55 protein-coding genes, 1 tRNA gene and 2 pseudogenes (2 of these 58 cut by a window edge) are annotated in these 57,671 nt (G+C 51.1%); 46 read left to right on the plus strand and 12 right to left on the minus strand.

Translation table 11 applies throughout. From position 1 onward, the window contains the following. The 7 genes from HOY33_RS03450 to fdhF all read left to right on the plus strand — a co-directional run. On the plus strand, positions 1-846 hold the end of the coding sequence (locus HOY33_RS03450) for an NADH-quinone oxidoreductase subunit C (protein ID WP_172288555.1). Its footprint begins 891 nt before the window's first position; 846 of the gene's 1,737 nt are visible here — the last part of the coding sequence; its start codon lies off the left edge, out of view; the stop codon is at positions 844-846. A gap of 10 nt (positions 847-856) precedes the next feature. After that, the gene (gene hyfH / locus HOY33_RS03455; protein ID WP_172288557.1) at positions 857-1,441 is read left to right on the plus strand and encodes a hydrogenase 4 subunit H; all 585 of its coding nucleotides are present in this window, start codon (positions 857-859) and stop codon (positions 1,439-1,441) included. Beyond that, a complete protein-coding gene (nuoB, locus tag HOY33_RS03460; protein ID WP_172288559.1) occupies positions 1,438-2,229 on the plus strand; it encodes an NADH-quinone oxidoreductase subunit B family protein in 792 nt (263 codons plus the stop codon). The genes hyfH and nuoB overlap by 4 nt, the downstream gene beginning before the upstream one ends. After that, on the plus strand, positions 2,226-2,630 hold the full coding sequence (locus HOY33_RS03465; protein ID WP_172288561.1) for a formate hydrogenlyase maturation HycH family protein: 405 nt from the start codon (positions 2,226-2,228) through the stop codon (positions 2,628-2,630). Before nuoB ends, HOY33_RS03465 begins: the two co-directional genes overlap by 4 nt. Next, complete coding sequence (gene hycI / locus HOY33_RS03470) at positions 2,623-3,117, plus strand: hydrogenase maturation peptidase HycI (RefSeq protein ID WP_172288563.1); 495 nt, start codon at positions 2,623-2,625, stop codon at positions 3,115-3,117. The genes HOY33_RS03465 and hycI overlap by 8 nt, the downstream gene beginning before the upstream one ends. Before the next feature lie 419 nt (positions 3,118-3,536). Beyond that, positions 3,537-4,079, plus strand: a complete 543-nt coding sequence (locus HOY33_RS03475; RefSeq protein WP_172288565.1) for a 4Fe-4S binding protein — start codon at positions 3,537-3,539, stop codon at positions 4,077-4,079. Positions 4,080-4,117: 38 nt separating this feature from the next. After that, positions 4,118-6,265 carry a formate dehydrogenase subunit alpha gene (gene fdhF, locus HOY33_RS03480; RefSeq protein WP_172288567.1) on the plus strand — a complete coding sequence of 716 codons (2,148 nt, stop codon included), beginning with the start codon at positions 4,118-4,120 and terminating at the stop codon, positions 6,263-6,265. Between the two features lie 10 nt (positions 6,266-6,275). On the opposite strand, the gene HOY33_RS03485 is transcribed toward fdhF, so the two are convergent. Further along, the gene (locus tag HOY33_RS03485; protein ID WP_172288569.1) at positions 6,276-6,596 is read right to left on the minus strand and encodes a hypothetical protein; all 321 of its coding nucleotides are present in this window, start codon (positions 6,594-6,596) and stop codon (positions 6,276-6,278) included. 112 nt (positions 6,597-6,708) lie between these two features. Next, a complete protein-coding gene (locus HOY33_RS03490) occupies positions 6,709-8,877 on the minus strand; it encodes a sigma 54-interacting transcriptional regulator (protein ID WP_172288571.1) in 2,169 nt (722 codons plus the stop codon). 846 nt (positions 8,878-9,723) lie between these two features. Between HOY33_RS03490 and HOY33_RS03495 the strand changes: the two genes are divergently transcribed. Beyond that, positions 9,724-11,028: a dicarboxylate/amino acid:cation symporter gene (locus tag HOY33_RS03495; RefSeq protein ID WP_172288573.1), complete on the plus strand. Its 1,305-nt coding sequence runs from the start codon at positions 9,724-9,726 to the stop codon at positions 11,026-11,028. A gap of 34 nt (positions 11,029-11,062) precedes the next feature. On the opposite strand, the gene hypT is transcribed toward HOY33_RS03495, so the two are convergent. Further along, complete coding sequence (gene hypT / locus HOY33_RS03500; RefSeq protein WP_172288575.1) at positions 11,063-11,965, minus strand: hypochlorite stress DNA-binding transcriptional regulator HypT; 903 nt, start codon at positions 11,963-11,965, stop codon at positions 11,063-11,065. Positions 11,966-12,142: 177 nt separating this feature from the next. Between hypT and HOY33_RS03505 the strand changes: the two genes are divergently transcribed. The 13 genes from HOY33_RS03505 to HOY33_RS03565 all read left to right on the plus strand — a co-directional run bounded on the left by HOY33_RS03505 (position 12,143) and on the right by HOY33_RS03565 (position 26,500). Then, positions 12,143-12,859, plus strand: a complete 717-nt coding sequence (locus HOY33_RS03505) for an aspartate/glutamate racemase family protein (RefSeq protein ID WP_172288577.1) — start codon at positions 12,143-12,145, stop codon at positions 12,857-12,859. Positions 12,860-12,960: 101 nt separating this feature from the next. Then, on the plus strand, positions 12,961-13,590 hold the full coding sequence (locus tag HOY33_RS03510) for a response regulator transcription factor (RefSeq protein ID WP_172288579.1): 630 nt from the start codon (positions 12,961-12,963) through the stop codon (positions 13,588-13,590). Positions 13,591-13,593: 3 nt separating this feature from the next. Continuing rightward, positions 13,594-15,168, plus strand: a complete 1,575-nt coding sequence (locus HOY33_RS03515; RefSeq protein ID WP_172288581.1) for an MASE1 domain-containing protein — start codon at positions 13,594-13,596, stop codon at positions 15,166-15,168. 89 nt (positions 15,169-15,257) lie between these two features. After that, the gene (uhpC, locus tag HOY33_RS03520; RefSeq protein WP_172288583.1) at positions 15,258-16,565 is read left to right on the plus strand and encodes an MFS transporter family glucose-6-phosphate receptor UhpC; all 1,308 of its coding nucleotides are present in this window, start codon (positions 15,258-15,260) and stop codon (positions 16,563-16,565) included. A gap of 35 nt (positions 16,566-16,600) precedes the next feature. Then, positions 16,601-17,632 carry an ABC transporter substrate-binding protein gene (locus tag HOY33_RS03525; RefSeq protein WP_172288585.1) on the plus strand — a complete coding sequence of 344 codons (1,032 nt, stop codon included), beginning with the start codon at positions 16,601-16,603 and terminating at the stop codon, positions 17,630-17,632. Between the two features lie 129 nt (positions 17,633-17,761). Beyond that, complete coding sequence (locus HOY33_RS03530) at positions 17,762-19,840, plus strand: iron ABC transporter permease (RefSeq protein ID WP_172288587.1); 2,079 nt, start codon at positions 17,762-17,764, stop codon at positions 19,838-19,840. Positions 19,841-19,854: 14 nt separating this feature from the next. Further along, complete coding sequence (gene fbpC, locus HOY33_RS03535; protein ID WP_172288589.1) at positions 19,855-20,967, plus strand: ferric ABC transporter ATP-binding protein; 1,113 nt, start codon at positions 19,855-19,857, stop codon at positions 20,965-20,967. A gap of 209 nt (positions 20,968-21,176) precedes the next feature. Then, a tRNA-Asn gene (locus HOY33_RS03540) sits at positions 21,177-21,252 on the plus strand. 162 nt (positions 21,253-21,414) lie between these two features. Beyond that, positions 21,415-22,698: an integrase arm-type DNA-binding domain-containing protein gene (locus HOY33_RS03545; protein WP_172288591.1), complete on the plus strand. Its 1,284-nt coding sequence runs from the start codon at positions 21,415-21,417 to the stop codon at positions 22,696-22,698. An 824-nt stretch (positions 22,699-23,522) separates the two neighbouring features. Beyond that, on the plus strand, positions 23,523-24,242 hold the full coding sequence (locus HOY33_RS03550; protein ID WP_172288593.1) for a cupin domain-containing protein: 720 nt from the start codon (positions 23,523-23,525) through the stop codon (positions 24,240-24,242). 22 nt (positions 24,243-24,264) lie between these two features. Beyond that, complete coding sequence (locus tag HOY33_RS03555; RefSeq protein ID WP_172288595.1) at positions 24,265-24,840, plus strand: DJ-1/PfpI family protein; 576 nt, start codon at positions 24,265-24,267, stop codon at positions 24,838-24,840. Further along, positions 24,809-25,576, plus strand: a complete 768-nt coding sequence (locus HOY33_RS03560) for a hypothetical protein (protein WP_330527220.1) — start codon at positions 24,809-24,811, stop codon at positions 25,574-25,576. The genes HOY33_RS03555 and HOY33_RS03560 overlap by 32 nt, the downstream gene beginning before the upstream one ends. 42 nt (positions 25,577-25,618) lie before the next feature. Then, the gene (locus HOY33_RS03565; RefSeq protein WP_136156981.1) at positions 25,619-26,500 is read left to right on the plus strand and encodes a polysaccharide deacetylase; all 882 of its coding nucleotides are present in this window, start codon (positions 25,619-25,621) and stop codon (positions 26,498-26,500) included. Positions 26,501-26,534: 34 nt separating this feature from the next. Here the strand turns inward: HOY33_RS03565 and HOY33_RS03570 are convergent, their stop codons facing one another. Both HOY33_RS03570 and HOY33_RS03575 read right to left on the minus strand, forming a co-directional pair. Then, complete coding sequence (locus tag HOY33_RS03570; RefSeq protein ID WP_172288597.1) at positions 26,535-27,446, minus strand: LysR family transcriptional regulator; 912 nt, start codon at positions 27,444-27,446, stop codon at positions 26,535-26,537. 389 nt (positions 27,447-27,835) lie between these two features. After that, positions 27,836-28,756: a LysR family transcriptional regulator gene (locus tag HOY33_RS03575; RefSeq protein WP_172288846.1), complete on the minus strand. Its 921-nt coding sequence runs from the start codon at positions 28,754-28,756 to the stop codon at positions 27,836-27,838. A gap of 142 nt (positions 28,757-28,898) precedes the next feature. Between HOY33_RS03575 and HOY33_RS03580 the strand changes: the two genes are divergently transcribed. The 11 genes from HOY33_RS03580 (at position 28,899) to HOY33_RS03630 (ending at position 38,243) form a co-directional block, all read left to right on the plus strand. Further along, positions 28,899-29,603: a type 1 glutamine amidotransferase domain-containing protein gene (locus HOY33_RS03580; protein ID WP_136156983.1), complete on the plus strand. Its 705-nt coding sequence runs from the start codon at positions 28,899-28,901 to the stop codon at positions 29,601-29,603. A gap of 3 nt (positions 29,604-29,606) precedes the next feature. Next, entirely contained in the window at positions 29,607-30,803 is a 1,197-nt protein-coding gene (locus tag HOY33_RS03585; protein WP_172288599.1) for an MFS transporter, read from the plus strand. Positions 30,804-31,022: 219 nt separating this feature from the next. Further along, positions 31,023-31,952, plus strand: coding sequence for a hypothetical protein (locus tag HOY33_RS03590; protein WP_172288601.1), 930 nt, complete (start codon positions 31,023-31,025; stop codon positions 31,950-31,952). Between the two features lie 134 nt (positions 31,953-32,086). Further along, complete coding sequence (locus tag HOY33_RS03595) at positions 32,087-32,281, plus strand: AlpA family transcriptional regulator (protein WP_009113423.1); 195 nt, start codon at positions 32,087-32,089, stop codon at positions 32,279-32,281. 16 nt (positions 32,282-32,297) lie between these two features. After that, positions 32,298-32,882, plus strand: a complete 585-nt coding sequence (locus HOY33_RS03600) for a DUF2857 domain-containing protein (protein WP_172288603.1) — start codon at positions 32,298-32,300, stop codon at positions 32,880-32,882. Beyond that, positions 32,872-33,081 (plus strand): TraR/DksA family transcriptional regulator, encoded by a 210-nt coding sequence (locus HOY33_RS03605; protein ID WP_121554687.1) that lies wholly within the window; start codon positions 32,872-32,874, stop codon positions 33,079-33,081. Before HOY33_RS03600 ends, HOY33_RS03605 begins: the two co-directional genes overlap by 11 nt. A gap of 440 nt (positions 33,082-33,521) precedes the next feature. Continuing rightward, positions 33,522-33,743: a hypothetical protein gene (locus HOY33_RS03610; protein WP_121554688.1), complete on the plus strand. Its 222-nt coding sequence runs from the start codon at positions 33,522-33,524 to the stop codon at positions 33,741-33,743. Positions 33,744-33,801: 58 nt separating this feature from the next. After that, the gene (locus HOY33_RS03615) at positions 33,802-34,467 is read left to right on the plus strand and encodes a lytic transglycosylase domain-containing protein (protein WP_172288605.1); all 666 of its coding nucleotides are present in this window, start codon (positions 33,802-33,804) and stop codon (positions 34,465-34,467) included. Between the two features lie 2 nt (positions 34,468-34,469). Then, entirely contained in the window at positions 34,470-34,745 is a 276-nt protein-coding gene (locus HOY33_RS03620) for a TrbC/VirB2 family protein (RefSeq protein ID WP_172288848.1), read from the plus strand. Between the two features lie 9 nt (positions 34,746-34,754). Further along, the gene (locus tag HOY33_RS03625; protein ID WP_172288607.1) at positions 34,755-37,502 is read left to right on the plus strand and encodes a VirB3 family type IV secretion system protein; all 2,748 of its coding nucleotides are present in this window, start codon (positions 34,755-34,757) and stop codon (positions 37,500-37,502) included. A gap of 12 nt (positions 37,503-37,514) precedes the next feature. Then, positions 37,515-38,243 (plus strand): type IV secretion system protein, encoded by a 729-nt coding sequence (locus tag HOY33_RS03630; protein WP_172288609.1) that lies wholly within the window; start codon positions 37,515-37,517, stop codon positions 38,241-38,243. A gap of 4 nt (positions 38,244-38,247) precedes the next feature. On the opposite strand, the gene HOY33_RS03635 is transcribed toward HOY33_RS03630, so the two are convergent. Continuing rightward, positions 38,248-39,294, minus strand: a complete 1,047-nt coding sequence (locus HOY33_RS03635) for a hypothetical protein (protein ID WP_172288611.1) — start codon at positions 39,292-39,294, stop codon at positions 38,248-38,250. A gap of 173 nt (positions 39,295-39,467) precedes the next feature. Here HOY33_RS03635 and HOY33_RS03640 point away from each other — a divergent pair, with 173 nt between their 5' ends. Beyond that, complete coding sequence (locus HOY33_RS03640) at positions 39,468-40,508, plus strand: type IV secretion system protein (RefSeq protein WP_172288613.1); 1,041 nt, start codon at positions 39,468-39,470, stop codon at positions 40,506-40,508. A gap of 426 nt (positions 40,509-40,934) precedes the next feature. After that, positions 40,935-41,063 (plus strand): hypothetical protein, encoded by a 129-nt coding sequence (locus tag HOY33_RS20730; protein ID WP_256380191.1) that lies wholly within the window; start codon positions 40,935-40,937, stop codon positions 41,061-41,063. A gap of 343 nt (positions 41,064-41,406) precedes the next feature. On the opposite strand, the gene HOY33_RS03645 is transcribed toward HOY33_RS20730, so the two are convergent. After that, entirely contained in the window at positions 41,407-42,192 is a 786-nt protein-coding gene (locus HOY33_RS03645; protein ID WP_172288615.1) for a nucleotidyltransferase domain-containing protein, read from the minus strand. Between the two features lie 547 nt (positions 42,193-42,739). Here HOY33_RS03645 and HOY33_RS03650 point away from each other — a divergent pair. The 10 genes and pseudogenes from HOY33_RS03650 (at position 42,740) to HOY33_RS03695 (ending at position 53,424) form a co-directional block, all read left to right on the plus strand. Beyond that, the gene (locus tag HOY33_RS03650; RefSeq protein ID WP_172288617.1) at positions 42,740-43,423 is read left to right on the plus strand and encodes a virB8 family protein; all 684 of its coding nucleotides are present in this window, start codon (positions 42,740-42,742) and stop codon (positions 43,421-43,423) included. Then, positions 43,420-44,313, plus strand: coding sequence for a P-type conjugative transfer protein VirB9 (virB9, locus tag HOY33_RS03655; protein WP_371734373.1), 894 nt, complete (start codon positions 43,420-43,422; stop codon positions 44,311-44,313). The genes HOY33_RS03650 and virB9 overlap by 4 nt, the downstream gene beginning before the upstream one ends. After that, positions 44,310-45,608 (plus strand): TrbI/VirB10 family protein, encoded by a 1,299-nt coding sequence (locus HOY33_RS03660; protein ID WP_172288621.1) that lies wholly within the window; start codon positions 44,310-44,312, stop codon positions 45,606-45,608. Before virB9 ends, HOY33_RS03660 begins: the two co-directional genes overlap by 4 nt. After that, entirely contained in the window at positions 45,598-46,626 is a 1,029-nt protein-coding gene (virB11, locus tag HOY33_RS03665) for a P-type DNA transfer ATPase VirB11 (protein ID WP_172288623.1), read from the plus strand. The genes HOY33_RS03660 and virB11 overlap by 11 nt, the downstream gene beginning before the upstream one ends. Continuing rightward, the gene (locus tag HOY33_RS03670; protein WP_172288625.1) at positions 46,610-47,014 is read left to right on the plus strand and encodes a cag pathogenicity island Cag12 family protein; all 405 of its coding nucleotides are present in this window, start codon (positions 46,610-46,612) and stop codon (positions 47,012-47,014) included. Before virB11 ends, HOY33_RS03670 begins: the two co-directional genes overlap by 17 nt. Before the next feature lie 65 nt (positions 47,015-47,079). Continuing rightward, positions 47,080-47,385 (plus strand): conjugal transfer protein, encoded by a 306-nt coding sequence (locus HOY33_RS03675; protein ID WP_172288627.1) that lies wholly within the window; start codon positions 47,080-47,082, stop codon positions 47,383-47,385. Positions 47,386-47,492: 107 nt separating this feature from the next. Continuing rightward, entirely contained in the window at positions 47,493-48,530 is a 1,038-nt protein-coding gene (locus tag HOY33_RS03680; protein WP_172288629.1) for a S66 peptidase family protein, read from the plus strand. Between the two features lie 788 nt (positions 48,531-49,318). Beyond that, positions 49,319-51,181, plus strand: coding sequence for a type IV secretory system conjugative DNA transfer family protein (locus HOY33_RS03685; RefSeq protein WP_172288631.1), 1,863 nt, complete (start codon positions 49,319-49,321; stop codon positions 51,179-51,181). A gap of 8 nt (positions 51,182-51,189) precedes the next feature. Then, positions 51,190-51,936, plus strand: a complete 747-nt coding sequence (gene mobC, locus HOY33_RS03690; RefSeq protein ID WP_172288633.1) for a MobC family replication-relaxation protein — start codon at positions 51,190-51,192, stop codon at positions 51,934-51,936. 271 nt (positions 51,937-52,207) lie between these two features. Continuing rightward, positions 52,208-53,424, plus strand: a pseudogene (locus HOY33_RS03695) (IS110 family transposase). A 140-nt stretch (positions 53,425-53,564) separates the two neighbouring features. Here HOY33_RS03695 and HOY33_RS03700 read toward each other — a convergent pair. Together HOY33_RS03700 and HOY33_RS03705 are read right to left on the minus strand one after the other, a co-directional pair. After that, positions 53,565-53,855 carry a hypothetical protein gene (locus HOY33_RS03700; RefSeq protein ID WP_172288635.1) on the minus strand — a complete coding sequence of 97 codons (291 nt, stop codon included), beginning with the start codon at positions 53,853-53,855 and terminating at the stop codon, positions 53,565-53,567. Positions 53,856-53,859: 4 nt separating this feature from the next. Continuing rightward, positions 53,860-54,450, minus strand: coding sequence for a hypothetical protein (locus HOY33_RS03705; RefSeq protein ID WP_172288637.1), 591 nt, complete (start codon positions 54,448-54,450; stop codon positions 53,860-53,862). A gap of 231 nt (positions 54,451-54,681) precedes the next feature. Between HOY33_RS03705 and HOY33_RS20590 the strand changes: the two are divergent. Further along, positions 54,682-54,759: pseudogene (locus HOY33_RS20590) on the plus strand (mobilization protein mobC); the annotation flags it as partial. Between the two features lie 112 nt (positions 54,760-54,871). Here the strand turns inward: HOY33_RS20590 and HOY33_RS03710 are convergent. From HOY33_RS03710 to HOY33_RS03720, 3 genes are all read right to left on the minus strand, one after another. Continuing rightward, complete coding sequence (locus tag HOY33_RS03710) at positions 54,872-55,186, minus strand: CcdB family protein (protein WP_172288639.1); 315 nt, start codon at positions 55,184-55,186, stop codon at positions 54,872-54,874. 2 nt (positions 55,187-55,188) lie between these two features. Continuing rightward, the gene (locus tag HOY33_RS03715; RefSeq protein WP_172288641.1) at positions 55,189-55,425 is read right to left on the minus strand and encodes a type II toxin-antitoxin system CcdA family antitoxin; all 237 of its coding nucleotides are present in this window, start codon (positions 55,423-55,425) and stop codon (positions 55,189-55,191) included. A 320-nt stretch (positions 55,426-55,745) separates the two neighbouring features. After that, positions 55,746-56,690 (minus strand): ArdC family protein, encoded by a 945-nt coding sequence (locus tag HOY33_RS03720; protein ID WP_172288643.1) that lies wholly within the window; start codon positions 56,688-56,690, stop codon positions 55,746-55,748. 483 nt (positions 56,691-57,173) lie between these two features. Between HOY33_RS03720 and HOY33_RS03725 the strand changes: the two genes are divergently transcribed. After that, positions 57,174-57,671, plus strand: partial view of a DUF2971 domain-containing protein gene (locus HOY33_RS03725; RefSeq protein WP_172288645.1) — the start only. It continues 618 nt past the right edge of the window; only the first 498 of its 1,116 coding nucleotides appear in the window; the start codon lies at positions 57,174-57,176; its stop codon lies off the right edge, out of view.

Genomic DNA, 57,671 nt, shown 5'->3' on the forward strand with positions numbered 1-57,671 from the left:
GGACTGGCCTGCCACTTCGTCGGCTTTGATACCGGGTTTATGCAGTTCTTCCGCATCCGTGAAAAGTCGATGACCATCGCGGAAATACTGACCGGCGCCCGTAAAACCTACGGGCTGAATCTGATTGGCGGCATCCGCCGCGATATTCTGAAAGACGATCGGTTAAAAACCATCAGGCTGATCCGGGAAATGCGCGCCGAAATCACCCAGCTTTGCGATATGTTGCTCAATACGCCCAACATGGCGCAGCGTACGCAGGGCGTGGGCATTCTGGATAAAAAGATCGCGCGCGATTACAGCCCGGTCGGCCCGATGATCCGCGCCAGCGGCTTCCAGCGGGATACGCGTACCGATCACCCGTTCGCCGGTTATCTCGACCTGCCGATGGAGTTGCAGCATCTGGACGCCGGCGATGTCCATTCGCGCGTGCTGGTCAGGATACGTGAAGTCTTCACCTCGTTGGCGATGATCGAATACGGGCTGGACAACCTGCCGCAAGGGCCGCTGCTCAATGAGCAGATCCCTTATCAGCCGGGCAAATTCGCGCTGGGCTTCGCCGAGGCGCCGCGCGGCGACGACATCCACTGGATCATGACCGGCGACAATCAGAAACTGTTCCGCTGGCGCTGTCGGGCCGCCACCTATGCCAACTGGCCGGTATTGCGCTACATGTTGCGCGGCAACACGGTTTCCGACGCGCCGCTGATTATCGGCAGCCTCGATCCCTGCTACTCCTGCACCGACCGGGTGACGCTGATTGACGTGCGTAAACAGAAAATCACCACCGTGCCTTATAAAGAAATGGAGCGTTATGGTCTGGAACGCACCCATTCGCCGCTCAAGTAGGGGATGAACCATGTTGAAACTGTTTAAAACCATCCTGCAAACCGGCAACAGTACGGTGAAATACCCGTTTAAACCGCTGGATTTGCCGGCGGGATTTCGCGGCAAACCCCAATACGACGCCGCGCAATGCATCGCCTGCGCCGCCTGTACCATGGCCTGCCCGGCCAATGCGCTGACGATGGAAACCGATGTCGCCGACGGCACCCGTACCTGGCAGCTCTTTCTGGGGCGCTGCATTTTTTGCGGCCGCTGCGAAGAAGTGTGCCCGACCCGCGCCATCGTGCTGTCGCAGGAATTTGAAATGGCGGTGAGCAATAAAGCGGATCTCTATCAGCGCGCCACCTTCACCCTGCTGGACTGCCGGGTTTGCCATCGTCCTTTCGCGCCGCAAAAGGAGGTGGACTACACCATGGCGCTGCTGAAACAGTCAGGGATGTCCGCCGACGAGGTCGAATCACAGCGGCCCCGCTTCGAAACCTGCCCGGAATGTAAACGTAAACAGAACATGAACAACCAAGGCAATGTGATGCTGAGCCAGTCTATTTCCCCGGCGGCCAGTTCATCACCGGCCGCTGTCAATGGGAGCAAATCATGAGCACCCTGTCCACTGGCGTCGATCATTACCAGACCACGCCGATTGTTTTGGATGAACAGGCGCAAAAACTCAAGAAAACGCTGTTGCAAGACATCCAGCGCTCCGCCTACGTCTACCGTATCGACTGCGGCGGTTGCAACGGCTGCGAGATAGAGATCTTCGCCTCCGTCGCGCCGCTGTTCGACGCCGAGCGTTTCGGCATCAAAGTGGTGGCCTCGCCGCGCCATGCGGATATTTTGTTATTTACCGGCGCCGTCACCCGGGCAACGCGGATACCGGCATTGCGCGCCTATGAAGCGGCGCCCGATCCGAAAATCTGCATCTCCTACGGCGCCTGCGGCTGCGGCGGCGGGATCTTTCACGATCTGTATTGCGTATGGGGCGGCAGCGACGCCATTGTCCCCATCGACGTTTATATTCCCGGCTGTCCGCCCAGCCCGGCGGCCACCATCTACGGCTTTGCCGTCGCGCTGGGTCTGCTGGAGCAGAAACTGCACGGCAGCGACTATCGGCAGGCGGAACAGGAAAAAGCCGCGTTGATTCACCCGGACGTGCCGCTGGATTTACGCGTGCTGCTGGAACGGGAAGCCCGGCGCATGGCGGGCTATCGTCAGGGACGGGAAATCAGCGACGCCTTTTTGGCCCGACTGGAAAACCAACCGCTGGACGGACTGGATCGGCGCATTGCCGACTGGCTGCAACAACAAAACGACCCGCGCCTGACGGAGATTGTCGGGCAGCTTCAGCAGATCTATCTGGCGCTGTTGAACGGGGAGCGCTGCCGATGAGCGCGCAGGTGATTTTCTACGCCCTGAGCCAGAAGTTTCTCGACAGCAAAGATAAAGTGCCGGATCAGGCGCGGCAGGTGATGTATTACTCACTGGCGATCGGCCACCACGTCGGGGTGATCGACTGCCTGAAACAGGTTCTGATCTGCCCGCAGGCGGACTTTCAGCGCTGGATCGGGCAGTTGGCGGAAGGCGAGGCAAAACGCAAAATGAGCGGCCTGCTGAAATTTGGCGAGATCGTCATCGACAGCAGCCATACCCAAACGCTGGGCCGCGCCTTTGGGGCCTTGTCCGGCGAACAGGATGCTTATCCGGACTGGAGCAAAACCCTGTTGGCCTATTTGCGCGCCATTGAACAGGAAACCGCGCTCTATTTAATGGTGAAACGCGTTGATGATTGAGCAAAACGGGCGCACGGAAACGCGTGTCGCCAACGAGAATATGGTGCTGACCGTGGGCAACAGCATGATGGGCGATGACGGCGCCGGGCCGCTGCTGGCCGAGCGCATGACGCAAAGCCCGGTCGCCGGCTGGTCGGTGATCGACGGCGGCGCCATTCCGGAAAATGCCGCCCACAGTCTGCGGACGCTTCGTCCCCGCCGTCTGCTGGTGGTGGACGCTACCGATATGGGGCTGGCGCCGGGTGAAATACGCATCGTCGATCCGCAGCGCATCGCCGAAGACATGCTGATGAATACCCATAATCTGCCGCTGAATTTCCTGATCGACCAGTTAAAAGACGATATTCCCGAGGTGATTTTTATCGGTATCCAGCCCGCATTAGTCGCTTTCTATTGTCCGCTTAGCGCGGCGGTGGAACAGGCCGTGGCGCTTATTCATCAGCGGCTGGCCGGGTGGCGGGGGAACGGCGGTTTCCAGATGCTGTAGCACGATTATTCAGATAAACCGCATCGTGCTCCATTACCCTTCCCATCCATGAGAATACGCGTTGATAGGCGGAAAAAATGACCGTTTTTTCCGCTACGGCCGTCATAAAACGCACCGCTACGCGACAATCAGTCGGCATTTCTCCCCTCCCGCGTTACGGCGGCGTTGCTTATTGGCTAAAGGTTTATGTGCCCTACGCTTTCGTCAATCGTTTGTCGTCAAATCTGCCGAAACGCGCCTCTTAGTATCGTCACCTGGGGTATTTCAGCCATAAAACCAGGCGAAAATTTAATAAAAATCGTTAATTTTCAAATCATTAAATTATTTTATCTTTTTTTGGCATAAACCCTGCTTTACCGGGCGGTGATGTGTCACACCCTGATATGTCGACACAACAATTTTTTGTCGGAGACGATGTCATGAACCGGTTCGTTATTGCAGATTCGAGGAAATGTATTGGCTGTCGCACCTGCGAAGTTGCCTGTGCGCTGTCCCACAACGACGATAAAACAGCCTCATTATCCCCAGAGCACTTTTCACCACGCCTTAAGGTCGTTAAAGGATTGAATGTCAGCACCACGATTCAGTGTCGCCAGTGTGAGGATGCGCCGTGCGCCAACGTGTGTCCGAATGGCGCCATCATTCATGCGGATGATTGTATTCAGGTACAGCAGGAGAAATGCATTGGTTGTAAGACATGCATTGTAGCTTGTCCTTACGGCGCCATGACCGTGATCAGTAAACCGGTCGCCCGTATCAGCCATTATCAAACGTTGGGCAACACGATCAAAGCCGAAGCGCAAAAGTGCGATCTTTGCCATGAGCGCACAGCAGGCCCGGCCTGTATTGAAGTTTGTCCGACAAAAGCATTACGACTGATCGGCCGCGATGATATGCAGGCCATGATCCAACAAAAACAACGTCGCGCGGCGCTTGACGACGCCGCGGGCATGCAGTTCTGAACAGTGCCGTAACGGTACGCAGAAGGAGAATAACCATCATGCAGAAAGTGATTACCGTCTGTCCTTATTGCGGTTCAGGCTGCAAAATAAACCTGCTGGTTGAAAACGGCAAGGTGGTGGGCGCCGAAGGCGCCAACGGCCAGATCAACGAGGGCGAACTCTGTCTTAAAGGCTATTACGGCTGGGATTTTCTTAATGACACCAAACTGCTGACGCCGCGTTTGAAGCAGCCGCTGATCCGCCGTCAAAAAGGCGCGCCGTTTGAAGCGGTGTCCTGGGACGAAGCGATTAGCTTCGCCAGCTCACGGCTGAAGGCCATCAAAGAGAAGTACGGCGCGGAGTCGATTATGCACACCGGCTCTTCCCGCGGCCCGGGCAACGAAACCAACTATGTCATGCAAAAATTCGCTCGCGCCGTTACCGGAAATAACAACGTTGACTGCTGCGCCCGCGTCTGCCACGGCCCGTCCGTCGCCGGTTTGCGGGTCACGCTGGGCAATGGGGCGATGAGCAACTCCATCTGTGAAATCGAGCATACCGAATGTATTCTGGTATTCGGTTATAACGCCGCGGATTCACATCCCATCGTTGCCCGCCGGATCCTGAAAGCCAAAGAACGCGGCGCAAAAATCATTGTCTGCGATCCGCGCCATATCGAAACCGCTCGCATCGCCGATCTGTGGCTGCCGCTGAAAAACGGCTCCAATATGGCGCTGGTCAACGCCTTTGCCAACGTGCTGATCAATGAGGGCCTCTATAACCAGGACTATGTCGCCCGTCATACCGAAGGATTTGAGGAATATAGCCAGATCGTCGCCAAATACACGCCGGAATACGCGGCCGAGATCACCGGGCTGTCGCCTCAGTTGGTGCGCGAGGCGATGCGGATGTTTGCCGCCGCTCCAACCGCCACTATTTTGTGGGGAATGGGCGTCTGTCAGTGGGGTCAGGGCGTGGATGTGGTCAAAGGCCTGTCCGGGCTGGCGCTGCTGACCGGTAATCTGGGACGGCCGAACGTCGGCGTCGGGCCGGTGCGCGGTCAGAACAATGTTCAGGGCGCCTGCGACATGGGCGCCTTGCCGAACATGTTCCCCGGTTATCAATCCGTTACCGATCCGGAAATTCGGAATAAATTCGCCCAGGCCTGGGGCGTGGCGGAGCTGTCGGACAAAGTCGGTTATTCCCTTACCGATGTGCCGCACAAGATTAAAGAAGGCAAGATCAGAGCAAACTATGTGATGGGAGAAGATCCGCTGCAAACCGAACCGGATCTGTCCATGATGCGGGAAGCGTTCAGCGAACTGGAATTACTGATCGTTCAGGATATCTTCATGACCAAAACCGCCGCGGTGGCCGATATTATTTTGCCGGCCACCTCCTGGGGTGAACATGAAGGCGTGTACTCCGCCGCCGACCGCAGTTTCCAGCGTTTCTACAAGGCCGTCGAACCGCAGGGAGACGTCAAGCCGGACTGGGAAATCATCAGCCTGATGGCTACCGCGCTGGGCTACCCGATGCATTACAACAATACTCAGGAAATCTGGGACGAGATGCGGCATCTCTGCCCGACGTACTACGGCGCCACCTATGAGAAAATGGCCGGGCTGGCCTGTGTGCCCTGGCCGTGCCCCACCGAGGACAGCCCGGGCACGCCGTGGCTGTACGAAGGCAACCAGTTTGCCCGTCCCGGCGGCAAAGGCCTGCTGTTCGCCACAGAATGGCGGGCGCCGATGGAACTGGTCGATGAAGATTATCCGCTGGTGTTGTGTACCGTGCGGGAAGTGGGCCACTATTCCTGTCGTTCGATGACCGGCAACTGTACGGCGTTGCAAACGCTGGCCGACGAACCCGGTTACGTTCAGGTCAATCCTGAAGACGCCGAACGGCTGGGGCTGCGCGATCAGCAACTGACCTGGATCTCGTCGCGACGCGGCAAAGTGATGAGCCGCGTCGACGTCAGCGAACGGGTGAATAAAGGAGCGGTGTATATGACCTATCAATGGTGGATCGGCGCCTGTAACGAGCTGACGCTGGATCACCTCGATCCGATATCCAAAACGCCGGAATACAAATACTGCGCCGTCAAGCTGGAAGCGATTGAAAACCAGCAGTGGGCGGAAAATTACGTGCAGCAGGAGTATAGCCAGTTGAAAGCGCACCTGCGCAAAACGGCGGAAGTGAATTAACGGTCTTCCTTCACGGCTGAAGATCCCCACAAATGTGGGGAAGAATTTCTGTCAGTGCAGTGAGGGTTTCGTGCGCACTAACCAATGAAGATTTCTGCAACCGTTGCAGCACGCGCCCGACATGGGGCGGCTCAATCGCCGCCGCCCCATGACCCCAGGCTTTTCGCGGGAAATCGCGTCGCTGCGCGATACCTTCGGCGTTCGTGACCGCTGTTCGGGCCGCCAGTGACGCGCTCCCGGCGCGGCACTGGCTTTCGCGGCTGTCCTGCCGCTCACCCGGCGGTCCCGCCCACCTCAGCACGATTTTTACGCGAAAGAAACCCTTAAGCATGCAACCTTTTGTTATTTAATGTGATTTACCGAATAATACTTAATTATTTTCTGGGAGTTACCCCTCACGGGAAGACAGAGATCGCTACCCCGTAAAACGCCCCTACGTGATGCTACTCCATACTTTCCAGCATTCTGGCGGAGATCCCCATACGTTGCATGCGCGACAGCAGTGTGGTGCGTTTCAATCCCAGCCTGGCGGCGGCGCCTCTCGGCCCGGCGACAATACCGTTGGTTTCCCGCAGCACCCGAATAATCCGCTGGCGCTCCGACTCATCCTTATGCTCTTTCACCGGCGAAGCCGCAGGAACAGGAAGCACCGCCGCTATCGCGGGAGACGGTTGCGGGACATCCAGGGGCGAGAGATGATATTGCAGTTCGGCCAGTTGCAAATTCAGCGTGGTTCCTCGGGTAAGGATCACCGCCCTTTCGATCACATTCTCCAGTTCACGTACATTTCCCGGCCAGGGCAGTTTACTCAACTGACGCAGCATTTCAGAAGGAATGCTGTCGATGGTTCGATTCATCCGGCGGGCGATCTTACGGGCGAAAAACTTGGCCAACAGCGGGATGTCCTCCGGCCGTTCACGCAGCGGCGGTATCACGATAGGAAAAACGTTTAAACGATAATAGAGATCGCTGCGGTATTCCCGATCGGACACCATCTGTTTCAAATCACGATTGGTGGCGGCAATCAGGCGCACATCCACCGGAATGACTTTACTGCCGCCCAGCCGCTCAATCTCCCGTTCCTGCAATACGCGCAACAGTTTGGGCTGAAGCTCCAGCGGGATATCGCCCACTTCATCCAGAAACAGCGTGCTGCCATCCGCCATTTCAAAGCGCCCCTGCCGTTGGCTCGTGGCGCCGGTAAACGATCCTCTCTCATGTCCAAACAGATCGCTTTCCAATAAACCGGAAGGTATCGCCGCACAGTTCATTTTCACCATGCGTTTGGCCTTACGCCGGCTCAGACTATGGATAGCCCGGGCGATCAGTTCCTTGCCGGTGCCGGTTTCGCCCAGAATAAGCACGGTACTGTCGCTGTCCGCCACCATTTCCACCTGTTGCAACACCTGACGGATCGCCGCGCTGCGGCCGATAATTTCCCCAAAGACTTCGCCGCCCAGGCTTTGCGTTTGTTCGGTCAACTGTTCCGTCAGATAGAAGTTCTCATGAATCAGGCTATCTTTCAGGCGGGTAATCTGCTCATAGGCCAGCGCATTATCCAGCGCGATGGCGATGCGCGATGCAATCTGGCTCAGCAATTTCATTTCCGCATCGCTGACCGATAGGTCGCAATGGTGAGCCAGCTCCAGCACCCCCAGTACCCGATCGCTGAAGGCCAGCGGAAACAGGCAGGCGTGTTTTAATCCGCTGTCGAACCACTGCGCCAGATAACGCGGCTGACCGGGCTGATTGACCCGATTATTGATTCGCGTAACCTCATTGTTCTGCATCACTTCAGCCGCCCGGGTTTCCGATAGCTTGCGTTCCCCCTCCTCCAGACGCGGTGAACGTCCGGCAGGAAAATGGGTGGCGTAATACTTCAATGTCTTATCGTCGTCGTCATTATCCCGTAATGCCAACGCCACAAAGTCGATACCGAAAAAGCGGTGGATCTCCCGGGAAACCTCCTGCGCCAGCGCTTTCAGTTCCAGTTTGGAAATCACGGTATTCGTCACATCAACCAGAATGCGAAAATGATCGCGTTCGTGGCGCAGTTTCTCCGCTTCGCGCTGCGCCTGCTCGCGCTCGCTGATATTTTCCAGCGCCGAGGTAATCACGCCCGATAAGGCCTGAAAAAAGGCGATCTCGCTGTCGTCGAACAGGCTGCCGTCGATTTTAATAAACTCGACGCCGCCCAATGCCCGGTGCGGCGTGGATAATGGCAGTTGGCAATAGTCGCTGAGTCCGGCGTAGGCGGGTTGATCCATCAGGTGGGGAAAGTCGCGCTGGAAACGATCCCGGTCGCAATGCAGCAGCGTATGCGTGTTCCACACCACGCTGCCCGGGCCGCCTAATAACAGTAAGGGATCTTCACTACGAATAGTTTTATTCGCGTCGCGGTCACGACGATAAAACAGGGTTTGATTATGTAACGGATCGAGCAGTAATAGATTGACCCGCCCAAACCTGACTACCGAAAAAGACAAACTATCCAGTACCTGTAGCAGCGCATCGATGCTACGTTGCTGCAACAGCGTCTGAGACACTTTCAGCAGGCTATCCTGCCACAGAATGGACAAACGTGATGGGGAACCTGTCAGTCGTATCGCCATAACCACCGCAAAAATCATCATAACCAATAAGGTTAATAGTGTAAGGACTAACGAAAGGAAATCCTATGTCGCCGCGTCGATTGATTGATCTGAATCGTGATCGCAGAGAGGAATAGCGCTTTCCCGACAAAAAATAAGCCTACGAACCATTTACTTTTTTGCGGTTGGGCATTCAGTGGCGTCACTGTCGCCAGACTTTTATTTAATCTCCGAACGCCGCGGATTATGCATATAACGTCATTGCCGTTTTTTCCGAGTAACAAAAATATTACTTTCATTTATCATCAAAAATACAAAAACCGCCCATTCCATTATTCTTATTGGCGGAATAATAAGCAAATTAAGCGATTATTTATCAATCAAATAAACTGTTGGACGGATACAGGCCTTCCGGTTAAGCATCAGCGTAATTAAATCGTCGGCAACAACCCCGCTGAAAGAATAAATTCTGAACAAAATTCTATTTATTGCTAATACTGACAAGATTATAAGTTAATCTGATGATGCAGAAAGCCAACGCACGGCACACCGCAGGCGTGTAAAAATAACCCATTGTTTTTATTAATTTTAATAAAAAACCGTCTCTTCACGCGTAACGCTAAGCTATCTATTATCGTCATAACCGACCCGTAAGTATGCTTTTTTTGCATCGAACAATTATAATTCGCATCTTATCACCCAGAAAAAAAACGGTAAAAAATCAGAATCAAGGTAATATCTGCGTGCAGACACAACACCCCCAATAACAGTCAGGGTGCTGGTTCAGTGCGTTCAAGGAATACGCGCGATCCACCACGCTGCAATAATACTGTGTTGTCTGAATCTATTCACCAACATGAGGTCAATATGCAAAGGCAGAAGTTAGTTATACAGATAGCCGTCGCTATCTTATTAGGGATATTAGTGGGATGGCTATGTCATCAATATCTTGATGGCGGACGAGCAAAAGAAATCGCCTCTTATTTCAACATGGTTACCGATATTTTCCTGCGTTTGATCAAGATGATCATCGCACCGCTGGTATTCGCCACGCTGGTTTCCGGTTTGGCCAGTATGGGCAACTCTTCCGCCGTCGGTCGTATCGGCATCAAAGCCATGACCTGGTTCATCACCGCTTCTTTCCTTTCCCTGCTGATCGGCATGGTGCTGGCTAACTTTTTCCAGCCCGGCGCCGGCATGAATCTGGAAGTTCCGGTCAATGCCGCGCACGTGGCAACCGGCCTGAACACCGATGGCTTTACGCTTAAGAACTTTATCAGCCACATTTTCCCGAGAAGTATCGTGGAAGCGATGGCGAACAATGAAATTCTGCAAATTCTGGTTTTTTCCCTGTTCTTTGGCTCCGCGCTCGCCTATGTGAAAAATAAGAACAAAGGCGCGACGGTCATTGCCTCCATGATTGAGGAACTGGCCAAGATCATGTTCCGCGTGACGGACTACGTGATGAGCCTGGCGCCGATTGCGGTATTCGCCGCGATTGCCTCCGCCATTACCACACAGGGGCTGGGTCTGCTTTACGACTTCGGTAAACTGATCGGCGAGTTCTATCTCGGTCTGGCCTTGCTGTGGGGCGCACTGTTCCTGGTTGGCTATGCGTTTCTGGGCAAAGCCATCGTTACGCTGGCAAAACTGATCCGCGAGCCCACCATGCTGGCCTTTGCGACCGCCAGCAGCGAATCCGCCTATCCGAAAACCATGGAAGCGCTGACTAAATTTGGCGTACCGAAGAAAATCACCAGCTTTGTGCTGCCGCTGGGTTACTCCTTCAACCTGGACGGCTCAATGATGTATCAATCCTTTGCGATCCTGTTTATCGCTCAGGCATACAACATTGATTTAAGCGTGACGCAGCAAATCCTGATTCTGTTGACGCTGATGATCACCAGTAAAGGGATGGCCGGCGTCGCGCGCGCTTCCGTCGTGGTGGTCGCGGCGACGCTGCCGATGTTCAGCCTGCCGGAAGCGGGGATTCTGCTGATTATCGGTATCGACCAGTTCCTGGATATGGGCCGTACCGCCACCAACGTCATCGGCAACAGTATCTCTACCGCGGTGGTGGCCAGTCTTGAAAAAGACGTCCATGACGACGAGGAAGAGGAAGAAGACGCGGTCGTTTCCTATCAGGAAGTTCAGGCCAGTCAGAACAGTTAATCTTGATGGTCATCTCATAGCGGCCGTCCGGCCGCTATTTTTTTATCTGCCGCCGATGCGATTCCTTCATATAGCGCCAGAATTTTTCCGACGCCATATTCAACCGCGCATCCAGCCGATAAAGGTAAACGCCCATTTGCATCACGGCGTTTTCCATATCGAGGATAACCAGCCGTTTGTTTTTAAGCTCTTCTTTGATGGAGTAATCCGGCAGCCAGGCAATGCCATAACCTTGTTGCGTCATCCGCTTTAGCAGATCGCTCATTGAAGAGACGAAATGCACCGTAAATCTGTCGCTGCCGACGGTGGATAAATAGCGGCTTACCTGACGCCCCATATAGCTGGTGTCGGTATAATTAAGCAGCGGTACGCCGGGGGCGTTAATATCAAACAAGGGTTTACCGGCGCCGTCAGCGGCGCAAACCGGATAAAGCCGGGATTCCAGTATCTTTTCATGCATAAAGGGTTCAGACATCAATTCTTCATTGTAAAAAGAGAAGATAAAATCGCTGCGCCCTTCTTTTAGATTTAATACCGCCTCATCAACGTCGATTGACTCGACATAAAATATTTTCTCCTGAGATTCCGGTACGTTCTTTAGCAACTCAGGCATTATGAAAATCGATAACGAATGCGCCGCGGCAATAATGATTTTATTTTTATAATTGCTGCCGCCGTGCAGTTTATTAAGCTGATATTCCAAATCATCCAGCGTATTGCGAATATGCGCATGAAAAACCCGGCCCGGCTCGGTTAATTGTAATGGTGAGGAACTACGGTCGAAGATATCAAAACCAATTGCGGTTTCCAGCGCGCGAATGCGCCGACTGAATGATGACTGAGAAATATTTCTTTTTTCCGCCGCCAGCGTAAAACTACGATATTCTTCCAGCGCAATAAAATCATACAGCCATTTTGTCTCGATATTATTCAACATGATATTTCACCGATTATATTTTACCGCGTTGTTGAACCCAAGAAAAGCATGAGAAGACCATTCGCTATGCAAATCATACATAGCAGATGGGAATTTAGCAATTCACATTTCTCGACGATATGCGATTATCCTTTTAATTTCAAAAATCTACAATGACGGCTATATAAGGTGAACATCATGAACCGCTTAGTGGGCATACTCGGTGGCATGGGACCGGGCGCAACCGTTGATGCGATGCAGAAGCTGATAAAGAATACGCCGGCTTACCGGGATCAGGACCATATTCCAATGATTGCGGTATCGATACCGGATATCCCGGACAGAACAAAATGTATTCTTGATCACAGCGCGTCGCCGTTGGAAAAAATGATCCAATATATGAAAATATTGGAAAATGCCGGCGCCGAGTGCATTATCATTCCCTGTAATACCGCACATTACTGGTTTAATGAATTAAAACGGCACACCCGTGTCGAAATGATCAGTATTATTGATACGACCTGCCAGGTTATTCAGGATAAAAAGATAGTCAAGGTCGGGCTATTGGCCACCACCGCCACCATCCAGGCGCAGATTTATCAGGATAATCTGGGTAAGAACGGTATTTATTGTCATATTCCTACCCGTACGGAACAGGATTTGGTGATGGAAAGCATTTATGCGTATAAAGCGGGGAAATTTAATCAAGCACACGCCATGTTATCGCCGATAAAAGATCGGATGCTGCAAGCAGGAATCGAGAAAATTATTCTGGGCTGTACCGAACTCCCGCTTATCTTAGCGAGAGAGATACAAAAAACCCCTGACGACTATATCGATGCGACGGAAGAATTAATTAAAAAAACCGTCGAGTGGTATTTTTCGCCTTCCCACAACCATGAAGTTGCCGCCTGAGATACTGTTAACTCGCTTCCATTTTTATTTTCCAGGCTTGCTAGCTGCCGCATTACTGCGCATGATTACATTTTGATGACGGCAGACTAACGTGGCAAACCATGATTAATGTGGCTCTGATAGACGATCACATCGTTGTACGGTCTGGCTTTGCCCAGCTTCTGGCGTTGGAAAAGGACATTCAGGTCATTGGGCAGTATGCCACTGCCGCGCAGGCATGGCCGCACCTGCTCAAACAACCTATCGACGTGGCGGTGATTGATATCGCCATGCCGGATGAAAGCGGCCTGAGCTTATTAAGCCGCCTGCGCCAGCAGCGCCCCGGCTTTCGCGCCATTATCCTGAGCATCTATGACACCAGCGCCTTTGTGCAAAGCGCGCTGGACGCGGGGGCCGGCGGCTATCTGACCAAACGTTGCGGCCCTGAAGAGCTGGTTCAGGCCGTTCGCGTCGTCAGCGGCGGCGGGCTATACCTGTGCGCCGATGCGCTGCACGCGATACGCCACCAGCAGCAACCGCCAAAGGAACTGCTCGCGTTGACGCCGCGTGAACGGGAAATATTTACCCTGCTGATTAACGGCTTGAGCGTGAAAAGCATTGCGGAGCAGCTCGCGCTGAGCCACAAAACCGTGCATGTTCACCGCGCCAATATCCTCGGCAAATTGCAATGCGACACCACGGTTGAACTGGTGCACTTTGCCTTACAGCATCAATTGCTGGCAGGAACCTGATCGATGTTCAATCTGCGTTTCGTCGGCATGACGCTGTTCCTTATTTTTTCCTATGGCTTAAGTTGGCTGGCGCTATGGACCATCGGCTTCTATCTGAGTCATAACGGCCAACAGGCGATACTGCTGCTGCCGCAGGGATTACGGCTGGCGTTGATGATCCTGCTGCCGCGTAAATACTGGCCGGCGCTGGTGCTGTCGGAAATGGCGATTCAATTCTGGTTGTTCGGCGAACAGCTTCAGACCCAGATGCTGATCGCGCTTTCCCCCTGGCTGAGTCTGTTACCGGCGGCCATCACGCAAAAAATCTGGCATCGCTATACCCTTTACTGGCAGCGGCTTCTGCTATTGCTGGCCGCGTTAACCCTGAACAGCATCCTGCACGGAATGTTTATCGGCCCCTGGCTCCAGACGCAGCTCACCCAGACTTTACTGGCAACCTTTACCGGCGGCGTGCTGCTTATTCCCTTTACCTACCTGATCCATGAATATATCAAACAGCAGCATCTGCAAACCCTGCTGGCGCAGGCGATCCCCGATCCGCCGCTGCGCACATCGTTGTTGGTCTGGTGTTCGCTGTTTTTCTCGATTGGCGTCTGCCTGCAAATCACCTTTACCCCGGAAATGGAGCGCCTGCTGATCATTTTCGTTTTCCTGCCAAACGTCGTCATGGCCTATAAGTTTGGCTGGCAGGGCGGGGTCTTATCCGCTGTGCTGGGAAGCCTGATGATTACCGTCACCCGGCAGGTCAGCGGCGCGTTTAATGACTTACGCGAACTGGAGCTATTCTTATCCACACAGGCGCTATTGGGTATCGGGCTGGGGATCGCCATCAGCCGCCAGCAACAGTTGGCGCAGCGCTTGCAACGCTATCGTCAGCAGTTGGAGCAGGAACTGAAAACCCGCCGCCGGCTGATGGAACAAATCATCCATACCGAAGAGGAAGTGTGCAAGGATATCGCCCGCGAACTGCATGACGATATCGGACAAAATATTACCGCGATTCAGATCCAGGCCATGCTGGTTAAGCACAGCGCGCCGGAAGGAACCGCCCGGCAGGCCGCCGGACAAATCAGCGATCTGTCGCAGCGTATTCATCACACGACCCGGCAGCTATTGCGCCGCTTACGTCCTCCGGCGCTGGACGAAATGGTGCTGGATAAAGCGCTGCACCATCTGGCGGACGAGTTCGCCTTCAACGCCAGGGGAATTCGCTTCAATCTGGACTATCAACTGCCGCAACAGCCCTATGACGATGTGGTGATCTTTACGCTCTATCGATTGCTTCAGGAACTGCTCAATAACATCAACAAACATGCGATCGCCAACCATATTGAGGTGCGGCTCTATCAGCATAACGACCTGATTACCCTGGAAGTCACCGATGACGGCATCGGTATGGCGCCGGACAACAGCGGCGGTTTCGGGCTGCGGGGAATTGAAGAGCGCGTGCGCGCATTAGGCGGCAACTGGCAGGTTCAAGCCAAGGCGCGGCCTCCGTCCGGCGGCGAACCGTCGCCGGGCAAGGGCACGCACATAACTGTTAACCTGCCCACAAAATTCACACAAAAAACCGAATAGCTAGGAATTTTTCCTAGCATCCTAAAACCTTATCTCATCTCTTCCGGCTTTTTTCCCCCTACTCTTCCCTCAATGCGACGGAGATACCCATGCAGGCAACGACGCTTTCACCGACCCAAATCAGCCAGCGCTATCGTTACTGGCGGCCGCGACTGCTGATTTCGATGATCATCGGGTACGCCACGTTCTACCTGACGCGGCGCAGCGTTAATTTCGCCATGCCGGTGATGCAGTTGGAATTGGGGCTAAGCAAAGACGATATCGGTCTACTGGGTACGCTGTTTTATCTGTGCTACGGCGCCTCGAAGTTTATTTCCGGCATGGTGTGCGATCGCAGCCAGGTGCGTTGGTTTATGGGCGTCGGGCTGTTGATCACCGGAATATTGAACATTTTATTCATGTTCTGCGAATCGCTCAGCGGGTTGCTTATCGTCTGGGCGTTAAACGGATTTTTTCAGGGATGGGGCTGGCCGCCCTGCGCCAGACTGCTGACCAGTTGGTATTCGCGCAACGAGCGCGGTTTCTGGTGGGGATGCTGGAACACCTCGATCAATATCGGCGGCGCGGCGGTGCCTTTACTGGCCGGTTATCTGGCTGCGCAATGGGGCTGGCAGGCGGCGCTGCTGGTGCCGGGGATCGTCGGCATCCTGATCGGGCTGTGGCTGTGCTGGCAGTTGTGCGACAAACCGCAGCAACAGGGGCTGCCCAGCGTCGGACAATGGCGGCGTGATGCGCTGGAGATCCGGCAGGAACAACAAAGCCCGCCGATGCCGATGCGCCAGATCCTGCGGGATACGATCCTGTGTAATCACACCATCTGGCTGCTGGGGATTTCCTACATTCTGGTGTATCTGATTCGCATCGCACTGAATGACTGGGGAAATATCTGGCTGGCGGAAAGTCACGGTTTCAACCTGCTCAGCGCGAACGCCACGCTGTCGCTGTTTGAACTGGGCGGGCTGATAGGCGCGCTGTTTGCCGGCTGGGGATCGGATCTGCTGTTTCGCGGTCAGCGCGCCCCGATGATCCTGCTGTTTGCGCTGGGGCTGTTTCTGACCATGACCGCCCTATGGCTGACGCCGGTTCACCATGCTTCGCTGCTGGCGGTCTGTTTTTTCAGCATCGGTTTTTTTGTTTTCGGGCCGCAAATGCTGATCGGCCTGGCGGCCACCGAGTACAGCCATAAGGATGCGGCCGGCACCGTCACCGGATTTCTGGCCTTGTTCGCCTATCTGGGCGCGGCATTGGCCGGCTGGCCGTTGGCGCAGGTGCTGCAATACGCCGGCTGGTCCGGATTTTTTACCCTGCTGGCGCTGGCGTCGGCCTGTATCGGCCTGCTCCTGATGCCGCTGCTGATGGCCGGCGTCAGCCAGCGGGAGACACTGAGATCGCTGTAATGCGAGTACCCCTACAATCCGATAAGGAAAATATAATGAAACTGACCACCCTTGCCACCATGATTGCCGCCGGGCTGACGCTGGCGGCCGTCTCCGCCACTACGCAGGCCGCCGGACGGCTGGTGATTTACTGTAGCGCCACCAATGCCTTTTGTGAGGAAGAAGCCAAGGCGTTTGGCGAAAAATACGATGTCAGAACCTCGTTTATCCGCAATGGTTCCGGCAGTACGCTGGCGAAAGTCGAAGCCGAGAAGAGAAACCCGCAGGCTGACGTCTGGTACGGCGGGACGCTGGATCCGCAGTCTCAGGCCGGCGAAATGGATCTGCTCGAACCCTACCAATCCCCCAACCTTGAGCAGATCATGCCGCAATTCCGCGATCCCGCCAAACGTAAAGGCAACTACTCGTCCGCCGTGTACGTGGGGATCCTGGGCTTTGGCGTCAACACCAATCGTCTGAAAGAGAAAAATCTGCCGGTTCCGCAGTGCTGGAAGGACTTGACCGATCCCATCTACAAAGGCGAAATCCAGATTGCCGATCCGCAAAGCTCCGGCACCGCCTATACCGCGCTGGCGACCTTCTCCCAGCTGTGGGGCGAGGATCAGGCTTTCGATTACCTGAAAAAACTCAACCTCAATGTTTCCCAATACACCAAATCCGGCATCGCTCCGGCGCGTAACGCCGCGCGCGGCGAAACCGCCATCGGTATCGGCTTCCTGCATGACTACTCGCTGGAAAAAGAGAAAGGCGCCCCGCTGACGCTGGTTTCCCCCTGCGAAGGCACTGGTTATGAAATCGGCGGGGTCAGCATCCTGAAAGGCGCCCGCAATCTGGATAACGCCAAGCTGTTCGTTGACTGGGCATTATCGAAAGAAGCGCAGGAGCTATCGTGGAAGAAAGGCCAGTCGTATCAAATCCTGACCAATACCACGGCCGAAGCCTCCCCCTTGTCGCTGAAGCTGCAAGATCTGAAACTGATCAACTACGACATGGACAAATACGGCGCATCAGACGTGCGTAAAGAGCTGATTTCCAAATGGGTCAATGAAGTCAAAATGGGCAAATAGCGGTGACATGGCGGATAAGCCAGAAGGCACCCGGGCACAAGCTTATCCGCCGTCCGGCGTCATGAAAAAAATAACAATAACGCATGCAAAACCTACGTAATAAATGATGACAACACCAGGGAATCCATCATGTCGCACACATTAGCTCTCTCTCCAACGCCGAAACGGGATGCCGTATTCCTGTGGCTGGCGCTGATCGCCGTCGCATTTACGCTGCTGCCCGCCTGGAGCCTGGACTATGGCCTGTTTGATGTATCGCGTGATGAACTGTTGGATGCCTACAGTTGGTCAAGCCTGAATATCAGCCTGCTATGGTTTTTGCTGCCGCTGGGGCTGCTGTTGCGCCCGGTGGCCACAGCCAGCCGGGAACAACGCGGCCGGCATCGTTTTGACGCGGCCTATTCACTGTTCTGCGCCGTGTTTGTGGTGATCAGCGCCACCCTTGAAGGGCGCGGCATGGGTTACGCCACCATTCTGCTGTTCATCGCGCTCGGCGCCATCGTCACCCTGTCGCTGTCGCGGCTTGACTGGCTGGGCGGCGACCAGTTCGTTATCGGCTCGCTGGTCGGCATCATCGCGCTGATCGGGGTATTTATTCTTTATCCCAGCATTGCCATTTTTATTCCCATGTTCACTACCGACAGCGGCGAATTTGCGCCACTGTTGTTTATGCAGGTGCTGGGACAAGCCCATATTTTGCAGGTGATCTGGAATTCGTTCATGCTGTCGGTGGCGGTCGGTATCGGCTGTACCTTTTTCGGTATGGTGCTGGCGATTTACACCTCGCGCATCGCCCGGCGCTCCGCCATCATCGGCCGGATCTTCTCTATTTTGCCGATTGTGACCCCGCCGTTCGTCGTCGGGCTGGGCGTCACCCTGATGATGGGGCGCTCCGGTTATGTCACCGAACTGATGGTCAGCTGGTTTGGCCTGACCAATACCAACTGGCTCTACGGCTTTACCGGCATCTGGCTGGCGCAGGTGCTGGCCTTTACCCCGATGTCGTTTATGATCCTTGAAGGGGCGATTAAAACCATCCACCCGTCGCTGGAAGAAGCCTCTTACACGCTACGGGCCAACCGCTGGCAAACCTTTCAGCGGGTATTCCTGCCGCTGCTGAAACCGGCGCTGGCGAACTCGTTCCTGATTGTTATCGTGCAGTCGCTGGCCGACTTCAGCAACCCGCTGGTGCTCGGCGGTAACTTCGACGTCCTCGCCACCCAGATCTACTTCTATATCGTCGGCGCACAGTTGGATTATCAGGCGGCCAGTACGCTCGGCGTGGTCCTGCTGCTGTTCTCTCTGGCGGTGTTCTGCATCCAGTATCTGTGGATCGGCAAGCGTTCCTACGTCACCATTTCCGGCAAATCCTACCGGGGCGACGTGCAGCCGTTGCCGGTCTCGCTGGTGTGGATCGTCAGCATTCTGCTCTATGTCTGGATTGCCTTTAACGCCTTGCTGTACGGCAGCATTTTCTACGGTAGCTTCACCGTCAACTGGGGCGTCGACTACACCCTGACGTTGAACAACTTTATCCAGCTGTTCGGACAAGGTTTCAGCGAGGGCGCCTGGCCGTCGATGCTGGATACCCTGCTGTTTGCCGGTATCGCCGCGCCGATCACCGCCATGCTGGGGCTATTGATTGCCTATATCGTGGTGCGTCAGCAGTTTCATGGCAAGAAAACCATTGAATTCACCACCATGCTGTGTTTCGCGGTGCCGGGAACCGTTGCCGGGGTGTCTTATATTCTGGCGTTTAACAGCGCGCCGGTATACCTGACGGGCACCGCCGCCATCGTGATTATTTCAATGGTGATGCGTAACGTGCCGGTCGGCATCCGCGCCGGTATCGCCGGGCTGGGCCAGTTGGACAAATCGCTGGATGAGGCGTCGCTCAGCCTGCGGGCCGGTTCGATGCGTACCGTATTTTACATCCTGCTGCCGCTGCTGCGCCCGGCGATCCTGTCGGCGCTGATTTACAGCTTCGTGCGCGCCATTACCACCGTCAGCGCCATTATCTTTCTGGTTACGCCGGATACCCGTGTCGCCACCTCTTACATTCTTAACCGGGTGGAAGACGGCGAATACGGCATGGCGATTGCCTACGGCTCCATCCTGATTGTGGTCATGCTGGCCATTATTTTCCTGTTTGACTATCTGGTCGGCGAAGCGCGGGTTTCCCGTTCCAAAGCCCAGAACAGTGACTAAGCGGAGTGATTACCTTGAATACCAAAAATAAAAAACCGTCGGAAACGTTTTCTAACGCCGCTTGCGGCGGTACGCAGGACGCTGGTCATAAAAATTTTGTTGAACTGAAACAGGTCACTAAACGCTTCGGTCACAACACCGTCATCGACTCGCTGAATCTGGCTATCCCGCAAGGGAAAATGGTCACGCTGCTCGGCCCGTCCGGCTGCGGTAAAACCACCGTGCTCCGGTTGGTTGCTGGGCTGGAAAAACCGACGGAAGGCCAGATTTTTATCGATGGCGAAGACGTGACCGATCGCTCCATCCAGCAGCGTGACATCTGTATGGTATTTCAGTCCTATGCCCTGTTCCCGCACATGTCGCTGGGCGAAAACATTGGTTATGGGCTGAAAATGCTGGGGCGTCCGAAAACGGAGATTAAACAGCGGGTAAAAGAAGCGCTGGCGCTGGTCGATCTGGACGGGTTTGAAGATCGTTTTGTCGATCAAATCTCAGGCGGACAGCAGCAGCGCGTGGCGCTGGCCCGGGCGCTCATCCTCAAGCCTAAGGTGCTGTTGTTTGACGAACCGCTGAGTAACCTGGATGCCAACCTGCGCCGTAGCATGCGTGAGAAGATCCGCGAACTTCAGCAGCAGTTCAACATCACCTCGCTGTACGTAACGCACGACCAGAGCGAGGCTTTTGCGGTTTCCGATATGGTTCTGGTGATGAACAAAGGCAAAATCATGCAGTTAGGCGCGCCGCAGGAACTGTATCGTCAGCCTGCATCCCACTTTATGGCCAGCTTTATGGGGGATGCCAACGTCTTCCCGGCGACGATCGCGGATGACAGCGTGGATATTTATGGCTATAAACTGCCGCGACCGCAGGGTTTTGCCGCGGGACTAAACGCGTGTACCGTCGGTGTTCGCCCTGAGGCCATCACGCTCGGCCAGCAAGGCGCGGAAAGCCAGCGCTGCACCATCACCAAGGTGGCCTACATGGGGCCGCAATACGAGGTGCAGGTAGAATGGCACGGGCAATCGTTGCTGTTACAGGTTAACGCCACGCAGCTCCAGCCCAATCCCGGCGATTGTTATTACTTACAAATCCACCCCTACGGAATGTTCGTTCTGGCCGACAATTAATAATCAAGGGCGGCATCCGCCGCCCTTGATTTCCGCTTAATCCGCCACGCCAAAATAGCGCCCTCATACTGGCAAAATACGCGATAAAACACCGCTATAAACCAAAATCACCGCCGGTTGCGCATTCTCTCGCCAAACAAATCAAATTTGTGGTTTCCGCCTTTGACATGCGCGGTACACCCCGTTATGATGCGCCCCGTTCACACAATTCCTCTGTAGTTCAGTCGGTAGAACGGCGGACTGTTAATCCGTATGTCACTGGTTCGAGTCCAGTCAGAGGAGCCATTTACTTGTTTTCATGCATCCTTGCGAATCCCTATTTGTACATTGATTCAACAGGTTAGCGTGAAAAACCTTCCCGATGCGTTTCTAGTTTTCCCTCCGCATCGGGGAAAAATGGTGGTCAGATTTGGGGTCTTTCCAGTTCGATAACGGAGTGACCCGCATATGTCCCTAAACGACACGAAAATCCGCAACTTAAAACTTCCCGTTACCCCCATAAAACTATCCGATTCACACGGTCTATATCTCCACGTTAAACCTACTGGTTCACGTCTCTGGTACTTCAGGTACTATTTCGGTGGCAAAGAAACCCGCATGGCGCTGGGTGCCTATCCGTTAATCAGTTTGTCGGAAGCACGACAGAAACGTGATGTACTCCGCAAACTACTGGTGCAGAATATCAACCCGGCGCAGCAACGAGCCGCTGAAAAGGCAGCGCGTTCACCAGCAAAGAGTTTCAAGACCGTTGCGCTGAGCTGGCATAAAAGCAACAGAACCTGGTCGGAGAACCATGCCGCTCACCTGCTTGCTAGCCTGAACAATCATGTTTTTCCGGTGATCGGTAATCAGCCGATAACGGAACTGAAAACCCGACACTTCACTGCCCTTCTGAAAGGTATTGAGGAAAAAGGTTTGCTGGAGGTCGCATCCCGCGCGCGGCAGCATCTGTGCAACATTATGCGTTATGCGGTTCAGCAAGGATGGGTGGAAAACAACCCGGCGCTGAATCTGGTCGGCGTAACGGCTCCGCCGGTTAGACGCCATTATCCGGCCCTGCCGCTGGAGCGTCTGCCTGAGCTGCTGGAACGCATTGAAAACTATCAGCAAGGCCGGGAACTGACCCGGCTGGGGGTACTACTCACCCTGCACCTGTTTATCCGTTCCAGCGAACTGCGCTTCGCTCGCTGGCGCGAGATAGATTTCAAAAATAGAATCTGGACCATTCCCGCCACCCGCGACGCAATTGCCGGCGTCCGCTATTCTGGACGCGGAGCGAAAATGCGCACGCCGCATATTGTCCCGCTATCCCGACAAACCATCGACATTCTGAAGCAAATTCAAGCGATTTCCGGCCATTTGGAACTGGTGTTTCCCGGCGATCATAATCCGTATAAACCAATGTGTGAAAACACAGTCAACAAGGCGCTGCGTCTGATGGGTTATGACACCAAAACGGATGTCTGCGGCCACGGATTCCGGGCGATGGCTTGTAGCGCTTTGATGGAATCGGAGTTGTGGTCGCAGGATGCCGTTGAGCGCCAGATGAGCCATCAGGAGCGCAATAGCGTGCGGGCGGCCTATATCCACAAAGCCGCCCATCTTGAAGCCCGTAAAGCAATGATGCAGTGGTGGTCGGATTATCTGGATGCGTGCCGAGAAGTCTATGTCCCCCCCTATATCTGGGGCAAACAGGATGCCAGAGCCCACGATGAGGTAATTAACGGATAAAACGAAAGCAGATCCGGACGGTCCAGGATCTGCTTTTTCTATTTTTAACCAGTTTTATATCTGTTTTTTCGATTCCTCAGTTAATGGTCCAAGTTTAGCAATACCTTCTTTTTTATACTTCCTTATTAAGGAGTTAGGTGTTGCCCGGCATTAACGCATGGATATCTCATTTGAGCTTGATGACGTCGCGACCTCGGTTGTAACCCAAAATCACCCAGTTTTGACCTGAGATACCCACAGGAATTAATGGTGCAGATAAATAACTACAAAGGTCGGGTGCTGATCCTTCTGACACAGAAATTGGATCTGCACTTTTTTCTACGTCCCAGAGAACTAAGCATCAGCTGTTAGGGTGAATTCAAACCGAAAGCGTATACTGGGGAGCGAAAAATGGTAACAAACTCATTTATATGGTGATTTGTCATTATATCATCAAGCCGCAAAGACTTCTCGACCATGGCTGACCTCCAGTCTTCGGACACGAAAGGAAATCCTTGGTGCGATCACGGATACCTCTATCAGGGGTTATATCGTGCAGACGTCCAAGTTCTGCTTCTCGCTAAGCAGTGATAAACATCTTCATAGCTGGCGAGCTATGACCTCCTGATAGCATAAAATCAAGCATCGTCAATGATCCCGAGTGGTATAGATACATAATTTTTCATGATAATTACGTAAAAAAAGACTGATCCAAAAAAATAATATAGGTAATCATCATAAAAGTTATTTCTCTCGTAATAAATAATCGATATAGACTGAACTCACGGAATGATTGACCGAAGTGAAATTAAAACTCAGCAATTCAATTAGCGGGGAATGCCTGTATGGAAATCCACAACCGGACTCCAGATGTATATGATTTGCTTGAAATAAACAAGATCCTTCTTTCGACTTCAAATAATGGTGAGTCATTTGAAAAAGACTTACATCTCAATGGATTCATAGAAAAACCATGGGGACATGAATATAGGGTTTATTGTGATTCTATTTTTGATGTATGGCGCCTTCATATATTAAAAAATCAATCCACTTCTATGCACTGTCATATACAAAAAGATACAGTCCTTATATGCCTACATGGCGATGGAGAAACCAGGTTTCTTGATGGCACACATCAAGCATTAAAATCTGGTGACAGCATATATATTGCAAAAGGTGTATTCCATCAAACTATCGCCGGAAAATCAGGTATTGAGTTAATTGAAGTCGAAAACCCAAGAAACAAATTCGACTTACTTAGACTTAAAGATAATTACGGTCGACAAAATATGGCATATGAAAGAAGATCCCAGGAACATGATCTTTTACTTCCATTCCATCAGATAGCTCCTGGCACATTTATTAGGGAATATGATCTACATAAATTAGCAAAATTTTCTGTCAAAATTCTTGATAGGAATATGTTAAATGATGAGGATAACTTTATTTTTATTTCCTTAGATGTAAAGAGTCATCTAATGGGAAAAATTCATATCCTAAGGATCAAAGATGCCATCGCAGAAATGTACTGCGGTCAGAAGGTACTTTTAATTAATGTTCCGTAACGTAACATAGAAGGAAAATAACATGTCCAAACCAACACGAGTTGTGATAATCACCGGTCCGGGTTTTCAGGATCACGATGTAGTTTATACGTACTATCGTTCTAAAGAGGAAGGATACGATATATCAATTGCTACAAAGGATGGAAGCGCAGTGACGGGGAAATATGGCATAACGGTTCCTATGGACAAACGTTCCAAGGACAATATTAATTTTGATCAACTTAAGACCAATGATTTTGATGCTGTTATTCTCACTGGCGGTCATGAAGCTCCTGATAGGGTTCGCCAAGATAAAAGAGTTAAAGATTTTCTAAAACAGATGGCAACACAGGGGAAAGTAGTGGCTGGTCTCTGCCATGGTCCCTGGATCATGATTTCCGCCGGTATTCTAAAAGACAAACTCGCCTGTGCATATGTTGGCCTGAAAGACGACATGGTTAATTCCGGTGCAAATGTAATTGAAGCGGATGTAGTTGTCGACGGAAATATCATAACCTGCTCCTACTACGCCGAATGTGGAAAATTCATGCGCCAAACATTCGATGCAATAGATAGATGGAAGCGTGGTGAAAGGCTTAAAGAACCGTTGGTGGTATAAATCGATGTTAATAGCAATGGATTTCGACGGAGTCGTAGTTGACGGAGTAGACGAATGCATGTTAATTGCGTGGAATGTATTGCATGATAGACCTCTAGGAGATTTCAACCAAGATGTCCTTCAAAAAATCCCACGCCAGATGGCTAGTCGATTCAAAAAATTAAGGAATTTTGTACGTCATGACGGACATTTTATCGCTTCATTTTCTGAACTAGGAAATGAAGTTATGAATAATGACGAATTCTCTGCCATATACGAATCATTTTCACCCAAAGAGAAGGATATATTTAGAGATAAATTCATCCAGTATAGAAAACAGGCAAGAAATACCTATCCTATTTTCTGGGCTAAACTACATCGCCCACTATTGGATATATCAAAATTATTTTCTACAAGTCACGATATTTATATCGTATCGGGAAAGGATGAAGATTCCATATCATTCATCCTAAGAGAGCATGGTTTAAATGTACCTACAGAGAAAATATTTGGGAGGATGACCGATAAAAATGAAACTCTTACTTCACTAAAACTAATAGCCGCCGCGAAAAATGAGGAAATGTTATTTATTGATGATAACATCCAAAATGTTATTGATGCGTTAGAACATGGCATTCAATCATTTTGGGCTAACTGGGGATACAATATCCCTGAGCACAAAGTAATGGCTCACAAAAATGGTATTAATGTATTAAGTACCGTGGATCTCTTGGAATTAGTCAAGAGGCCATCTTAACGCGATATTATTTCAATTCTTCTGTATGAGGAGTAATAACTCATGGCGAAAGAAATACTGTGTGGTTTCGGAGTGGGTGTAGATGCTGTGGCTGGCTGGCTCTCTTCTTATGGGGGTGAGGATTCTCCAAGCGATATATCTCGCGGTATGTTCGCTGGCGAAGTAGGCACTCCACGTCTTCTAAATCTATTTAAACAGTTCGATATCCCCACAACCTGGTTTATGCCTGGCCATTCCATTGATACCTTTCCTAAGCAAATGGAGGCGGTAGTCAATGCGGGACATGAAGTAGGAGTTCATAATTACAGCCACGAAAACCCAATATCGATGTCACCTGCTCAAGAAAGAGAAGTCCTTCTGAAAGGAATTGAGATGGTCACACAATTGACGGGGCAAAGGCCTACCGGATATGTCGCTCCGTGGTGGGAATTCTCCCCCATAACGACGGATCTCCTGTTGGAAAATGGCATCAAATATGACCACTCGCTAATGCATCATGATCATCAGCCCTATTACGTAAGGAAAGGTGATTCTTGGACCAAGATAGATTATTCCAAAACTCCTACCGAATGGATGAAACCGCTGGTGCGTGGAGAAGAGACGGATCTCATTGAATTACCAGCCAGTTGGACGATCGATGATATTCCTCCTTTCATGTTCATGAAAACAAAACCCAACAGCCAAGGCTTCATGAATCCTAGAGACATTGAACAACTTTGGCGGGATCAATTCGATTGGGTCTATCGTGAACATGAGTATGCTATATTTACCTTTACGATTCACCCAGACGTATCTGGACGCCCGCATGTATTAATGATGCTCGAGCGCCTTTTAACTCATATGCTTGGTCATCCTGGGGTGAAATTCCTTAAATTGAATGACATCGCAGATGATTTTGCCAAGCGATCTCCACGAAAAAAATAGTGATGGGGCAGCCAATAAGGCTGCCCGTTTCATGTTATTTCTCTCTAACTATAAATTCCCCATTCTTAGACAGATCGAGTATTCTGTTCCTGATACCCAAAACAAGTGGGTTTCGTAATGAACTCTCAACCCATACCAGATAAATTGAATTTACGGGAAGTCTTTCATGAATACGAACTTCCACTATTTGACCTTCCGCTATGCTTTGGGCACATAAATATTCTGGCATCACAGTCCAGCCAATACTTTCTCTGATCATCCTCTCTAATATCCGTAAATCCGGGACAGTGATAGATGGACGAATAAATGCGAGAAATTGCGAGGAATCATGAAAAACTTCTCTTATCAGTGGTAACTGGTCGTCATAAGCAATTAGAGGAAGCGTTGCCAGTGAACCAACCACATCATCATTATCTTTAATGTTTTTGGCTATCCGTGACGATACCACAACGATCAACTTTTCCATTCCGATTTCCGCATATCCAAATTTTTGTTTATCAGGTACAGAAGTTGTGAAACCTAACTGACTACTTCCATCCAACAGGCTATTGTATATGCGCTTCCTATTACCGGTTAGTAACTGAAATTTAATATTTTCATTGAATAATGTCGTAACTAAATATGGAAATTTTGCCCACATTAATTCTGCTGGCCCTATGAAAGATACGGTTCCCGAAGATTTTCTTGTCCGTGATCTAAGCGTCGACAGTTTCAGTTCAATAGTATCTATATCAAAAGCCACCAATCTGGCCAACTCCTCGCCATCCACTGTCGCAACCACCCCATGTGAACGACGAGTAAATAGAGTACATCCGGTAAAGGCTTCAAGTGAATGTATGTGCGAAGACATTGCAGGTTGGCTTATACCCAGCCGTATTGCCGCTTTTGAAATCGAACCAGCCCTGTATACTTCGACAAAACTTCTTAATTGAACCAGATAGCTCATAACTTCGCCCTCTATAAGAGCTTTAAGCTCATCAGTGACGGCACATAGCAAAGCCTGCGTAGTATTCCGTTATAGACAAGTTATGTTAATGGTTCTATAACCATTAGAAATAATTAACAATTAAAGGTTTTAATAGGGAGAAGATTGCACATAACAGAATAACACTTTGATATATATATCGTTGCAACGAGTTATATCTGCTTTGTGATTAATGGGTGAAGTAGAATAGGGACTTCGATCTGCCATGTTACAATACATTCACAAGTAAGATTGGCATGCATAACTTGCTGTAAAATTGGTGAAGCTACCTGAGCAGTCTCGCACAATGCCGCTGAAAATCTGGGGCGTGGAAAAGGCCGCTTTGTTATCAAGCTTGCCCACTCTCCGGATTATCCATAAACATCCCATGGCGCCTGTTTCCATCTTTCTGTTATAAAATCGATAAATGCACTAAGCCTGCGAGGTATAGGGTCTCGTCGCGCCCGAACGACACTGATCTGAGACGTGTTTGCTTCCCAATCAGGCAGAACTCTGCAAAGTCTCCCAGCCCTTAATTCATCATGAATATCCCAGGTTTCTCGCAGAGATATGCCAAGCCCATCCAGACACCAAGCATGTAGCACGTCTCCGTTGTCACTGATAAGGTTGCCGCTTATGCTGATATTTTTCTCATGACCGCCTCTACGTAGTGTCCATAAATTGTGTAAAAGCCCAGGGTAAGCGAAGACTAAGCAGTTGTGATTTAAGAGATCTTCCGGTTGCTCGATAGGGGGATGCCCTTTTATATATTCTGGAGATGCGATTAAAATACGCCTATTATTTGCTATCTTTCTGGCCAAAAGACGAGAGTCTGCCAGTTCACCCATGCGAATAGCCAGATCGAAGTCACCACTGTAAAGGTCCTGAATTTGGTCCGAGAGTCTTAAATCGAAGCCCACTCTAGGGTGTTCCTCGCAGAATGCCGAAATCGCGGGAGCAACATATTTTCGGCCAAACGGAGCTGGCGCAGTCAAACGAATATTTCCTGTTAATTCATCACTGCCTCCTCGAGAAAGTTCCTTCACCTCCCCCAGAACAGCAAGCGCTACCCGAGCCTTCTCGGCGATAGCGCGACCTTCTTCTGTAATCCTTAAATTGCGGGTATTTCTTTCAAACAATGTTGTCCCTAACGCCGCTTCCAGTCTGGCTATCTGTTTGCTCACCATTTTTGGGAGGATTTGAAGATCCCGCGCTGCGGCGGAGAAATTGTTTCTGTCGACGACGTGCAAAAAGACTTCAAGGTCGTCATTTCTCAAATTTATTTTGTTCATTTTGGGGTAAGTGTTTGTCCGTTTGGGTCTCTTTAAAGGATAAATCAATTGTTCCACAATGAGACCCAATATGACAAGTCTGTCATATCGCATGCAAATCAGCAGAATTTAGCTTTCTGCCCCTAATGTAGAGGAAGTTAAAATGTCAAAACGTATCCTGTTTGTATTGACCAGCCATGACCGTAAAGGCACTGCCGAGAGTAAAAATGCCGCACCTAGCGGTTTCTACCTTTCTGAGGTGACTCATCCCTACTATGTACTCGCAAAAGAAGGATATGAAATTGATTTTGTGAGCCCCAAGGGGGGCAAAACCCATGTTGACGGTTTAGACCTCAGCGATCCAGCCAACGCCTCCTTTTGGAATAATGATGCCTTACGCGAGGCAACTCAAAACACATTAAAACCTTCACAGATTGATCCTGACGTCTATGACGCCGTCTTCTATGCGGGAGGTCATGCGACAATGTGGGATTTCCCTGACAATACAGAGTTGGCAAGTATTTCATCACGAATCTATGAAAATGGTGGCATCGTCGCGGCGGTTTGTCATGGCCCTGCCGGATTAGTGAACATTCGACTTTCTGATGATAAATACTTAGTTGCGGGCAAAAAGGTATCGGCTTTTACAAACAATGAGGAACGTGCCGTAGGATTGTATGACATCGTTCCTTTCTTACTTGAGGACACGCTGAAGGAAAAAGGTGCTGAGTATATTTCCGCCGAGAATTTTCAGTCACAAGTGGTCGTCAGTGAGCGGCTGGTTACAGGCCAAAACCCCGCTTCCGCAAAAGGAGTCGCAGAAGCGATGCTGCCTTTACTGGCATCTATTGAAAATAGCCGAGCCTGAGTTATGAAAGAACGTATGCCTTTTGTTATATATATCTTTGCACTCTGCGCTTTTGCTCTGGGATTCACTGAGTTTGTCACGATCGGCTTAGTTTCCACGATATCGGCAGATCTCAACGTCAGTGTCAGTCATGTGGGTACAGCGGTGACAGCCTACGCCCTCGGTGCCGTAATTGGCGCTCCGGGATTAACAGCATTGGCAACACGATGGCCTCGTAAAAGATTATTACTTGTTGCTATGGGCCTGTTTACGGTGGGCAATGGTATCGTCAGTGCGTCCGAGTCCCTAACGCCGATGTTGATTGCTCGATTTGCTTCCGGTCTGGGGCACGGGGTGTTTCTTGCTGTTGCTTCAAGTGTGGCAACCCAACTGGCTGGACGACATCGTGCTGGTGCTGCTGTTGCGGTTGTTTTTGGCGGTCTTACCATAGCGCTGGCGTTGGGCGTGCCACTTGGCACCTACATCGGCGGTCTATTGAGTTGGCAGTCGATATTCATGGCGGTGGCGGCCAGTGGGGCGATCGGATTCATTGGATTGGCCACGCTGATGCCAACGGATCACGATGATCCCGCCTTGCGGGCAAATGCCATGGACGGCTTAAAAGCCATGTTCAACCCACTATTGCTTGCGGGAGCCGGAATTACAGTTTTGGCTTATGCAGGATCTTTTGCTCTGTATACGTATATTTCCCCGATTCTACTTCAGGTAACGCATGTGGACGAGCGTACGATCAGTTTGCTGATGTTGGTATATGGGGTAATGGCCGCGATCGGCAATGTCTGGGGGGGCCGTCTGACCGACAAGCAAGGTGCAGACCGTGCGGTGATGATAGTACTTGTTGGTCTAGCGCTCGTTCTCTTCGCTATGTGGTTCTCTGTCTCATCCTTAATTTTAATGGCGTTGTTTATTGGCTTGCTTGGAGCATTGACATATGCCGCAGTCCCCTCAATGCAAGCAAGAGTGATCGGATTGTCTCACATATATGCACCCGAAGCTCCGGCTGTGGCAGCAGGATTGAACATTGCCGGTTTTAATGGGGGTATTGCGTTAGGGTCATTATTGGGAGGTGTGGCACTGGATTTTTCTGGTCTAACAAGTCCTGCATGGGTTGGAGGAGGAATTGTAATTGTTGGTATTTTTTGGATGATATTACAAATAAATTCGAGTAAAAGACGCGCTGCCTCCGATTACTACTCATAGCACAGTTCATATTTGAGATAGCTCAGTGAAAACCAAATCACTGAGCCGTTTCATTGTGCATCTTTGACAAAAATTGCAGCCAGATGCAGGCGATTATTTATTTCATAAAATCAGTTTTTATAATTCTATATCTACTTCATATAAATCGGCATTTTAAACATCCTTCTAAAAACACAGCGAAATTCATCAGCAATATCATTGTGTAAAAGGAGATATATTATGTCAGATAACTCTACTATTCCAAACATTAAAGATAGAATTTCAGACTGGATAACCATCAGGGAGGCTGTAAAGGTTTTTAACGGATTTAATGGTAAAAATATTAGAAAATGTGATATTTATCGATATGCTTTACAAGGAAAAATCCGTCTATCCATCTATTTTCAGTCACCAGTCATATTGCGAAGAATAAAATCAAGCAATCATAAATTAAAGCTAACGCCAATAAATAAATCATTCACTACAAGATTATGCATGCTTGATCCAAATACCTTATTAAACGGAAATGACTTAACTTTTAGCACTGACGGAGAGTATATTTTTCCTGTACAGAGAGTCATCGACACAACATTGCTCGGATACGAATATGTCCTTATACAACGCTTGCTTGCTCAATCTCTGAAAATCCCCCCACCAGAATCAGGAGCAAATAAGAACAATTACGGCATTACCGTTTCTATTTGTGGGGGGATATTCCAAATTTTTGAAAAAACAACATGGCAAGAAAGAATAAAGCAACAAGTAAGGCGACTACCTGAGGACATTGCATCAGATATTTACGAAACAATGCTACGATATGATCTTGAAAGAGAGTCTCATAAATACTATTTCCCTGTCCATGAATTACCAAAGGATGCCTGTTTTGTCATCAGACAAACTGAGTTTAAGAAGTTAGTCGGCATGCCGGTTGAAAAAAATTTTCTTCATCCGACATCAGCACGCATATCCACGCCACTGTCCCGCCTGTTCTGGCTTGCCTGCAAACATAACGAGGCTATCAGTCCGTTAATCCGGCAACCTTATAAGCTCCTGTCCATTTTCGAGCAATGGGCCTCTGACGATGGCATCACCGATCGATTTAGCGGCGACACGCTAAAAACTGCGCTTGAACGCGGCTCGCCTACAGCTGTTTCGGCATCAAAAAGATGATAGTCCACCGTTCTAAAAGTCCGTATTAAGGACTCTGCCACCCGTAATACGGGCTCATCAACTTTATCCCTGCCGCTGCTTTGTGTTGTCGTGTCATCTCCGGGCAAACCCCCTCTTTGCTACAGGAGAACACCGTGACATCTCATCAATTATTACGTTTGAAGCAGGTTGAAGAAAAAACCGGCCTGAAACGCTCGCAAATCTACCTCTATATGAAAAGCGGCCGCTTTCCCCGTTCCATCAAGATTGGCCCGGCCAGCGTGGCCTGGCTGGAATCTGAAGTGGACGAATGGATCAGCCTCAAATTAGCCAATCGCTTAACACGTTGAAGGGAGAAGCCGAATCATGATCCCGTCACTGAATTACGCCGTATTAACCGATGCCCTGCACGCGCTGAAGGACGGCAATATCCGTCACTGCGAAGCGCTGGGGTTTACGTTTGATGAAATGAATGCTCTTAATCAGCTGTCCCTTGACGAACTATTTATCCTTAGCCGGGCGTCGGCGCAGTTTATGGCAGTCAGCGTTCGCCATGATGCGCTACGCCAACTGTTGGCGCTGTCGCGACAGGAAGTTCAGCGCCAGCAGCAGATTAACCGGGCCATTAGGTTGGGCGGTTCGATTGCGCTGTTAAATCGGTATTTTGGCCTCACCTCCAATGAAATCTGCGTGCGCCGCCGCTTGCTGGGCGTCGCTATTCCGCAAGGCCGGACGCCCATCCCGGATGAACAAACCGACGCAGAGATCTGGCGGCAATGGCAAAAACGCCGCGTAGAGAACCTTGAATCGCCCGAGGCATTGACGGCAATGATGCAGGTCACCGAGGCGCTGTCCGCACCGACGGCAGGAACTTCGCTTACCAGCGTCTGGAACCGCATCACGCTTTGCGAACGGGAAGCGTCGGACTGGAGGGCGTCGCATGCCGGATGAGATCGATCGCGACCAGGAATTTAACGAGCAGCGGCTGGAAGAGATGATCGAACAGAGCCGTTTCAAACCGGCGCCCACGCCATCACTCTTACATTGTCGTTTCTGCGGCAAGCCCATTCCCGAGAAACGGCGGCAGACGTTGCCGGGCGTGACGACCTGCACACAATGCCAGGCAAAAATTGAACGCCGCAGGCGATAAAAACGCGCGGAGAACAAGGATGTTCCGCACGTTTTTTATTTTTCTTCAGCAAGAAAATCCTGACTTTTACTATTGGAAAGCGTGTCGAAAAAAATAAAGACCGAATAGACCTTCATAAAAACATTTCCCGCAAGATAAAAATCAAAATCACATCAAGATAATTTCCCGTCCTTTTTCTTTTATTTTTCGGTTTGAGTTTCTTGTTACCCGACTTAATCAGAAAGCGCACCCTGACCACGCCGATATCTGCCAGCGATGTTCAGGGACGTTTATTTCACCGGGCCGGGATTGCCTGAATACGCTCTTTAACAATCGGGATCGGGCTGTCACACAACCACAATTCAGGGTGCCGCTGAATGTTCTCGCTGACCCGTTAAAACCGGAATGCAGGATCGGGATGTGACCAATGTTTCATACGCTTTTTTATCAGAGGAAAAATCATGCGAAAACCCCTTTATCACGTCTTTGTCACCCAGGAAAGTCAGCCCGATGCGCAGGGCGAAAAAAGCACCTACTGGACCAAAGTCGGCGCCGCCTTCGCCCATCACGGCAAATCCGGCCTGAATGTGGTACTCACACCCGGCATCGCCGTCTCCGGCAAGCTGGTGCTGCTCGAACCCAGAGAAGATAACAACGCTGCGCAGGACGTTCCCGCCGGTTAATACACTTCCCGTTTCTTTCTGTCGCTACCCTCCTGCATTTTACCCTTCTGAGGCCGCCATGCTTTCAACCACAGCCTTTCTGGCGGCGGCCATGCAGTGCGCCGCCAGCGTTCACCCGACCACCGCGCTTGACATCGCGCGAGTTGAATCCAGTTTTCACCCTTACGCCATCGCGGAGATAGTGCCGAAGCATCAGCGCGCGCCAGGCAGCCATGGGGTGATTTCTCATTATCCCGCCAACCAGGCGGACGCCATCGGCATCGTCAGGCGGTTGGCCGCGCAGGGCCGCCGCTATTCGGTCGGCCTGATGCAAATCACCAGCAGCAATTTCCGCCACTATGGCGTTACTGCCCGTGAGCTATTTGATCCCTGCGTCAATCTGTCGGTCTTCGAGCGCATCCTCACCGACTGCTACCGGCGCGGCGGCTCCCTGCAACGCGCGCTCAGTTGCTACTACGCCGGCAATTTCGATAGCGGCCAGCGGCCGGAAGCCGTCTTTAACCGCACCAGCTATGTCCAGCGTATCGGCTATGCCGTCCCGTCGACGCGGGAAGAGAAACAACGCTCCCCAACCGAAAAGGCCATCCCGACAATCCATTATCCCGCCGTCGTCCTGCGCGGCGACATGGCCGATAACGCCACGCCACCGCCACCGTCCGTGCGCTACCCGAACGCCGTTATGCGCGGCGCTTTACCCGTCCCTGAGACTGATGAGGATAATTAATGATGCGCAAACGTAATTTTTGGCCCGCCATCTCTTCCATATTAATGTCCGCCCCAGTGCTGGCGGCCGACGGCGGATTCAATAAAGCCAATGAGACGCTGAGCAACACCTCCACCGGCCTGCTGGGGCTAGCCGCCGTCACCATCACGCTGGCGACCATGTGGATCGGCTACAAGGTACTGTTCGACGGCAAGAGTCTGCATGACATGCGCAACGTCATTATCGGCGCCATCCTGATTGTCGGCGCGTCGGGCTTCGGCGCCTACTGGGCCGCGTAGGAGAAACCGATGACCACGCTGAACAAGGCGCTGACGCGGCCCGCCGCCATCATGGGCATTCCCCTCGTGCCGTTTGTGATCGTCAGCGGGGCTATCGTCCTGCTGGCGGTTTACCTCAGCTATTACCTGGCCTTGCTGCTTATTCCGGCCTGGATGGAAATGAAGGCCAAGGCCCGTAAGGACATCCACTATTTCGGGCTGCTGTGGCTGGCGTTTAAAACGCGCGGCCAGTGGGCCGCCAACCGCTATTTTGGCGCCAATGCCCTCCTGGCGAACCGCTATGACGCCGTCGATATTGCGGAGTTTACCGACAAAATGAAATTAAACGCGCGCATCACGCTGGATAAATACATTCCGTATTCCTCCCATATTCACCCTCACGTCATCAGCAACCGTCACCGGGATTTGGTGGCGACCTGGGAGCTGGGCGGCACCGTTTTCGAATGCGAGGATGAACATCATCTCACTTTTCTGGCGACCCACCTGAATAACCTGATCCGGTCGTATGAAGGGCAGCCAGTCACTTTTTATATACACCGTGTGCGGGAGCCGTACCAGGACGCCTTTGCGGCACAATCGGACATTCCCTTTGCCGATGAGGTCGCAGAGCTTTACTACCAGTCGATCAAGGACAAACCGCTCTGGCGGCACCGGCTGTTCTTTACCGTCTGTTTCGCGCCGTTCTCGTCGCTGGAGAAAAAGGCGCTGAGCCGACAGCCGGTCGGCAAAAGGCAGGCGGCGCTGGATAACGCCCTGAAGGTCATGCTTGAGCACTGGGCGTCATTGAACGCCGCCTTATCCCGCTACACCGCGACGCCGCTGGGCGTTTATGAAGCAAACGGGCGGGTGTACTCCTCGCAGCTTTCTTTCTATCACCGGCTGCTCACCGGCAAATGGCAGAAGGTAGCGGTCACGCGCGCGCCGTTTTACCACCAGCTCGGCACGGCGGACGTGTTTTTTACCACCGATACCGCCGAATGCCAGACGGTAGACGGCTCCCGCTACTTCCGCAGTCTGGAAATCAAGGACTACTCGCCCGAAACCACCACAGGTTTACTGGATGCGCTGCTGTACGCCGAAAGCGAGTATGTGCTGACGCAGTCCTTTACCTGCATGGCGCGCGATGAAGCGCAGAACCATATCCGGCTGGCGGAAAAACGGCTGAACTCGGCCGATGACGACGCCCTGTCGCAGCGCGAAGAGCTGATTGTGCTGCGCGACCTGCTCCAGTCCGGGCATGTGTCGTGCGGCAAATACCACTTCTCCCTGCTGGTTTCATCCGCCAGCGCCGACCAGGTGGTGAAGGACGCCACGACGCTGGCGCAGCCCTTCGCCGACCTCGGCATTATGACCACCCTGTCCACCCTGTCGTTACCCGCCGCCTATCTGGCGCAACTGCCGGGCGTCTATACCTTGCGGCCGCGGCTGGTGGCCGTCAGCAGCCAGAACTATGCGGATATGGCGAGCCTGCACAACTTCCATCCCCACAAACGCGGCGGCAATCCCTGGGGCGAAGCCATTGCTATCCTCACATCGCCGGGCGGCGGCGGTTATTACCTCAATCTGCACGACAGCCAGGCCGGACGCGATGACTTTAACGAGAAAACGCCGGGCAATACGGCGATTATCGGGAAAACCGGCTCGGGGAAAACGATGCTGATGACCGTGATGCAACAACTGATGCAGAAATACCGCAACCCGGCGACGTTTGCCGCTTCGGCCACCATCAAACGGCTGACCACCGTTTATTTCGACAAAGACCGGGCGGCGGAGATGGCGATACGCCAGATGGGCGGGCGTTATTTTCGACTCCGTACCGGCGAGCCCACCGGGTTCAACCCGTTTTCGCTGGTGCCGACCCGGCGGAACATCAACTTTATCAAGCAACTGGTGCGAATGCTGTGCCGCCGCAACGGCAAGCCGCTCGATCCGCGCGACGAAGCGCGCATCAGCGCCGCCGTGGACACCATCATGCTGGACTACCCGCCGGAATACCGCCGTTACGGCATCACGCGGCTGCTGGAAGTGCTGCCGGAGCCGCCGACCCAGGAGGCCCGCGTCAATGGGCTGCGCATCCGGCTGAAACAGTGGGCGCAGGAAGGCGAGTTCGGCTGGGTATTTGATAACGAGGCGGATACGTTCGATATCAGCGATATCGATAACTTCGGCATCGACGGCACGGAATTTCTGGATGACGACGATATCCGAGGGCCGATTACCTTTTACCTGCTGTATCGCGTCACCAGCTTGCTGGACGGCCGCCGGCTGGTGATGTTTATGGACGAGTTCTGGAAGTGGCTGGCTGATGTGGAATTCTCCCGGTTCTCGCTCAATATGCTCAAGGTCATTCGCAAGCTGAACGGCATCTTCATTCCCGCCACCCAATCGCCTGACGAGATCGTCAGGCATCCCATCGCCCCGGCAATCATCGAACAGTGCGGCACACAGATTTTTCTCGCTAACCCAAAGGCCAGCCATGCGGACTATGTGGAGAAAATGAAAGTGCCGGAAAGCGTCTATGACATCGTCAAAAATCTGGATCCGGGCGAGCGCTATATGGTGATCCTGAAAACGCCGTTACGGGCCGGCGAAGCCCGGCCATTCGTGGCGCTGGCAAAAATGGACCTATCAGGACTGGGGAAAGTCAGCAAACTGCTGAGTGGGAGCGAAGACAACCTGAAAATCTTCGATGCCCTTTATCAGGAAGGCATGAAGCCTGAAGCATGGAAAGCGCAGTTTCTTGAAATGGCTATCTGAGAGGTGATAACAATGCGTACCCGAAACACCGTGCTGGCATTAGCACTCTTTCTTTCCACTCCGGCGTTCAGCGCCGGGATCCCGGTTTTCGACGGCGTGCAGAATACCGAATCCATTAACCAGTGGGTGCAAAAACTCCAGCAGTGGCAGGAAACCGTCACCCACTATAAAAGCGAGCTTGACGCCTACAAACGGCAATTAGCCACGGCGACGGGCGTGCGGGATATTCAGGGATTCTTTAACGAGGCGAAAAACCTCAAAAGCGATATTGATAACCTCCGCAAAAACGGCGTTTCACTGGATGATCTGCTGACCAATCAGGGCGGCGCCTATTCTTCCGAGCTTCAGCGCTTGTATGGAAAATATCAATCTTTCGATACTTGTAATCAGTCCAGTTCCTCGCAGCGTTATCTCGACAGTTGCAAACAGATCATCCTGAATCAGGCGGTAGCGATCGAAAATACCTCCGACGTTGAAAACAAGATCGCCGACACCCTCAACGATATCGCCGCGTTATCCGATCGCATATCGAATGCGCAGGATTCGAAAGAGTCGCAGGACCTGGCTAACGCCGTGGCGGCCAGGAGCGTACAATTGAACGCGCTGACCAGTCAGTGGGAAATATCCGTCAAACAGGCTGAGCAGCGAACAACACTGCTGGAGCAGCAAAAACAACGGGCATTCGAGCAGCAGCAATTAACCGCTCCGGTTGCTGATTTGAACAGCATTCAGGGGGGTTAAAGAACTACCCGACTGGTTGCCATTGCCCATTGAGAAATACTGCACAGGTCAGGCGTGCTTCAGGGTGCTGACGGAGCTCCTTCGGTAACTCCATCACACCACATTTAAAGCCACCGAACGAACAATTGGCAGCACATGCGTTGCCGATCAGGGCCTCCAACTGATCGATAAGTGTCGCGGTGTATTGCTTCATAAACGTGCCAAGGTCCATCTCATCTTGTGGATATTCGGCGCTGACCAGTTCGATTGTCGGTGAATAAACCTTGCCATCGGATTTCATCGCGAAGTCTTTCCAAACGACGTTCCGATCGGTTTTCGGATGCTCCCAGGCGTTGCGTAGCTCTCGTGTAAAGAGCATCGCCGGGGTAAGTTCGTCGAAGAACACATAAAATCCGTGGCTATCACCGTGCTTTTGGTGAATGGCGGTTCTCAGATTTTCCAGCAGCCTCTTTCCTTCCGTCGGCTTATAAATCGCTACAAGAAAATCGGTCAACATCTGTCGTAGGTTGTCGGCCAGCCTTATATAAATGTCAATATTTGTACGCAGACTGGGCGTATGAGGCAACTTTTGCCCTTTGTTTCCACTCAGGATCTCAGCGACGGCAACGCCTGAAATCTGTTCGAAAACCTTGTCGGTCAGATCCTGCATCTCGCAGAGGATGCCTGTTCCTTTAAGAATGAGTCCCATCGCTGTTTCTTGCTCAATGGCATCCCTCATAAACCCGGAACAAAACAACTTCTCTCCTGAGACGAGTATCTTCCCGACAATCGGATTTTCAAAACCGTAGGGAAACACTTTCTGATAAACATCTCTCACCTTGATGTTGGTTCGTTCAGGATCGATGTGATCGGCCTGCTGCATCAGGAAAATACTTTTATCCTTTACAACATAAAGACCGTCCGGTGTACCGAACATGAAACGTAAGGGTGTCTGGTCGTCCACATCTACAACTTCGAGGACCTTAGCGCCGTCTCTGAACTGATCAATGTTATGTTTCAAGGTTCGGTGCCTTATCGCTGTTCTGGGAATAATAACAATATAAATTTTCATGATCGTACCGCCAAGTCCAATACTGGCGCCTGACCATTTTGCAGGACTATTACTGTCTGTCTACTGCATTGCTGCAACGCGAATCAGAGCGATGCATCTGTGCAAACCTTGCGAAAGAAACCATCACCAATCTTTTATTCCCCCATCTATTTTTTGCTCTAAAGCGAGGCGCTATGTCCAGTGGGATTTTTGTCGGTATGAACAAAAACATAATGGATGGACTCAATGCCGTGTTAGAAGGTCAAACGTCTACCTATGGCACCATGATCAGCGTGATTATCGTCAGTTCCTTCACGCTATTTATTCTGTATCGCGGTTATCAGACGCTGGGCGGCAAACTTCAGACCCCGGTTGAAGATGTCGTCTGGGATGTGGGCCGCATGTTGCTGATCACCACCTTTGTTTTAAACCGCGACGGCTGGCTGGATGCCGCCATTGCCGCCATTGAAGGACTTAAGGATGGGATCAGCGGCAGCGACAACGTCTGGGCGTTGCTCGATACCGTCTGGGAGAAAGCGCAAACGCTTGGGCAAACCCTGTTTAATCTGGATACCGCAACCTACGTCAAACTGAACGGCGGCTTTGCCGAGGTGCTGGTCTGGAGCGGCGCAATCGTGCTTTTACTGGCGGCGACATTCGTCAACCTGCTCGCCGAAATCACCATTCTGTTAATGACGACGACCGCCCCGATATTTATTTTCTGCCTGCTGTACGGTTTTCTTAAGCCGATGTTCGATAACTGGCTGAAAACCATTTTCACCGCCGTATTGACGATCATGTTTTCCGCTTTATCCATCCGGATCGCCATCAACTATCTGAATAAAATACTGGATGCCGCCATCAACGCCTCCAGCGAAAGCAACATGGTGACGCTGGCGGCGCAATGCCTGCTGGCCGGGATCGCCGCGGGCGTCGTGGTCTGGTTCGCCGCAAAGATCGCCGGCGCACTGAGCGGCGCCGCCGTTCAGGCGGTATTACAAGGGGCGGCTATGAGCGGCTTAAGCGGGCTGGTGAAAAAGTCCTCCGGCGCGGCCAAACCGACGCTGAAAGCCGGTGCTGCCGGTGCCCGACTGGCGGCCAAAGGCGGCGTTATGGCAGGCCAGCTTATTGGTGCCGGCGTGAACAAGACCGTCACCGCCTGGCAAAAACGCACCGCCGCAATAGCGAGCATGAAGCGCTTCAACCAGCAGCGCGATCATAGAGATAGACAATAATTTTGTTGACTGAGCCGGCTTATAGGTTGTGATCCACAGATTGACAGCCAACATGACAACGAATATACAGGACTCAATTCGACGCCAGACAAAGTGTATTAGATAAGAATGTATTAGCTCCGATTTGACTGACACATCTATGGTACAGAGCCAAACCTAACCTGACAGGCCGCTCTGTGCTGTGAGTTCAACGGGGCGATGCAACGCTACCGGTTTCAGTTCTGCTGGCAGCATGCGGTGATGGCAGGTTACGTCATTTAGGATTTTCCTCAGCTCCACTAAAACCCCCGGCATTTACCGAAAATTGCCCGGAAACAGTCGGTTTCGTACGTAAAATCCCCATTGAAAGCATAAGGGAATAAGAGTAAAAATAGTACACAATTCAGGTAGAGTAATTATCTCTTAAATTTGCAAAGGAGAACGACCATGAGTCTTAAGCCAGGCCCGAAACGAATTGCCGACTCAACAGGGGAACCTGATAAACGCCAGCGCGACAATAAAAAAACACCGGGAAATACTGATAAACTGAAACCCAGTAAAAACCCAAAGAAATAAGTCAGTAACTCAAAGCCCTACGGGGCTTTTTTCTTTTCTATGAGTCAGGGCCAAAGAATTGCCGGGCAGACCACTCTATAGGGTCTGAAACTCTTTTTATATAAACCGTATAAGGTGGGGACGCTAACGATGTTAGGACTTTGTACAAAATCACCACGAACAAACTATGCGCATCTAAACTGCTGCTACTAAAGCTCTGTTCTGGTTTAATGTCCGCTCCTCAAAACAGACTGTCAGATTTGATTGTGTGCTGCCAGCGAAAACTGTCATGTCAAGTCTGAGCTAATACAGATAAAGATTACCAGTGCATTTATCCCCCGGATTCCCTTATGCGTGATGTATTTCAGAAAGAGGAATTAGGATGAAAATATCTGCTGGCTTCAACCAGCCAATCCATAAAGGTCCTTAAACGCGCGATAAAATTTTCTTTTTTATCCATTTGATTATGGCTCTCAAATAAAAAGTATCTGATTTCGCTTTCTTTCATCGGATATTTTTTTGCAAATCTTACAACGCATGCTTCAAGCGTGTCAGGCCAGTCGGTATCGTCATCAGATCGCAGCAGATTAGTGGAGCGAATCAGTTTTCTGGCGGCCGCCCTTTGTATTGGCTTATGTTCATCAACATTATCGTTCTCGGTCAATCTCTGCATATAATCGCTCAGCACGCTGACAAAATCGCCGTTAACCGCCAAAGCAATCGCTTTAGACGGTCTGAAACGACTGAATCGTTTGGAAAGGTCTTCTCCCCAAATACATCTGCAATGATGTTTCAGCCAGTAACCCCAACTGTACAGGTTCTCAGGGGCAAGCACTTCCGACAAAGATCCGACATCGAAGTCGACTTTGCTTACAACACAATGATTTGACTTAATTTCCTTACGTATCTCAGACAGTAGCCTACACTCGCTGTTACCAGCCTGATGAGTCAGGATGACACAAATATCCAAATCTGATAGTCCGGCAACCGCTTTTCCTTGCGCGACGCTACCATATACATACGCACTATGGAGCAAGCATCCCAACCTTGAAGCCAGGCGATTGATCACGTCATCAACCACCAGCTGGAACTCGAGTTGCAATCTGTCTGACAGCGGGGTTTTGATATAGCCATCTACATCCAGAGCCATAACCATTCTCTTTGTATCAACTGGTGAAATTCGCAAAATGACGGCATATTCAAGCAATTATCAGAATGCAGTTTAGTACCATCGCGGTCACCGTAGCTGACAGATACATCCAGCCAAACATAGACTGCGCTTGATGATCTTCACGAACAACGACCGTACTGGATGAACGGCACAACAAAACGCATTTCCTCTTAGGGAGTATAATGACGGCGCTACTGCTCGCCAGAGATTTCCTTGCAACATGGCACAAGCTACGCCTTTAACGTAGGTCCACACCTATGTCTTAACGACGACATATCCGGTTTAAACAAGGATATCGTTAATCCCTCCTGAACGTTATGTCCCTGTCCGCATTACGCCCTGGCAGCAGCCCGCGGTGCGACATTCCTTTATCCGTCCAACTGAGGAATCGATATGAAATTCAGCCTCTTTTTGCTGATGCTGTGCGCACTTACGGGCTGCGTACAGCACGACAGTGATCTGCCGCCGGTATCCGGCCCCCCACAGCCGGTGAATTCCCCGGCCATTATCCAGGAGTTGACAAACCATGTCCGAGGTTAATAACGTCATCAATGCATCCAGAAGCTTTGAATCGGTCATTCTGGAAAAAGACGCCCGCGAGAAAAAAGTGGCCTGGCTGATGGCGGCGGTCGGATTCACGTTAGCCGCAATGACGATTGCGGCCATCATTATTCTGCTGCCGCTGAAAACCACCGAAATCGAACTCTGGTCGGTGGATAAACAAACCGGGCGTTATGACTATATGACCCGCATTAAAGAGCGGGATATTTCCACTGAAGCATCGCTGGCACATGCATTGGCCGCAAATTATGTCAAACGCCGCGAAGGCTATAACTATTTTTCCCTTCAGCGCGATTATGACGACGTGCAGTTATTCAATAGCGACGGCGTAAATAAGGATTATCTTGACGGGTTTAACGGCGACCAAGCGCCGGATGTTGTTTTCAACAAAGCGGAATATGTCGTCTCTATCGACATTATTTCCAACGTTCATGCGCCCGCCACCGCCCCCGACCGTCTGGCGACGTTACGCATCAAGCGAACCATTCGCCGCGTTGCGGATAATTCGGTGAAAACCGATGTCTGGAATATCCGCCTGACCTACCGCTACCTCCCTCGCAAACAACTGACGGACAGCCAGCGTGAAGTGAACCCACTGGGGTTCATCGTCACCAGCTACCAGCGCGATAAAGAGCTAAGGAGCGAATGATGCTGATAAAAATGCTGACCTGTGTTTTTTTCCTGACGGCATGCGCCGCCTGGGGCGCGGCGACGCCGCGCGGCAGCGCGTATGACAGCCGGATGCAGAACGTCTCGTATAACAGTCAGAACGCCACGGTCGTCAACACCCACCCCGGCTACGTCACTACGCTGCTGTTTGACGACGATGAAACCGTTATCGACGCGCAGGCGGGCTTTCCCAAAGGCTGGACGGTAACCAAAAGCGATAACCGGGTGGGCGTCAGCCCCAATCCCATCAGCCAGCCGGTGACCGATACCAACGGCAATAACGTCAGCCAGGTGTTTCTGCCGACCGCGAAGGACTGGAAAACCAATCTCTTTGTGGTGACGTCAAAACGCGATTACAGCCTGGAGCTGAACGTGCTGGACCACGACTCGCCCGCTCTGGCCTTCGTTATCCGCTATCGTTATCCGGCTGAAGCCCACCGGCAATCCGTCGCAGCCAACGCCGCCCGCCAGAAACAGCTTCAGGAAATGCAGGAAAAACAACAGATAAGGGCGGCATTTCAGCAGGCCGCCACACCGCGCAACTGGCGTTACACCAAACGGGTGGCGAACGGTTCGGCGTCCATTGCGCCGGATTTCACTTACGATGACGGCCGCTTTACCTACCTCGGCTTTTCGCCCGTGAAAATCCTGCCCTCCGCCTTTACGGTCGTTAACGGCCGGGAGCAGGCGGTGACGCCGCGAATTATCAGCCAGGGCAACTACACCGTAATGGTGGTGCGTTCTCTGTCGCCGCGCCTGGTGCTGCGCTACGGCAATGCGGTGGTCGGGATTGAAAACACGGCATTTGGCGACGTGACCGTGGCTAACGGCGATACCGTCTCCCCCGACGTCACGCTGGAGGCCAAATGACCGATAAATCTACCCTGGAAGACGCGCAAAAAACCACGGCGGAGCTGGAAGCCGAGGCCCGCAAACGCGCCCGCGCGGCAATGGCGAGCCAAGAACCGGAGCAGAAAACGCCCCCCGGCCAGCCCGACGTCACGCGTTTTCGAAAACCCGCCGGGCGTCGGACACTGCTGGTCAGCCTGCTGAGCCTGGCCTTACTGATGGCGCTGGCGCTCGGCGGCGACCATTTTCTTGGCATGCTGAAGAAGGACGAGGATAAAACGGCGGAGGCCGCACCGCCGCCCTCATCCGGCGCGGCACGCAATGAACGCAAAAACCTCGGGCTGGACAGCAATCCGTTCGGCCTGTTCGAACATAGTAAATCGGAGACGTCCGCCGACAGCAATCAGGCTCAGGATGAAGCACCGCCGTTACCGCCTGAGCCGCCCGCTTTAAACAAGGCCGCCGCACTGGCGGACGGGATGAACAACGCGCCGGCGACGAATCAGCGCAGCAATACAAGCCCGAGTCAACATGGATCGCCCGGCGATGCAGGCACGCCCAGCCATCCGGCAACGTCAGACGCCTATATGCCGTGTAAATCGGTGATGGTCAAAGGCAGCGACGGCAAGCTACGCTGCCAAGACGCCGACACACCAGCAACCGGCGACGGCAATCCGGGCGTGGCGAAAGTCACTGGCGTTCGGCGACTGCCCCTCGATCCGGATCTCTATATTCCGGTTGACCGCTATATTCCCTGCTCAATGATGCGGCGCTTCGTGTCCGACGTGGGCGGCACGCTTTCCTGCCTTATCAGCGAGGACGTTTACAGCGCCAGCAACCATGTGAAGCTGATCCCGGCGGGCACCATCGCCAGGGGCATTTATCGCACCGGCGCGCTGCAACACGGCCGCAGCCGGATGTTCGTCATCTGGACGGAATTGCGCACGCCCGGCCAGCTACAAATCCCCTTGCTCGATACGCAGGCCAGCGGCCAGTTAGGTGAAGCCGGTATCGCCGGCTGGATCGATACGCACTTCTGGGCGCGGTTCGGCAATGCCCTGATGCTCAGCACCGTGCAGGACGTGGCCGCCGCGGCGTCGGATTCGGCGCCGGGCAAAGACCGCAATACCGACTACACCGAAAACACCCGCGCGGCCACGGCGGAAATGGCGAAAACGACGCTGGAAAACAGCATCAATATCCCGCCCACGATGTACCTGAACCAGGGCGATGTGATCGGCATCATGACCGGTACGGATATCGATTTCTCTTCTGTCTATCAACTGCGGCTGAAAATGAGGTGGTATGCGCGCTGACAACCTGTCTCTTGAGTTCATGAAAAACCGGCTGTTCGGCGATTTTCTACCGCTGGCGGGCCTGACCGAAATCGCCATTAACCGTCCCGGCGAGATCCACACCAAAATACGCGGAAAATGGCAAAGGCACGACGCCCCGGTTACGCTGCGGCAGTGTTACGCTTTCGCCAAAGCGCTGGCTTCCTGGAATGAGGACAACGTGGATGATACCTCGCCGATCCTGTCCGCCACGCTGGCATCGGGCGAGCGCATCCAGACCATTGTTCCCCCGGCCTGCGAGCGCGGCACCGTTTCCATCACGCTGCGCAAGCCCTCATTCGAGCAGAAAGCGCATCAGTCCTGGATAGACGCCGGTTTTTATCACCGGGTGACCGGCAAAGAGCGAACGGAAAGTAAAGAGGATGAACTGGCCGGATACTATAAGCGCGGGGAGATCCCCCGCTTTATCGAAAAGGCGGTTGAATACGGCAAGACGCTATTTATCGTCGGCGAAACCGGGTCGGGTAAAACCACCTATATGAAGACATTGCTGCATTATATTCCGCCGCATCTCAGACTGACCACCATCGAAGACAACCCCGAAATCCGCTTTTACCGCCACGCCAATTATGTCCATCTGTTTTACCCGGCGGACGCCGGGGAGGATGCAATCGTCACCCCCGGCAGGCTGATCCGGGCCAATTATCGCATGAATCCGGATCGGATCCTGCTGGCGGAAATTCGCGGAAAAGAGGCCTGGGACGCGCTAAAAATCGTCGGTTCCGGCCATGAGGGACTCATCACCTCGATGCACGCGGGCAGCCCTGAAGCCTGTATCGAAGGGATCATCGACCGCTGCTACGAACATCCTGACTGCCAAAATATCCCGTTTGCGGTACTGCTGCGCAAGGTGCTTAACAGCGTGGACGTCATCGTCAGCGTCGATATTCACGGCGATATTCGCCGGATGGGCGCGATTTATTTTAAACATCTTCATCTGAACAACATGAAGGAGGTCTTTAATGAGGCGAATCGTTGAAATACTGTATGCCGGTGCGGCGCTGGTGATGATCGCTGGCTGCGCATCGCCGCCAGAGCCCGTTCAGCCCGCATGGGATACACCCGGCGCAGCCGTTAACGCCACGCTCCCGCAGTGGTCGGAAAACCGCATTGTCGTACCGTCCCCCGACGTCGACGGCCGCTGGTCAACATCCATCGTTTTCAGCCCTGAAGCCATATATTCGCCCGGCGTCTGGTATGCCGTCGCGCATTCAGAGCGGGTTGTCGTCAATACGCCCGATGGGACGAGTTATTTCAGGGCGAAGTCCTGGCTGAGAAAACACGGTTATCGCGCCGTCGTGACTTATCAGCCTAAAGCGACTGACTGCCTCGCCTGCCATGCTACCGAGATTTATTTTTACCGCTGACCGCGACGGTCATCCACGTTCGCAATTCACCCGACATTTATCTTCTGCAATAAAAGGATACCACTATGAAAAAACCCGTTATCGCGGCGATGCTCCTGTGCCTAGCCGCCAGCCTTTCCGCGCCGTCGTTTGCGGCCGATCCCTGCGAAGTGGTGTTGTGCATGTATGGAAAGGCAACCGGCAACGGCGGCGGCAATGAGTGCAACCAGGCGGAGCATGCCTTTTTCAGCATCAACGCCTTTAAAAAACACCATCGCTTCAACCCGGACAAGACGTTTACTATGCGCCGGGATTTTCTCACACAGTGCGCCAGCGCCGATCCGGCCGCCGTAAGTCAAATATTATCGCGCTTTGGCCGGATGCGCGGCTAAACGCATGCCACGAATGGATAAAAGTAGTCATAAAACCGTCAACAAGGCTTGGCATAGGAGCCTAGTTTAGGGACTATGAGTTTAAACTTCAGAAAAGGATTTACGACATGAGTATCCGCTTTCCGCCCAAACTGATTCCCGGAGATTTGATTGCCGTCACGGCTCCATCATCTGGCGTCCCTCAACATCTACATCCCCGGCTGGAACTTGCCATTAGCAACCTTAAGAAAAAAGGTTTCAGAGTCCGTGAAGGGATGTGCTTGCGTTCACAGTATAAAAATAAAAGCGCATACAAAACTTCACGTGCGGAAGAACTGATGTCTTATCTCACCGATCCGGAAGTGAAAGCCGTTATGCCGCCATGGGGAGGCGATCTGGCAATAGAGCTACTTGAGTTACTTGATTTTAATCTGCTAGCTCAGACTGAACCAAAATGGTTTGTCGGCTTTTCAGATTTGAGTACTTTTCATGTTCCGCTGACCACGCTTTCTGGCTGGGCAACACTTCATGGGCCTAACCTTATGGATCTTGGAGCTCAGGAGTTAGACACGACCACAAAAGCTATATGGAACATTCTAGAGGCTGAACGGGGGTCTGTGATTAAACAGCTCTCTTCAACAGCATTCCAAATTGACGAAAACCAATGGGGTACAGCCACAGGCGCTGGTTTTAATCTGACACAAAAAACAAAGTGGAAACACCTCGATGGCGTTACTTCCTCTGCCAGCTTCCATGGACGTCTGATCGGTGGATGCCTTGAAATCATATCGAGGTTAGCAGGCACGTCATTCGGTAATCTGCCTTTGTTTCAAGATCAAAACAGCGATGAAGGCACTGTTCTATATTTTGAAAATGTGGAAATGGCCCCCTGTGAGTTAACGCGAGCATTATTCAGCTTACGCTTACACGGTTGGTTTAATAATTTAACCGGTATTCTAATAGGTAGAAGTGCTGTGCCAGACGTCAGCGATCACACTCAACACAATTATCTGGATGCCCTTCGAGCCTCCCTTGGCGATCTTGACGTTCCCGTGCTTTATGACGTGGATGTCGGTCATATACCACCACAAATTTCACTCATTAACGGCGCAATTGCGACAGTCACATTCACTGAAAGTGGAAGTTCAGTCACTCAGCAAGTGTAGTCAAATGATCATCTGTCAAAGCAGGAATACAAAAATCGTATACCCACAATAATCGGCAAATATTCAGCCACCCAAACGCTCCGTAAGAAGCAAGATTTAACCGCCAAAATGTGCATTATCTAATTAGAGCGTACGGTACGAACAGGCAGCGATTTTTGGGCTTTTAAATTTATGCGTCAGCAGAAATTTAAACGTGGCGTGAGGCGAGTAAATTCAATTTCACAGAAATTGCTAATTTGCGTCGCCGAACCCACCGGCGAGCGTTCACCCCCAGGTGAACCGAGCTGGCGGGGGGAGCCGAATAAATTTCGCCGCCCCAGCGAGCGAAAAGCTATCGCCCACGATAGCGGTTTATTTGGGGGGCGCAGCCCCGCACACCGTCGCGGCTAAGTCTCCGGCCAAAAGCCGGTAGCGTGGCGCGACCACCCGCTTTGAAGTCGTTTTCCCATTTTTTCGCTTGGCCGGAACGGACAAAAGAAAAAATAGGCGAAAAACGGCGTCTCAAAGAGGGTGGTCGCGCGTAGCGGGCGACGGTGTGCCGCCTTTGACCCTGGGGGTTTTGGCGTGGCGTCCAGCCGCGACATTACCCCCATGCGATGGTCCATAAGAGCGTCCAGCCCGCATGAACTGGCGCACGCTGTTTCGTGCAGGGAAGCATGCTTTCCTGCACATGGCCGCACAGCGGCTACCTTCTTTACCCCATGCGTTCGCCCCACCTTTTCGCCCGACTCCGTGGGACGAACTGATGGGGCGATGTCATGGGGCGAACTACTGACGAAGGAGGCATGATGATTTTAAATAAGCTTGCCGTTTCACTGTCGCCGATAGTGAACGGGATGCTGGCACTGCTCGCTTTTATGCAACAGCAACAATTGATGCTGGCATTATTAGCGGGGCTGACGATGCCGTTTTTTGCATCGATGAAAAGCGATGAACGGCAGAAAGCCCCACTATGGAAAAGGTTGATTATCGCTTTTTCCCTGCTGTGTTTTCTCTCTGGCACACTGGCCCCGATAGTTATCGGATCCTTCCAGTGGCTGTATAAAACCAGACTCACCGGTGATAATACGGTACTGGCGTGGTCAGTACGGATTGCTTTCACTGTGACCGGGATTATTTTTCATATTATGCTTCACCGGGTATTCACGCCGGAACTGGACAAAATAAAGAAACGCCTCGTCAGAAAAACAACGCTTGAACGGGAATTACGCACCGATGTCCGTACGGTGAAATCACTGCTGCCGGAAACACTGCATTATGACCCGCTGGATTATATCGACCTGAACAAAGGATTATTTATCGGCATGGACCGCGATGTTCAGCCGATGTATCTGCCGTTAAAAGACTGGCAAAAACAACATGCCGATATTATCGGCACCACCGGGGCCGGCAAAGGGATTGCCACCGGGATATTACTTTATCAAAGTATTCTGGCTGGTGAAGGCGTATTTGTGATGGACCCCAAGGATGATGAATGGGCACCCCACCTTTACCGCAAGGCCTGTGAGGATGCAGGCAAACCTTTTGCCCTGATTGACCTGCGAAAAGCCCAATACCAGTTAAACCTGATTGAAGAGATCACCGCCGATGAACTGGAAGAGCTTTTTGTTGCCGGTTTCAGTCTGGCAGAGAAAGGTCAGGAATCAGACTTTTACCGTATCGACGATAGAAAGGCCGCTCGCATGGCGGCGCAATTTGTCAGTCATCACCCATCCTCGACTATCCGCGATATTTATAATGGCGATTATGTCCAGGGGATTGCGGAGGACATCAAAGCGTTTTTCGGCAAGATTGAAGAGCTGGCATTACTCAATGCCATCAACGCGCCGACAGGATTTTCGCTTAATACGATATTTGAGGAAGGCGGTTGCTGTTATGTCATCGGTTCAATGCGAAATAGCAAAATTATTACCGCCCAGCGAATGCTACTGGTACGACTTTACCAATTAGCGGAAAGGCGCGACCGGGTAAAAGATACGCCCCGCCCTATCGCCATCTTTCTCGACGAGCTGAAATACCATTTATCCAAACCTGCACTGGAAGGATTAGGCGCAGCGCGGGATAAAGGCGTGCATATCATCATGGCGCATCAGTCGGTCGCCGATCTGAAAGACTGCCCGGCGGATTTGAAAGGCGATGCCGTTGTCGGCGCAGTTGTTGAAAACGCCAAATTCAAGCTGGTATACCGAGTTATGGATCCCGATACGGCTGAATGGGTGGCGAGAATGTCCGGCACCATCTTAGTCGATGATGAAGTTCGCAAAGCGAAAACCGATGCCGTACTGACGGAAACCATCGACAGTGAACGCACCATCAGGCAGGCGGAGCGTTTCTTTATCGACAGCAATATGATCCTGAACCTGCCCGATTTTGTCAGCTTTATTTTTACAACAAAAACACTTCCCTCAGCCTCGCTGATTTCCCCCATCAAGGTGCAAAAACGCGAGTTGGAGATCTGCTCCGTTTCTCCTGATATTGCCGCGTCGGCAGCGCCGGCAAAAATCGCGCTGGACTTCGACGAGGAAGAAGCAACACCCGCTTCAACGCCCAATGTCACGGCAACCCGGCCAGATCTTTTCTTTGAAGGGGAAAGAGAATCAACAAAACCGAGATCTGATGATGACGAAACACCGTCCTTGCTCAATTTTTAGGAGGTTTCATGCTTATCGCCACGCATAGCGAGCGCACCACTCGCAACAGCGAGAAGATAAAAATGCTGCTGAATTTCCTGAAGGAAGAAACCTACAGCGACTTTAAAACGCTGATGCTGCTGTTTGGCTTCAGGGATCACAAATCGCTTTATTCACTGCTGGCAAAAACTGAGCGAATGGGATTAATACAAAAGTATGTGTTTGAAGCACGGACGATGAAAATGTCATTATGGGGTATAACCAGCGATGGACTGGCCGTTGTTTTAACGCCGGACGATGACATTTTCCCTGCGCGATTTGAACCATCAAAAATCACTGGCTGGACGCTGGAGCACCACCTTGATAATCAGGTGGCCCGGATCATCCTGGAGCAAAAAGGCGCGTCCGGGTGGGTAAACGGTGATCGTATGACCTTCCTCAGCCAGTATCAGGTAAAACACCGTCCAGATGGGGTGATCACACTCCCGGACGGAAAGGTCATCGCCATTGAAACGGAGCGCCGCCTGAAAACCAAAGCACGATACCAGTCAATCATCGCCAGCCATTTGCTGGCCAGGACGCAGAAACACTGGATTTACGTTTTCTATGTCGTGCCGGATCCGCAGAAAAAACGGGCGCTGGAACTGCTGTTTGGCAGCGTCAAGCACGTCATTATCAACCATCAGCACATACCGCTGGAAGTTCGCCACCGCAACGTTTTTCGTATTTATACTCTCGACGAGCTGCGACAACTGGAGCCGAGGCAATATTCATAAACTGGATCTGGCGTTGCCAAATCTCATGGTGGGCTAAGAGCGAAATATAGTCATTCGCACCCTGAGAATTACACTTTTAAGTGATTCAGGGTATGCGCTTACTGGTTACGAATATTGAGCGGGAATCACGTGATGATCGCCGCTTTTCTTTCGAGCCAGTAGGTGCTCCCCGTTCGCTAACGAATACTCAGGGCATGCAGATAAACTGCTGGCTATATTTCTTTCGAAGAGCGTGGAATGCATACCAATCCCCGATGAGAAGGAGTTGGTAATGACTGCGACTAAACAATTTGCTGTACATGTTAGTCTAGACTGGGCAGATAAAAAACACGATGTCTGTGTTCAGTTTAAAAACGGCGAACGTGTATTCCATGTGATTGAACATACAGCAGAAGCGCTTGATACCTGGCTTATGGAGTTACACCAGAAGGTAAAAGGTAGGATCGCTATAGCTCTCGAACTGAAGAGGCCCCGTGGTGTATGCTCTTCAAAAATATCCGTTTATCACCGTTTTCCCTGTCCACGCTTTATCGCTAGCTCGTTACCGCCAGGCCTTCTCACCCAGCGGCGCAAAAGATGACCCGCAGGATGCTGAGCTGGCATTAGAGTTAATGCTACGTTATCCCCAAAAGATAAAAGCCATATGAACCCGATAATGCGGAGATTCGCTTACTTCAGTAACTGGTTGAAGATAAACGCCGTTTTGTGAACTGGCTAATCAACACGCTTAAACAGTATTATCCTCAGCCCCTGGAGTGGTTCTCACATCGGGGTAGCTTGCTACTGTGCGAACTGATTATGCGGTGGCCCAGTTTGCAACAACTGAAACGCGCCAGGCACGATACGATCCGCAATTTTCTGAATGCCAAAGGTGGTCGCGCAATGGCCCTTACCGAGCAACGTGTAACGAATATTGATAACGCGATCCCATTGACCACAGATCCGAGCGTTATAGAGGCTAATGCTTTGATGGCTACAGCACTGGCGACGCAAATTAAAGTCGTGAGTGAAATCATCAAAACCTATGACGAACGAATCGAAACGCTGTTTGACACATTGCCAGATGCTGGGCTGTTCAAATCACTTCCAGGCATGGGGCCGTGTATGGGGCAACGAATGCTTGCTGCACTTGGTGATAACCGTGACCGGTTTAACAGCGCCGAGGAAATTCAAAACTACGCAGGTATTGCACCGGTGACAGAACGAAGTGGCCAGAAATCCTGGGTTCACTGGCGATGGCAATGTGCCAAGTTTGTCAGGCAGACCTTTGTTGAATGGGCCGCCAAGACGGTTAACTCATCATACTGGGCCAGACTTTATTACCAGGGGCAGCGAGAGAAAGGGAAATCTCATTAATCAGCTATCCGGGCTTTGGCGTTTAAATGGATAAGGATCATTTACCGCTGCTGGAAGACCAAAACCCGATACGACGAAGCGAAATATCTGCTGGCACTTGAAGCTCGACACTCGCCTTTACTGAAGCCATAAAAAGCTTGTCGAATGTCTCAGGGCGTGAAGCGGAACTTACTCTTTTAAAACTCTTTAAAATGACTTCAATCCAACTATTAAACTGGAACATTCAAAATATCACTTACAAAGGTATGGAGGGTGACTCCATACCTTTCAGGTTAGAATTTGAAATCTGATGCCTGAGCTTCAAGATATAATGTTTTTAGTAGGCTATATCCATATTCATGTTGGTTTACAGGAAAGAAAAAATTCTTTCCACTTTGTATTATATTTAATCGATACAAACCAACTTCATTATCATAGTCAAACATATAATCCAGAGAAACATATATACCATTATAGTTTGTATTTACTAGGTCATCATTTGAGTTATAAGACCAGGTCATGCTGCCTTGCCTTGTTTCAGTGAGCATACGGTTAACAAAGTTAGCAATATTTTCTGGCAGCATTGCATTATACCTCTTTATTCGTAAAAGTGTGTTTTGAATCAATCATATTCTTTATCTCCATAATTGATTCTCGAATTTCTCTTGATTTTCTATTCGGCAGTTTTTCTTGATGAGGTATATATCTCGCATCTTGAATATTTTTTTCTAGCTTATTTATGACCTCAGCCTTGGTGTCAAAAAATGCTTTATCATCCAAGGATACGAAATTATTTGCGATGTTTCTATGTAACTTAAGTGCAAATCTGAAATTCAATGATAGTTGCCCATATTGATGGTTCGCCAAGTCATCAAGAGATGATTCATAGTATGAAGAGCATACATGAGATAAATGTGAAACAGTTTGATTTTTAAATCCCTCGACTCTTTCTCGCATTTTTTCCTGTGTGCTTTTGTTTATTTTTATTGCATAAATAATTTCCATTACAGCAATTATTAATGCTACCAATGTAGCTACTGACGCATAGTAAGAAAATGCTAGCATATTTGATTGAGACTCTGATATTTCTTTCTTGAATATCAAAGATACAATACATAAAAACACACATACTATTGTATAAACGACTCTAAATTTGTTATCTTTTAATTTTTCACGCATATTTAAATTGCTCAGCATTTTTCACATGTTTTATCTTATTTTTCTGATGGTTAACTTCAACTCCACTACCGTTAGTTTTTATCTTGTAACATAGCTATTATATCGCGCTGTTTTGAGAAGGGGAATAGACGTTGTTACTTCTGTCCTGTTAGACTATCTTGGGTTGAACAATACAACTCAATTTGATCAATGTCCGCCTCTGGCACGGAGCGGACAGAGAGTAAAGTCACCAAGCACCTTGAACAGCGCCGTCTGATGCTGCAATGGTGGGCTAATTTTCTGGATGCTAACAGCAACGGTCTGGTTAGGCTGTGTGACAGTATCAGAACGGTGGCAAGGAACGGTATTCCGGTTCCGTTTGACGCCAGATGTTTCTGTTCCGCACTATCAACAAACTGGAACAGGCTCCCGACAGCCACGACTAAATGCCGTCAATGAGGAAATCGATGGCAGCCTTTACCTGAGTACGATACTGCGACGCATCACAAAACACCGCCCCCAGGGCCTGGACAGGAATACTTGCCAGCTCGTGCGTCATTACGGCGTACTCTTTGCCGTCCGTCAGCCTGACGACGGGGACAAGGCGATCCGGTCGGCGGCCTGCCGGATACTTTTCAACAGGGAGCAACGGGATCACTATCCGACGATTTAACTGCCCAATAATATCGCTCGTGGCATCGAGCAACAGCGGATAAACGGCGCTTTTCCCAGTATTACCGTATACGGTGAATTGCATGGTTAAAACGCCCTGTATTCATCACTGAAACAGCCGTTTTCATCATGAAAACGATTTAATGCGTCGATAGCCTCCCTGTTTTCTTCGTGCCATTTTTTCGCTTCATGACGGCGAAGCTCCGCATCCAGTGCGGTTGACAGAGTAGCACTCAGGTTAATACCCGCTTCACGCGCTCTTACCAGTAAGGCACGCTCTACTGTCATGGTCACGCTCTGCGTGTTGCGTTGTTTCACGGTCATGATTGCTCTCCTGTATGAGATACGTGCGTATTACACGGTATAATACACTTATCATAACACCAAAAACAGGCCCAGCTACCGTTTTAGTCCTGCAAACGTCACCGTCAGCCGTCATACCTAAGCCGTCGTTTATAGCAATCAGCGGTGTAAAAACGCCGTTTGCGAGATGCGCGGGCTCTTTGCCGCCCGCACCCGCAGCCTGAGAATTTTCCGGGTATTCAATGCCCGGAAAATTCTCAGGGAAATTAAAAACGCCGTCACGCTGGCTGCTCCGATATCAGGTTAACACCGCCTTCCTTTGCGGCGTCTTGGGCTTCAAATCAAACCTTATCCATCAGATAGCGATGCGCTTTCGATGCTGCGCTGGCGGCTTTGAAAATATAGCGCTTGTCGTTCTTCAACGCTTTCAGCCAGGAAGCGATATAGCTTTCATGCTGCACCTCTCCGACGATCCCCAGATCCGCCATCAGGAACGCGCTTCCCAACTCGGCGATCAACTCTTCAAAGGCGTAACCTTCACTACCAAACTTCCCTTTCATTTCACGGTTAAGCCGTTTTTTACCACCACTCCAGTGAACCAACTCATGCAGGCCGGTGGCGTAGAAATTAGCGGCATCAGAAAAAAGGTGACGCTCCGGTAACCAGACCTCATCAGTTGAGTGTCTGAAAAAGGCATTTTGTCCTTTCTCAATGATGTTTGCGCCGCTCTTCTGGAACAGATTTTCAGCCTCCGGCAACGGGTCAAAGGTTGCTTCTGGGCTGACTGTTTCAGTTGTCAGCGGAAGGCCATCGATTTGTTCAACATTGAACACATTGAAGGTTTTCAGCATCGGGATCTGGTCGATGTCACCGTCTTCGTTTTCTTTCTCTAAGGTTGTATAGAAAATGGCTGTCGTGCCGTGCTCGCCTTTGCGAACCTGACCACCGACTGCCTGTGCTTGTTTGTAGGTCATCCAGCGTGAATCACCGAAGCCCTGTTTTGACGCGCTGCACCACAACAGCATGATATTCATTCCGCTATACGCGATACCGGTTGCGAAGTTGGAAGGCAACCCAGACATGCCCAGCACTCGTTGCCACGGGCAAGACCACGGTTTTACACCAGTTTCAAGCGCTGCAATGATGTTGTCGGTGACGGTCTGATAAGTATCTGTTCTGGTTTGAGAAAATTTCGTTTTTGAGGAGCCTGACTGCTCCAGCGGGGATACGCTGGTCGCCGCTGCGGTGTTAGGGGCGCTAGTCTGGGTATGCAAGGAAATGATCATGTTTTTTCTCCGTCGGTGGTGTGATTTTCGTCTTCGTATCGCCTGACGGTTCGCTTTCCCGGCATCGTTCCGGCACGCAAGGGCGCAGCATGCGTGCCATTTACCCTTGCGGGACGGGTTGTGTTGGGAAACGATTAACCGGAAGCTGATACGAAGACGGAAATCACGCCGGAGAAAAAACTGACACTGCATAACCGGCCGTAGCGCCCCTTGGTTCGCAGTGGTGACAATGAGTTAAGGCTGGAGTTTAGAACTTGAATTTAGCTACGTCAGTTCAGACCTGAGTTGGCAGGATTCCTGGGTAAGGCAAGCTCAAATCTGACATTCTGCTTTGAGCAATAAGCGAACTATCTGTTTGCAGAAAATAAGTATCTTCATGCTGTTATTTACACTATGCTTACCAACAGTTAGGATATTAACCCTACAAAAAGACAAGTTACTTTACATGACGATCATTAATTCTGATATTTTTATGGGTGAAACATGTATTTATTTAAATATTATCGTCCTGATTTTTTCTTCGATAAAGCCATTCGGTATAATGAATTATATTTTTCTGCCAGATCGCAGTTGAATGACCCAAATGATTTGAATATAAACTATCGCTTTGATAATAATTTGAAACTTTGGGATTTTTTATTGCGTTCGCCATGTGAATACTCCTACAAAGATTTGACTCACATATTGGACTTTAGTGACCTTAAAATACATAAAGTATTAAATAAAATATTTAAAGGAAAAAGAATAAAAGGTGATCTTGATTCACTTGATGCTCTGTTTGATACGCATGCCAATGAGGTTCTTGATATTTTACGTGAATGTCTACTACCTCTTAAGGAGATCAACGCTGTCATTTATAAAAATGAACCTGATCCAAAGCAATTTTTAGCAAAACAGTGTGAAATTGGAATTAAAGAAAGATTGTACAAAAAAATAATTCCAGCAGTTTTTAGTGTATCTTTTTCCAGCAAAGCGTTAGAA

The sequence above is a fragment of the Brenneria sp. hezel4-2-4 genome (assembly GCF_013155275.1).
Lineage (GTDB): Bacteria > Pseudomonadota > Gammaproteobacteria > Enterobacterales > Enterobacteriaceae > Brenneria.

Bases quoted from the DNA above. Each gene is read 5' to 3' on its own strand.
- hyfH (WP_172288557.1), top strand. From the start codon at position 857: ATGTTGAAACTGTTTAAAACCATCCTGCAAACCGGCAACAGTACGGTG.
- nuoB (WP_172288559.1), top strand. From the start codon at position 1,438: ATGAGCACCCTGTCCACTGGCGTCGATCATTACCAGACCACGCCGATT.
- HOY33_RS03465 (WP_172288561.1), top strand. From the start codon at position 2,226: ATGAGCGCGCAGGTGATTTTCTACGCCCTGAGCCAGAAGTTTCTCGAC.
- hycI (WP_172288563.1), top strand. From the start codon at position 2,623: ATGATTGAGCAAAACGGGCGCACGGAAACGCGTGTCGCCAACGAGAAT.
- HOY33_RS03475 (WP_172288565.1), top strand. From the start codon at position 3,537: ATGAACCGGTTCGTTATTGCAGATTCGAGGAAATGTATTGGCTGTCGC.
- fdhF (WP_172288567.1), top strand. From the start codon at position 4,118: ATGCAGAAAGTGATTACCGTCTGTCCTTATTGCGGTTCAGGCTGCAAA.
- HOY33_RS03485 (WP_172288569.1), bottom strand. From the start codon at position 6,596: ATGCTTAAGGGTTTCTTTCGCGTAAAAATCGTGCTGAGGTGGGCGGGA.
- HOY33_RS03490 (WP_172288571.1), bottom strand. From the start codon at position 8,877: ATGGCGATACGACTGACAGGTTCCCCATCACGTTTGTCCATTCTGTGG.
- HOY33_RS03495 (WP_172288573.1), top strand. From the start codon at position 9,724: ATGCAAAGGCAGAAGTTAGTTATACAGATAGCCGTCGCTATCTTATTA.
- hypT (WP_172288575.1), bottom strand. From the start codon at position 11,965: ATGTTGAATAATATCGAGACAAAATGGCTGTATGATTTTATTGCGCTG.
- HOY33_RS03505 (WP_172288577.1), top strand. From the start codon at position 12,143: ATGAACCGCTTAGTGGGCATACTCGGTGGCATGGGACCGGGCGCAACC.
- HOY33_RS03510 (WP_172288579.1), top strand. From the start codon at position 12,961: ATGATTAATGTGGCTCTGATAGACGATCACATCGTTGTACGGTCTGGC.
- HOY33_RS03515 (WP_172288581.1), top strand. From the start codon at position 13,594: ATGTTCAATCTGCGTTTCGTCGGCATGACGCTGTTCCTTATTTTTTCC.
- uhpC (WP_172288583.1), top strand. From the start codon at position 15,258: ATGCAGGCAACGACGCTTTCACCGACCCAAATCAGCCAGCGCTATCGT.
- HOY33_RS03525 (WP_172288585.1), top strand. From the start codon at position 16,601: ATGAAACTGACCACCCTTGCCACCATGATTGCCGCCGGGCTGACGCTG.
- HOY33_RS03530 (WP_172288587.1), top strand. From the start codon at position 17,762: ATGTCGCACACATTAGCTCTCTCTCCAACGCCGAAACGGGATGCCGTA.
- HOY33_RS03545 (WP_172288591.1), top strand. From the start codon at position 21,415: ATGTCCCTAAACGACACGAAAATCCGCAACTTAAAACTTCCCGTTACC.
- HOY33_RS03550 (WP_172288593.1), top strand. From the start codon at position 23,523: ATGGAAATCCACAACCGGACTCCAGATGTATATGATTTGCTTGAAATA.
- HOY33_RS03555 (WP_172288595.1), top strand. From the start codon at position 24,265: ATGTCCAAACCAACACGAGTTGTGATAATCACCGGTCCGGGTTTTCAG.
- HOY33_RS03565 (WP_136156981.1), top strand. From the start codon at position 25,619: ATGGCGAAAGAAATACTGTGTGGTTTCGGAGTGGGTGTAGATGCTGTG.
- HOY33_RS03570 (WP_172288597.1), bottom strand. From the start codon at position 27,446: ATGAGCTATCTGGTTCAATTAAGAAGTTTTGTCGAAGTATACAGGGCT.
- HOY33_RS03575 (WP_172288846.1), bottom strand. From the start codon at position 28,756: ATGAACAAAATAAATTTGAGAAATGACGACCTTGAAGTCTTTTTGCAC.
- HOY33_RS03580 (WP_136156983.1), top strand. From the start codon at position 28,899: ATGTCAAAACGTATCCTGTTTGTATTGACCAGCCATGACCGTAAAGGC.
- HOY33_RS03585 (WP_172288599.1), top strand. From the start codon at position 29,607: ATGAAAGAACGTATGCCTTTTGTTATATATATCTTTGCACTCTGCGCT.
- HOY33_RS03590 (WP_172288601.1), top strand. From the start codon at position 31,023: ATGTCAGATAACTCTACTATTCCAAACATTAAAGATAGAATTTCAGAC.
- HOY33_RS03600 (WP_172288603.1), top strand. From the start codon at position 32,298: ATGATCCCGTCACTGAATTACGCCGTATTAACCGATGCCCTGCACGCG.
- HOY33_RS03605 (WP_121554687.1), top strand. From the start codon at position 32,872: ATGCCGGATGAGATCGATCGCGACCAGGAATTTAACGAGCAGCGGCTG.
- HOY33_RS03610 (WP_121554688.1), top strand. From the start codon at position 33,522: ATGCGAAAACCCCTTTATCACGTCTTTGTCACCCAGGAAAGTCAGCCC.
- HOY33_RS03615 (WP_172288605.1), top strand. From the start codon at position 33,802: ATGCTTTCAACCACAGCCTTTCTGGCGGCGGCCATGCAGTGCGCCGCC.
- HOY33_RS03620 (WP_172288848.1), top strand. From the start codon at position 34,470: ATGCGCAAACGTAATTTTTGGCCCGCCATCTCTTCCATATTAATGTCC.
- HOY33_RS03625 (WP_172288607.1), top strand. From the start codon at position 34,755: ATGACCACGCTGAACAAGGCGCTGACGCGGCCCGCCGCCATCATGGGC.
- HOY33_RS03630 (WP_172288609.1), top strand. From the start codon at position 37,515: ATGCGTACCCGAAACACCGTGCTGGCATTAGCACTCTTTCTTTCCACT.
- HOY33_RS03635 (WP_172288611.1), bottom strand. From the start codon at position 39,294: ATGAAAATTTATATTGTTATTATTCCCAGAACAGCGATAAGGCACCGA.
- HOY33_RS03640 (WP_172288613.1), top strand. From the start codon at position 39,468: ATGTCCAGTGGGATTTTTGTCGGTATGAACAAAAACATAATGGATGGA.
- HOY33_RS20730 (WP_256380191.1), top strand. From the start codon at position 40,935: ATGAGTCTTAAGCCAGGCCCGAAACGAATTGCCGACTCAACAGGGGAA.
- HOY33_RS03645 (WP_172288615.1), bottom strand. From the start codon at position 42,192: ATGGCTCTGGATGTAGATGGCTATATCAAAACCCCGCTGTCAGACAGA.
- HOY33_RS03650 (WP_172288617.1), top strand. From the start codon at position 42,740: ATGTCCGAGGTTAATAACGTCATCAATGCATCCAGAAGCTTTGAATCG.
- virB9 (WP_371734373.1), top strand. From the start codon at position 43,420: ATGATGCTGATAAAAATGCTGACCTGTGTTTTTTTCCTGACGGCATGC.
- HOY33_RS03660 (WP_172288621.1), top strand. From the start codon at position 44,310: ATGACCGATAAATCTACCCTGGAAGACGCGCAAAAAACCACGGCGGAG.
- virB11 (WP_172288623.1), top strand. From the start codon at position 45,598: ATGCGCGCTGACAACCTGTCTCTTGAGTTCATGAAAAACCGGCTGTTC.
- HOY33_RS03670 (WP_172288625.1), top strand. From the start codon at position 46,610: ATGAGGCGAATCGTTGAAATACTGTATGCCGGTGCGGCGCTGGTGATG.
- HOY33_RS03675 (WP_172288627.1), top strand. From the start codon at position 47,080: ATGAAAAAACCCGTTATCGCGGCGATGCTCCTGTGCCTAGCCGCCAGC.
- HOY33_RS03680 (WP_172288629.1), top strand. From the start codon at position 47,493: ATGAGTATCCGCTTTCCGCCCAAACTGATTCCCGGAGATTTGATTGCC.
- HOY33_RS03685 (WP_172288631.1), top strand. From the start codon at position 49,319: ATGATTTTAAATAAGCTTGCCGTTTCACTGTCGCCGATAGTGAACGGG.
- mobC (WP_172288633.1), top strand. From the start codon at position 51,190: ATGCTTATCGCCACGCATAGCGAGCGCACCACTCGCAACAGCGAGAAG.
- HOY33_RS03700 (WP_172288635.1), bottom strand. From the start codon at position 53,855: ATGCTGCCAGAAAATATTGCTAACTTTGTTAACCGTATGCTCACTGAA.
- HOY33_RS03705 (WP_172288637.1), bottom strand. From the start codon at position 54,450: ATGCGTGAAAAATTAAAAGATAACAAATTTAGAGTCGTTTATACAATA.
- HOY33_RS03710 (WP_172288639.1), bottom strand. From the start codon at position 55,186: ATGCAATTCACCGTATACGGTAATACTGGGAAAAGCGCCGTTTATCCG.
- HOY33_RS03715 (WP_172288641.1), bottom strand. From the start codon at position 55,425: ATGACCGTGAAACAACGCAACACGCAGAGCGTGACCATGACAGTAGAG.
- HOY33_RS03720 (WP_172288643.1), bottom strand. From the start codon at position 56,690: ATGATCATTTCCTTGCATACCCAGACTAGCGCCCCTAACACCGCAGCG.